Source organism: Fuerstiella sp. (genome assembly GCA_022447225.1).
Classification (GTDB): Bacteria; Planctomycetota; Planctomycetia; order Planctomycetales; family Planctomycetaceae; genus S139-18.
Map to the genome: position 1 here is coordinate 1 of JAKVAZ010000018.1, position 57,671 is coordinate 57,671.

Consider the following 57,671-nt stretch of genomic DNA (forward strand, 5'->3'; position numbering starts at 1 on the left):
GGGGCGGTCTCCTCCTAAAGAGTAACGGAGGAGCTCAAAGGTACCCTCAGGCTGGTTGGCAATCAGCCGAAGAGCGTAAAGGTAGAAGGGTGCTTGACTGTGAGACGTATATGTCGAACAGAAACGAAAGTTGGACTTAGTGATCCGGCGGTTCCGAATGGAAGGGCCGTCGCTCAACAGATAAAAGGTACTCTGGGGATAACAGGCTGATCCCGCCCGAGCGTCCATAGCGGCGGCGGGGTTTGGCACCTCGATGTCGGCTCATCACATCCTGGGGGTGAAGAAGCTCCCAAGGGTTAGGCTGTTCGCCTATTAAAGTGGTACGCGAGCTGGGTTTAAACCGTCGTGAGACAGGTTGGTCCCTATCTGCTGTGGGCGTACGAAACTTGAGGGGTATTCTCTTTAGTACGAGAGGATTTAGAGGGACATACCTCTGGTGTTCCTGTTGTCACGCCAGTGGCATCGCAGGGTAGCTAAGTATGGTTGTGATAAGCGCTGAAAGCATCTAAGCGCGAAGCCATCCCCAAGATTAGGTTTCGTTTCCCGATTCGTCGGGATGGACTCCCCTGGAAGACGACCAGGTTGATAGGCTGGCTGTGTAAGACGTGAGAGCGTTTAAGCTGACCAGTACTAACGGAGGAATGTCTGGCCACTTTGATTCACTGTCAGGGCCATGTTCTGATAGTTCGTCAATATTGTGGTAACGATTTGAACTGTGGCGGTAGATATCCGCCGGACGCAGTGTGATGTTCACTTAGACTTTTTCGCTCAGACGAATGCGGCTCTGCTGGCGCGTCTGAGATTTCCCGGTGACTATACTTGTGAGGAAACACACGTTCCCATTCCGAACACGACCGTTAAGCTCACAAGGCCGATGATAGTGCCCACCAGTGCGAAAGTAGGTTATTGCCGGGATCATCTATTAAGCCGGGCCCTTTTGGGGTCCGGCTTTTTTAATGCGCGCCTCCGGAACAGGAATCGTTCTGTCGTGACTGGCTACGGATTTTTACGGGTTGCTGTGATTTCCTCTGCACTGTTGTGTTGCTTAGTGGAGAAAGCAAGAACACAAAGTACTGGTGATGGACAGAACAGTCTTTCGGCTGATTCGAGTTCAAAAGTGGGTTTCGCAGATGACATTCTGCCTTTGCTGCGTCAGCGTTGTTTTGAGTGTCATCAGGGATCAAATTCGGTATCCGGCGTTCGTCTGGACCATTACGCAAAAATATTGGGAGAGACAGATGGGATGCCCATGGTTGTCCCCGGAAAAAGTTCCCATAGTCTGCTGATGCACCTCGTGACAGGCTCTGTCGAGGGCAAGTTAATGCCGCCAGCAGATTTCGGTCCCCCACTGAACCCCGAAGAGATTGAACTGCTACGTGCCTGGATCGATCAGGGTGTTGCGTGGGACGGAGAATTACTGCCCGATCCGAATCGGACACTTGCAGGACAGCACTGGGCGTTTCGCTCGGTTCAGCGGCCAGTGATTCCGAATGTTGTTCCCAAATTGCGAGCCGGTAATCCGGGACTGATGGGGAGTTCGAATGACGTACATCCGATTGATGCTTTTGTCGGAGCCTGGCACAGCGAACTGAACATTAAAGCATCCCGGCCGGCATCGAAACGAACACTGTTTCGGCGATTGCACCTTGTTCTGCACGGTGTGCTGCCCTCGTCGGATGAGATGGATGCTTTCATGAACGACAGATCTCCTCGTGCCTGGAGGTCACTGGTGGAAAACGCACTCAGTTCTGAGCATTTTGGGGAACGGATCGCTCGCCACTGGCTGGACTCTGCCCGCTGGGCTGAATCCGAAGGATTTGCTCAAAACAATGATCGGTCTTTTGCCTGGCGATATCGTGACTACGTGATTGACAGCTTCAACAGCGACAAGCCATACACAGAATTTCTTCGCCAGCAAATTGCCGGGGATGAACTGGAACCTTACAGCGACGAAAACTTGATTGCGACCGGTTATCTGGCGGCTGCCCGAATCAGTGCGGACGACCTTCACTTTTACCGCGTTGAAAACGATATGTACACTGACATTGTTAATGCACTTTCCAGCTCAGTACTGGGCCTGACCGTCGGCTGTGCTCAATGTCACGACCATAAATTCGATCCGATCAGCCAGCGGGATTTCTATCGACTGCAGGCTTTTTTCAAACGAGGACTGCCTGGTAATGTTGTTCTGGCGGACACTCCGCGGCCAAAGGACCTGGATAAGGTAGCTCAGGAACTCCTGAATCTGGATCTGAAGGTACGACAGCGAGTTTTGTCTGATGGATTTAACGAGCATTCATCGCCAATGCGCAACCTGCTCCACACCGCAGAGTCTGAACGCACCTTGGCGCAGGAACAAACTTATCGACCTGCACGAATCAAATTGAATATTCGTGTCGCCGGATGCAACAGCTATCGCATCAATGCAGCAGAGAAGAAACAGCTCGACAATTTGCGGGACCAGCTCGATGCGATGCTTCCGTCTGTTTCGCAGACCTGGGCGTTCTATTCGCCGGTGACGAGCCCGCATCAGTTGAGTACGCTGCCGATGAAAGGCAATTTTCCGTTGATGCATGACAGAAAGCGTCTGGCGGATTGTCGTAGTTATCTGCTGGGGCGAGGACAGATTTTTCGGCCGGTTGCGATTGTTACGCCTGGCTGGCCCTCTGCGTTCGGTCCTTCGTTGTCTCCTCATCTGAAATCACGTCCTCGCACGGTGTTGAGTGACTGGTTAAGTGACGGAGACAATCCCCTGACGGCTCGGGTCTGGGTGAACCGTATCTGGCAAATGCACTTTGGGCGTGGTTTGGTGGAGACGCCTGGCAATTTTGGAATTCGTGGCAGTCGACCGACTCACCCGAAACTGCTGGACTGGCTGGCGTCGGAGTTGATGGATAACAACTGGAGCTCGAAACACATTCATCGCCTGATTGTGACCTCGCGAACATGGCAACAGTCTTCGAAATCACCGGTTCAATTGTCGGATCCCGAAAACCGTTACCTTTGGCGGTGGCCGCGACGACGCCTGGAAGCGGAAGCAATCCACGATTCCATGCTGGCTGCCAGCGGAGAGCTGGACCGGAGCGTAGGCGGACCCAGCGTTCCGCTTGGCGAACAGGCAACCAGTGTTCGTCGAGGTATATATCTGTTTCAGAAACGAGACGCACCGCCGGCCATGCAGCAGTTGTTTGACGGACCAACCGCCATGGCTGAATCGTGTGTCGAACGACATGTGTCGACGAGCCCCCTGCAGTCGCTGTATTTGCTTAATAACGATTTTGCTCGGGATCGCAGTCGAGCACTGGCGCATCGAATCAGCCACCGTGACAGTAAAGAAGTTGATCGTCAGATCGATTACGCATTCAAATTTGTGTTGGGACGTCCGCCTGACGAGATTGAACGTGGGGCCGCCAGGGCTTTTTTTGCGAAACAGAACAGGACCCTGTCCCGGTCTTCGGACACGCATACATCTGAACATACCGGAGGACACGGACAGCGGGTGCCAACCCAATACCTCAGTCTGTGGCTGCGTGCTGATGTTGGTGTGCAGTCGGTAACGGGGGACCCAATCCAGGATAACGACCGTGTGTTATCATGGGTCGATCAGACCGGGGGGGACAACCGTTTTGCCAGCAGCCTCAGTCAGACAACGGGTTCTCGTCAGCCACGTTTCGTGAGCAGGCCGCTGGAGAGAATGAGTGGTTTGCCTGTGATCCGCTTCGCAGGTGGCCCGTTCGGACAGTCAGATCATTTTCTGTCATGCGCCGACCAGCATGAATTCGATGTTACTGACGGATACACCCTGTTTGCCACAGTGCGATTCAACGGCAGTGGGCAGCGAAATGAAGTGGTTTTCGTCAAGGGACGCAACGGTGGAAATGACATTGCAACGGTGGCGCTGATGCGAAGAGCGTCCAGTGGTATGATTTCTGTTGGACAGAATATAAACGGCGAGTGGGGGGATCGTATTCAAAGTTCCCGTGGCGTGGCCGACGGTGTTCCCGTGCTGATCGTTGTCCGCTGGAATGGATCGAAGCTGGAGCTGGATGTATGGGATCATGAACGGCAACTCTCTGATGAAACGGTTGAACTCAAAGGAGTCATCGATCCGGGTTCAGGCGGCCAGGCTGCCGTTGGTGGTTATATCGACGCTTTTTCTGACTACGGGGAACGACTGAACGGAGACGTGGGGGAGATTCTGTTCTATCGTGATGCATTGTCAGATACACAGACTGCCAGGACTGTGGAGTATCTGCAGGATCGGTGGCTTCAGGGGCCGGAGCCAATGACGGGCTTGGAACTGTTTAGTCAGGCTCTGTTGAATTTGAATGAATTCTGTTACATAGAATAGAACCAGGTTGAATTGAAGCAGCCAACAATCCGTCTTTGACTGGCTCAACATGGTGAAAGTCCTTAACAAACATTGCGGACGAATTGGTTCGTGTGCAACCTCTCGGCGCGCAATGTTGTGCTGTTCGGCCCTGGGTTTTGGTTGGTTAGCGGCCTCAAAACTATTGGCAGAAAACCAGCCGGCCAATATCAACAGGAGTCGGCCCACGCATCCTCCTGCTGCGACAAATGTCGTGTTCCTGTTTATGGCCGGAGGACCAAGTCACGTTGATACCTACGACCCGAAACCGGAACTTACGCGACTGGACGGTCAGGTCACGCCGAAAAGTATTCAACAGCACTTTCAGGCATCCGCCGTGCAGGGCAACGGTACACGGACGCTGATGGCGAGTCCGTTTCGATTTCGTCGCTTTGGAGAAAGTGGACTGTGGGCCTCAAATCTTGTTGAACACACGGCTGAGCACATTGATGACCTGTGTATCGTGCGCAGTATTCAGCACGACACGGTCATTCATGTTCCCGGTGAATATGTGATGACCACGGGAACTATTGGTGGTGACCGCCCCAGTCTCGGAGCCTGGATCAACTATGGTCTGGGGAGCGAAAATCAGAACCTTCCGGGATTTGTCGTGATTGGCGGAGGACCCAGGCCGACATACGCTCCTGGTTTTTTGCCTTCAGAATCTCAGGGGACGGCACTTGGCAATGTCTCGGACGGCATTCCGAACCTCAACATGCCGCATGGAGTCAGTACTGAACAACGGCAGGATCAGCTCCGTCTGATCGATCGGCTCAATGCACGCCATCTGCATCAATTCGTGGATGACACTAGTGAGCTTGAGGCGAGAATCCGGAGTTATGAGCTTGCGTTTCGCATGCAGTTGGCAGCGCCTGAAGCCTTTGACTTATCGCGGGAGACCGAAGCCACTCAGCGACTGTATGGCCTGGATGACGACCGAACTCGCAATATCGGTGAGCAGTGCCTGCTCACTCGACGTCTGATTGAACGCGGGGTGCGGTTCATTCAGTTGCGCGTAGAAGGATGGGATTCGCATGATGATCTGCTTGGTGGACATACCGCAGCGGCCGGCAAGTCCGACAAACCAATTGCCGGTCTGATCGCGGACCTCAGACGACGCGGGCTGCTTGACTCCACTTTACTGGTGTGGGGTGGTGAATTTGGACGGACGCCGGGTGTGGAAAAGAAAGGTGGTCGGGACCATTCACCGGGCGGTTTTACGATGTGGCTGGCGGGCGGCGGAATTCGTGGCGGTCAGACGATTGGTGAAACGGACGACGTTGGTTACACCGCAATCGACCGTGTTGTGACTCCTGCAGACTTTCATGCAACGATTCTGCACGCGATGGGCATTGACCAGCACGACCTGCAGTTCGAACACCGTGGCAGGCAGGAAATCGCGACCTTTAATGGCGGCAGTGTTTTGAAAGAGGCATTTTCCTGATGGACCGGACTTGTCACCAAACGGATATTCGCAGACAGGACGATCGCGGACCCGGATTACTGACTGCGTGATTCTGACAACAGAGTATGTTCGCAAATGGAAAACATACTTCTGAAACTCAACGGATTCGGTGACTCAACACCACCGCTCACACAAATTTGACGCTGTTGCCGGTCGATTTCCGCCATTCGGACGCAACGATACGTCTACGAATCTTTGATGTCAGCCACTATTCCACGCGTACGGCAACGGAAGCCTCTGTAATGACTTCGACCCGCTCGTCCAAGTCACCGCGTGCCCTGAACACAAGGGGAATCAGTGCTCCCGACTCCAACGTTGTTGGGACCTGAATCGCTACCTGGACATCAGATTCACCGCCCGGAATTTTAAACGGTTCCGCCGCAAAGCCGTCAGTTGGGTCCAGTAACTCGACTTCCATCGGCCCGGGAAAATTTGAGGTACGTTCGAGGTGCAATCGACATTGGACCGTACCACCACATTCAGCGGAGACCTGCTGATCGACTGCCTGCAGTTTCACCACGGGCGGCAACGTACGCATCATGTTTCGCTTTTCAGCTACCACCAGGATGGATTGATCCCGACCATGTTTGTCTTTGAAATGCGCAAACGCCTGCGAATAGAGTTGTGACTGCGGTTGCACATTGATGTGCATTGATTCGGGCATGTAGATCGGCACATCTACAGTTGAGCTCCCTGAAGGGATTACGGCGTTCCAGATTTGTATGCCATCCATGTCGCTGTTTTGCCGATCAGCACGCTGGACAATAATTTTTCCGTCAAAACCATCAAGTCGTTCAACTTCCATCGGGTATGGAAACACGGTGCCACGATGTCCGTAGTGATATGCTTCCGAGCAAACCAGACGGAACAGCGGTTTGTGCAGTACCGTCAAATGAAGTTGCTCGATTACGGGGCTCCCGACACTCACTCCTTCACTGTCAACTCCCAGATGTCGGCCACGAGCGATACGTTCAAGCATATGACCGTCAACCTGTGCTCGCCCCGTCAGTTTGACTGGTGTACAGGAAACAGGAACCTCTTCAGTTACCGCCAGTTCTACCGTTACGCTGTTGGCGCCTGCAGGAATTTCAGCATTGGTAATCGTGCAACCTTCGGGCAGCCCTTCAAATTCCAGCGCGATAGCGCTGTTGAACCCTCCCAGGCGTTCGACCGAAATATCGACTTTTGACTGAGAACCCTGTACGACACCAATATTGTCTGAGTTCAATTTAACAGCGAAATCCGGATTTGCCGGAACAGCCGACAGTCGATACAGAAAGTCGGAGCCACCACGGGAGCCTTTCCGAAGGTCACGGATTTTGACGTAGAACGTGCCACTGTTTGGAGCTGTCCAGAGGATGCGACAAACGCCAGCTGTCGACGTCACGCTTCGTGCTTCAGCGAGTGTTTTTTCCTGATCGTCGGTGACAGTAACGTTGGGCATGGCGGCCGTGCCAGGTGGAAACGCTCGACAGGTGATCTGCAGTTGATCTTCCTTTTGCGCAACGAATCTGAACCAGTCTTCATCTGACGCCGACAGAAACCGGCCGGTGACCGTTTGTGGCAGTGTGATCATCATCGCCGACGGTAGATCGTCGTTCGGTTCAATCTCTGCTGAATTTGGCGATTCATCCGCTACGAGTAAGACAGAGCTGTTTAGTTCCGCATCCCGATAAACAAACTCACCGGGCTCGTCGGGGAAGTCAATTTTCCGCCGAACGACTTGCGTTTCGGTGCCTGCCAGCAAATTGAGTTCGACTTCCTGTGTGGTTCCAGCCTGTCCCCCGGTTGGAACCGCGAAATGAATACGAGGCTGATTTGTGACATCCACCCGATAAACGTGGGCCGGACTGCCATGGAAAGTGACGTTTGCCACGCGCAACAGGTACTCACCGTCGGTCTCCGCCCGGTACGTCAAAACCGGATCACTGCCGATATAAATCTGTCGAGGGGTCAGCGGACTTCCGTCCCCGTCCAGCAGTTTAACCAGTGGATCCAGCGGTGAGGCGATTCTGCCAGCCATCACTTCGCAGACGACGAATTCTCCGGCATTCAGGTTAAAACGAAAGTAATCCGTGTCGCGTTCACCGCTCACCTGACCATTGATCGTCACCGGCAATGTGATGAGCTCAGCTGTTTCGATGGTGGAATTGGATTCGGTTTCGATCAGTTCAGGCAGGTCACCAACGATAAACGGTCGCGAGGTGGTACCACCGAACGCGCTGTTCAATCGCCAATAGACCGGGCCGAGTGGAGCGTCTTTTGCAATCGAAACACTGCCCGCCCATTCGCGTGGATATGATATCGCAGTAAGAGTTGGCAGACGACGTGGCGACGGCTCGCCGAGCGGTGAAAGTTCTTCTGTCAGGACGGACGTCGCGTTCAGCCCCTTTCCGATCATCGAAAACTTCGTCCCGGGCGGGCTGCATTCAGCGCCGATACGCAGGCCGACATCCGTTCCGCGTTGTGCGCCGGCCGGAAAGATGTGTGTGCTGCTCAGTGCTTTACTGGGAACCGCCTGTGCGTTGGCCTGGTCGACAGTTCCCAATGCGCCGACAAGCAACATAAAACATAAAACACAACGCGGCACGCTAGACACAATCCGTCCCTTTAACTTCTGGATGATGTGGTGGGCGGCGATTTCCCGGTAACCTATGCAAACAGTTCGTGGACCGGTCGGCCATCATCCACCAGATGAATGGGTCGTCCGAGCGGAGTATGAACGACCGTTTTGTGATCAATTCCCATCCTGTTGAGAATCGTAGCCGTCATATCCTGCGGCGTGATCGGGCGATCGGTGACTTCTGCTGCATGTTTATCGGTTGCGCCGATTACCTGACCGCCTCGGACACCGCCGCCAGCCATCAGGATTGAAAATGCGTTCGGCCAGTGGTCACGACCGGCCAGGTCGTTGATTCGTGGAGTCCGACCAAATTCGGTGGTCACCACGACCAATGTTGATTCCAGTAGCCCACGATCCTCCAGGTCGTTCAGCAGCACCGGAATTGCCTGATCAAAGCTGGGGCACAGCAATTCACGAAGGCTCCATGTATTCCGTCGATGCGTATCCCAGTGGCCGTTTTCGATACTGACAAAGCGGCATCCGGCTTCAACCAGGCGACGAGCCAGTAAACTGCACTGGCCGATACTGGTCATACCGTATCGCTCCCGTGTCGCCTCTGATTCACGATCGATGTCGAAGGCCTCTTTGGCCTTCTGTGACGTCATCAGTTGGTAAGCCTTCTCGTAGAAACCGTCGAGTGCCTTGACCTGTCCACTGACCTTCTCCACACGACGTTCAAAACGATTCAATTCCCGCAATGCCGCACGACGTCGCTGGCTTTGATCAACGGTCACACTGGCAGGCAGAGTGATGTCACGTACGGCGAATTCAGGTGCCGCCGGATCTGCGTCAATCACAAAGGGACCGTAACTTGGCCCAAGAAACGATGGACCACCACTGGCCTGGAAATTTGGGACTGAGATATAAGGGGGTAATCCGCCTGGGCGGCCCAGCTTGGCGACCATCGAACCAATACATGGATGCTGATTGTTGTTGGTTCTGCCGTTGAAGTCCCCCACTCCTGCCTTTTGGCCGGTCATCATGGTGTGAATACCGCGTCCGTGATCCGAATCACCGTGGGTCAGGCTGCGAAGAATTGCAAACTTGTCCGTCACCTTCGAAATCTGGGGCAACACGTCGCCGATTTGAATTCCTGAAACAGCCGTGTCAATGGGATCAAAGTCACCTCGAATTCCGGACGGCGCATCTGGTTTCAGGTCCCACATGTCCTGCTGCGGCATTCCACCCACAATGAACATGAAAATGCAGTTCAGGTCTTTTTGCTCAGCACCGTTCGCGCATAATTTTTGCAAACGCAGTACTTCGGCCATACTGAGTCCGCCAACCGCGCCGACTTTCAAAAATTGACGACGGTCGACTCCGTCACAGTAATTTGAAAACATGATTCGGTTCCTTACAGATCGGCTTGTTGCCGGGATCCGGATTTCACGTCAGGCGAGTGACGCAATATTCGCTAACGGACAAACAAAAAATCATACGAATTCAGTAGTGACCAAAGAAAATCTCCGGCCGCCTGTTCTGGTGTTGCCTGGGCAAACAATTCGTTGGCAACCTGGATTTCTTTTTTATTTGGCAGGCGGCTAAGCGATGCGAGACACAGTTCGCGGACGATCTCATCCTGTGTCCGCCCCGCAGTAACCAATCGGGCCACACGACCGTTGGGATCAGAAATCTTATCATCGATCTCCGGAGCGTTCATTAAATGCAGTGCCTGGGCCATTGTTGGCTCGCCCGACTTGCCGCATTCACAGGCCGACAATCGTTCAGACCGACCGAAGGTATCGAGGAAATAGGACGGCATGCGATTGTCCCACAACTGAATCGCCCGCGTCCCGTGTGGCATACCGGCAAACCTTTCGGGTGAACCGGTCACCTGCGAGACCGAATCCAGCAGAACCTCGGCCGGAATCCGTTCCACCAGAAAGTGAGAGTAATTTTGCTCGTCTTCAAAGTTCGTGTCGTTGGATTTACTGGAAAGTTGATAGACCCGTGAATTCATGATCAATCGCATCACGGATTTTAAATCATAATTTTTGCGGACAAGCTCGTCCGTCAGAAAATCCAAAAGCGGTTCATTGGTGGCCGGGTTTGTTGAGCGAAAATCGTCCTCCGGTTCAATCAGACCTCGCCCCATAAAATGTTTCCAAATGCGATTCACAATCAGGCGAGCAAAATACGGATTCTCAGGAGATGTCATCCACTCTGCTAAATAAACCCGTGGATCGCCCGATTCGAGATTCTCCGGAGCACTTCCGCCTGGGGGCCGAGTCTCAACCACCTCGCCCGATAACGGCATCGTTGCCGGACTGTAGCTGCCGTAGTAAACCAGTTCGCGCCCCGGGTTCAGAGACTTTCGCTGTACACCGCCGAAAAAACCCGTCATGCCATAAAAATCTGACTGTCCCCATTTCTCAAATGGATGGTGGTGGCATTGAGCACAGTCCATTCGGATGCCCAGAAATGCCTGGCTGATTGACTTTGTCAGGTTCTCCGGTGTTCGCATGGCGCGGTAGAAGTTAACAGGACCGTACTTGCCCGAATTACCTGTGGCTGTGACAAGTTCCCGGACCCACTCGTCATAGGGGCGATTTGTCCGAAACTGTTCGCGCAGCCAGTTATCGAACTCGTAGGCCCCTCGTGCACCGAGTTTCTTTTCATTGACCATCAGGATGTCGGAAAATTTCAGTCCCCAGTATTCCGAATATTCCTCCCGCTGAAGTACTGCGTCTACGATGCTTTGACGCTTATCCGTGGAACGGTCGGAAAGAAACGCGAGGACTTCTTTTGGAGACGGCAACGTTCCAATCGTATGAAGAAAGACACGCCTCAGGAATCTGCCATCGTCAGCAAGGTCTGAAGGCGCGATGCCCAGTTTGTTCAGTTTTGTCCAAACCAGTTCATCGATCTGATTGTTGACGATCGGGTCGGGAAATCCATCGGCCATGCTGCTTCGCGGTACGATCACTCGCACGGCTCCTACAGCACCCATATAGTTCACCGTAATCGCTGCCTCACCCGGCGCTGTACCCGTCTGTATCCGACCGTCGGCATCAACATTTGCAACAACATCGGAATTGCTGGTGTAAGTTGTGGCCGACGTCACGTCTCGACGGCCGCCGTCTGAATAAACGGCGGTAACCAGAATTTGCTGTTCAGACTGCATGTCCAGCACGCGATCCATCGGCTCGACCTGAATGTTTGTCAGTTGAGGTGCTTCCTCGTCACCCCACGGCATTCCCTGTTCAATCCAGGCGTTGAGCAGTTCGGATTCCTGTGAATCCGGAGCTGTTCGCTGACCGCCACCGTGTGGTTTAAGTCCAGTGGCCTTTAACAGCAGAAGACTTTGTGCCGGATCACCTGGAAATACGCGGCGCCCGCGACCTTCTCTCACAAGGGCGTCATAATCTGAATACGCGTCAAATCCAAACACTGACAGTTTGAAACCATTTTGCCCGGACTGTTTGCCGTGGCATCCACCGCTGTTGCAACCAAGTTTGGACAGCAGGGGGATCACGTCGTTTTGAAAATTGACCGGGGGATATTGACTAATGTCTGAAACTTCGACTGAAACACGTGCTGTCAGCCCGGCATGGCGAACCAATAATTCGGTATGACCATCCACAACCCCAATGATGGTCGCGCCATCAATACGGGCAAATTCAGGGTTGACGAATTCGAATTCAGCCTGATGGGTCGCGTCAAACCGGCGGTCGGTTGCGGCTAATGCTGTGACAAGAATTTGCTGTCGTCGATTTGACCCCCCGATCACAATCTTTGACGGTGAGATCTCCAGCGATGTGGCCTGTTGGGGCGGAGCCTTCTGCACACCGCTGCTCACAGCAGGTGACCAGAGCATCAGCAGAATCAAAGTTGCAAGTGAGGACCACTTCACCGGCAATTCTTCCATAATATGGAAATTAGAAGGAATCATTGAAACAGGAATTTTCCGTACTTTCTCCGAACACGAAGCTCCACACAGAGATTACTCATATTATACCTGCTTTCCCAGTCGAATCGAGCCGGATACCGCCCGCAAACGGTCATTCGCTCTGTCGTATTCCGTACGATCGACCATAGCGTGCGATCAGGCACATAAATACGGACTAACTCGGGAATTTTAATGCTATGGCACGTTCGGAAGCCGGTGTTTTCTGACAGGGGCCTCGTTCTTTGCGATGAATCGTGTTCATAAATCCGTGACCAGTGCCTGAAAAACGGATCCTCATGCGATTACCGCACCATATTATCTGACGCGTGTACGTGATGTTGTGCACAACTTTGATCCCAACGTACCTGTCATCGGCGCTGCATTTTCGGTGTTGTGAGCGGATGTTTTCCGGACGAGTCTCACGCATTATCAAAAAACACGACTCAGGAAAGCAGCAATTCCGGCAACGAAGCACTTCTTGTACCGGGGACAGGGTGATTTTCCAGTTCGCGAAAGGTGAACACGGTTGAGTACTTCGTCCGGCTGCTGGTGTTTCGAGTTGCGGAGTGAAAACTGCGAGCATGGAAAAACAGTACATCTCCCGGTCTCAGTTCAGCAGTCACTGCGCCTGCGAGCCAGGCCTGATTGTCCGGATGATTCACCCGGAGAAACTGCTGTTCATCCAGACGCCGGGGATCCACGGGCTGAGAGTGTGTGCCCGGGAGCAGTTGCAGGCATCCGTTTTCGGGACATTCTTCCGTCACTGCAATCCAGACATTTACGAGGTTTGAGTTTTGAAACGACCAGTATCGAATGTCCTGGTGCCAGCCCGTATCACTGCTGAACTGAGGACTCTTGGTCATAATGCAGTTGTGATGAGCCAGTGGCATAATAATGTGATTGCCAAGCAGCTGCTGCAGACGCTGAAGCAGAAAGGGTTCTTTTACCAGTGAACAAAATACCGGATCACGACTGAACGCCTGCCTGAGTCGACGGATCGTTCGCCCGCCTTCCGCGTCCAGGGACTCAGGAGCTCCCGGATACCGAACGTCCGCTTCGTATTCGATATCTCCCAGTTCACCGGCGATGTCGCGATCGGCCAGGGATTTGATAGCCGACAGGTAGTGACCGGGAATGAGATCGCGACAGATCCGGAATCCGTCGCGTTTGAACGACTCGGCTTCGGCTGCAGTGAATTGATCTGTATCTGCTTCAGCGATAGACATTATTTCAGGCCAGTAAGACACCGGAATTCACCGTTCCGTGTCAGTGTTACAAAGACGAACCTGTGTGTTAGGGGAGGACTGTGTTAGGGGAGGACTGTGTTAGGGGAGGACTGTGTTAGGGGAGGACTGTGTTACCGGCAGGACAGCAGCTGGCTAGATCCGGGACGTTCTTCTGAATTCAGTTTTACGGGAACGTGCATCCATTGTCGGTTTTGGTATTCGGTTTACCGGTTTCACATCCGTTCCGTGGCTGTCGGATGGCCGCAGACAGTATATTACTGTTCCAGTTCTGTCCGAAGTCGTTCGATCTGCTTATTCATTGGTTCCTGTTGAGTCATCATATCTTCACTCAGGGCAGGCGCGACTTTCAACCAGCAGAATCCAGGTCCCTTTTCGGACAGAAAACCGGCGGCAGCGTTTTGCCAGGAATCCGCATCATCAAATGTCGAGACGGATTCGAAACCGACGGACCGGGCCATCATGTCGAAACGTACACCTGCATCAGCCGCGGCAGTCTTTTGTCCCCCCGTCACGTCATAGATGCCGTTGTCGAGCAGGATCACAGACAAATTGCTGCATCCGGCGGCCGTGACAGATACCAGTGAGCCCAGGCTCATCAGAAGTGACCCGTCCCCGGAGACGACGATGACGCGACGCTGAGGCCGGGCCAGTGCGATCCCCATGGCCAGCGGAATGACGCCACCCATTGTTGACGGATTGAAATGAAAGTCCAGACGGTGGTTTTCAATCAAAGGCCAGACGCGCGAGGCCCCCATATTGGTTACGACCACGTCGGAATCAAGACGGGTACCTGCCAGTGTGGAAAGGGATTCCCGAAGGGGAATTCGTGAGACTGTGTTGTGATCACCGTGCTGCATTTGCTGTTTACTCCGCGAGCAGTATCGCACCGGCTTGTCCGTCACCAAGACAGCTGCGAAGAAAATCTGTCAACTGTGGTTTATCCTCTTCGGTGGCAATCAGCTGATACCGGATTCCCCATGCCTGCAGAACAGGTTCGGCGAATTTTCGGGCAGTATCCCGGGACTCCGCATTCAGCCAGTTTCTGGCGCCGATGATGGAAATGACCGGAATTCCAAGGTCGAAGAGTATATTGCGGAGTGCGTCTCCGGATTCAAACAGACCGGTTGTCTGCATGATCACCACGGGGACTTTTCCGCCGAGGGTTAAGCCCGCCGCCAGTGGCCACGCTTCGCCTTCGCGACAGATCCGAAGCAGCTGGATATCTGATGAAGCCGAAAATGCGGATTCCCACTGACCGATGCAGGCATCAGGAATCCATATCGCGTGAGTAATGCCCAGTCCTGAAAGTTCCGTAACGATTTCTTCACCGGTGAAAATCATAATCAATCAGCCCTGGCTGTTCAGAGGGATGCGCACCGATCCTGATTCGTACGGCGGGTTCAAATGATACCTGCCACTGATCGTGCCGTCGATCAACGCGTCTGGATATCGTGTCGATGTCAGCAGACGGGGGCTGTTTCGTTCTTTCCACCCTGGTCTGTCGGAAATCAGAGTCTCAGCGGAGTCCGGGGGCCTGTTGGCCGAATTTCGGATTTTGCTTCACCGGCGCGATCATTCTGCCTGGGAGTGAGCGGCCCCCGCTGGTTTTCCGTTCCGCCGGTTAAAACGAAACGGCTGAGTATTGCTGTCCGTAACGGTTACTTTCAGTGGCGGGGCCTTTCCGCCCTGGTCCACCTGGATTCGCAAAATATTCTTTGCAGCAAAAGGCCGGTCATGAATCCAGGAATGGCCGTCACCGTGAAGATAAAGAACGGGCTTGCCGAATGCCCTGGCCTCCACACTGAACGGCTGGAAAAAGTCGGCTTGTTTGGGCTTTGGCGTTGCATGTCCAAACAACACCAGACACGTAACGTCATTCCCAAATTCCGCGACGTTCTGCCGGACCCACTTCAACCCGGCTGCGTGCCGCTGTTTCCATTCATCGGCATCGTGAACGAGACCGCCGACGACGTTCAGGCCGATGAACAGCACACCATTTTTTACAAACGAAAAGTTTTCTTCATGTTCAATCTGTCGGAACAGCGGGAAACTGTGGTTCCAGCGGCGATCAAACCGACTGAAATACCGGTTCCAGTAGATCCATGCCTGTGCCGGATCAGTGCAGTCGTTCCATTCATTGTCGCCAGGGATAATGAACACAGGCGCCACAGACCTGCTGAGCATGCCGGAAACTTTTTGGTAAACCGCCTCGACACACGGAGGTCCTCCTCCTTTGATATCTCCTAAGTGCACCACGAACTCTGCGTCTGTCGGAATTTCGGCGATCTGTTTTGGCAGCAGTTCATCTTCTTCCGGCGCATAGGGTACGTCTCCCATGGCATAGAAACGGACGAGTGTCCTGTCATTTGTGTCAGGCCGTGCGTTTGCTGATGTAAAAAGGACACAGACGGTCAGTAACAGGGACAGCCGGAGCGGTGAACATCCGATTCTCATTGAAGAATATCCTTTGAAGACAATTGTGAAGACAACAGGGAATTACGAAAACAAAGGTGCCTGTATTGTGGACCGGATCGGTACCAGCTGCCACGTATCTGATGGATTTCCAACAGATACTGAGCAGCTTCAATTCCGGCCCGCAAACTGATGACTCGGCTGACCCGGTTCGAATCAGTGGTTCGGTCTCGACATCAGTCGGACCATGTACCGTTCCAGCCTTTCACGAAGTTCCGGCGACACGAGATGCCCCGGTTCTGCGGACAAAACTCGTGTCGTACTGTTCAGAGTGCTGACGATACGACTCCTGTGCAGCAGAAGCAGATGTTACCTGCAGAACAGACTGACGTGTTCAAAACTGAGCTTCAATCTCAATAAAACCGGTCCACGTATCGCCTGGTTCCAGCACCCGCAACCCCGCGTCAAACCCCTGATTTACAAGATTGATGGCGTCAGTTGCGCATGTATAGGGTTCCAGACAAATGGCTGATGTCCACGGAGGTGTGAATGCGATCAACTCCTGAAAGTCGGCTGAGAAGCGCTGGATGACCTGATGTCCGGAGTCTGGATCCGTAAGACGGGTCTCCACACTTCCATTGGTGGAGGGATGCAGGCCGGAAAACGCGTCGTCAAGTTTAAGTGAGCTGAACAGCGGTGATTCCTGAAGTGCGGCGTCTGCCGGAATCTCCACCGTTTTTCCGGTCGGCAGGCATTCACTCAATTGTCGCGAGTGAATGACGGGGGCAAAAACTGTGCACTGTGCTGCATCAGCTCCACCGAGCGGCAAACGAAAATACGCGTGAGTCCCCAGCCCCCATGGTAATGGTTTGACATCGGGATTATGCACGGTGAAATCTGAACGCAGTGTTGTTTCAGAAACCGTATACTGAACTGACAGCCTGGCGTCAGCCGGCCAGAGGGACGCCCGGTCCGCCGCGTCCTGGCTAATCTGAAAGACACCGGTGACCGACGATTCTGTCTGTTTTTCAACACGCCACGGACGATCCAGACAGAATCCGTGAATCGCGTTTCCGGATCCGTCGTAGCCGACCAGGGATTCGGGCAGTTCGTAGTCCTGCCCGTCCCATGAGTACTTTCCGGACCGAATACGATTCGGAAAGGGAAACAAAACCGGAATTCCATTGTGACTGGGCGGACGGTTTCCTTCTTCGAAATCGTCTTCAGCATGAATGACGTTCAGTTCCTGGTTGCCCTGTCGAGGCACAAAACGAAAGCAGTTGAATCCCGACTCAACTGCAATCGCAGCCCGGGACCCGGACTGTGTGTCAGAAATCTCTATGACGGACATGACTCGTCTCTTTCCACGAGGGGCCTCGACAGCAACGGCGCAACAGGAGCCGGTTCAACCAATTTTGACACTCCGATTTACAGGATTCACGTTTCAAAAGCTACCTTGAATGAGCAGACTTGGAGTGTCCGGTCATGATAGAATAACAGCGGTTGTCTATGCTGATTCATATCCGTCGATTTCGGCAGACTGCTATCGATTTCATCCGTCAGTCTTCAACACAGGTCGCAGCGGATCATGGCACCAACGTACAAGCTGACAAAATCCGAACCTCGCGCCGGTTCACCGACAGACACGGTAGAGTCTCAGAGGCGGGATCTGCTGCAGTCCGGCCGTCTGGTGTCTCTGGATGCTTATCGCGGGTTCATCATGATCGTCCTGGCGGCCCATGGGTTTGGATTCAGTGACTTCGCGGAATTACCGCGTGATGCCCCTGCATGGAAAACAGCCGACTACGATACCTGGCAGACGATCGGCTTCCACTTTCGACATGCCAAATGGGTTGCGATTGACAACATTCACGGGATTGCGTTCTGGGATCTGATCCAGCCTTCGTTCATGTTTATGGTGGGCGTCGCAATGCCTTTTTCCGTGTTGCGGCGGTCTGCAGCCGGCCAGGCTTCATGGAAACGACTGATTCATGCGTTGATTCGATCTGTTGTTCTGGTGCTGCTGGGAGTCTTTTTGTACTCACTGCAGCATCCTCGCACGAACTGGATTTTTCCTAATGTCCTGGCACAAATTGGCCTGGGGTATTTCTTTGTATACCTGCTTCTGAATCGGTCGAAGAGAATCCAGCTGACCGCACTGGCCCTGATTCTTGTCGGCTACTGGAGTTTGTTCTATTTCAATCCAGCCCCGGAGGACTACGACTATGCGGCCGTGAATGCGGACATTGAAAACGGAGAGGTCTTTACAGATCAAATGGCGCCGTGGTCTAAAAACGGAAATGTGGCATTTCGATTTGATCAGTGGTTGTTGCCGCAACTCAGGACGCTCCGGGGCGAAGAGATATCCACAACAGAAGAACAGGCGGCCGACTCAAATACTGAATCACTTCACGATGTGGTCCCGGAATCAACGTTCCTGCCGAGCCTGGTGCGTCAGTGGTTTTTCAGCAATCCGAATGAATATCGGTTCAATCGCAGCGGTTACACCACACTGAACTTTGTCCCGTCGATGGCCACTATGCTGCTGGGGGTTTTGTGTGGTCAGCTGCTGATGTGCGGAAAAAGCCGCGGCTATAAAGTGAGCCGGCTGCTGGTCGCCGGCGCCGTCTGTCTTTCTCTGGGAATGGCAGTGCATCTGACAGTGTGTCCGATTATCAAAGTTATCTGGACACCTGGCTGGACATTGTTCAGTGGTGGATGCGTTATCTGGATGCTGGCAGCGTTCTACACCGTGTTTGATATCCTGCCGTTCGGCAAGCTGGCCTGGCCACTGCAGGTTGTGGGCCTGAACTCACTGGCCGTGTACCTGATGGGGCAGCTTCTCCACAACTGGGTTGGTGAAAAAGTCGTAGCAATTCATCTGTCCGGTGTTTTGGAATCCATATTCGGTGCAGACGCCATGAGTGACGATCTGTTTGGACGGATTATTGAGCCGACGTCCGTGGTTCTCGTCTTATGGCTGGCAGCGGTCTACATGTACCGGCACCGAATTTTTGTACGTGTGTAGCCGACTGAACACGGAGACACGGGCTGTGTGGCCATAACTTTGACTCAAACATCAAGACCCCGAAGCGGCAGGCCGGCCGCTTCGTAGCAGCGATCGATCAGCTGCATCTGTTTAACGGCGTCTGCCGGTCCGGTCAGCAGGGGCGTGCCGTTTTCGACCGCATCAATAAATGCGTCCAGCTGGTAAGCATACGTGGTGCGGTGATCCAGTTCTTCCGCCGTCCTGTGCCCCTGGACGTCCAGTTCAATCCTGTGTCCTTTGTGCGGCACCAGTGGATTGGTCACTTTGATTGTTCCCTGATCACCTGTGACCGTCAGTTCCATGCGCTTCTCTGTGCCTGGACGCATATCCCCCGAAACAGTGGCCTCAATTCCGGCGGGAAAGCGGAACCTGGCCTGCAGGAACGTATCGACGTTCGCTGCTCCCGTTTCCGCAGCTGCAGTAACGTCTATCGGCTCTTCGCCGGTAATGTGACGCACCCAGGATATGGGGTAGCAGCCAATATCCATCGTAACGCCGCCACCCGTTTCGTAAATCATTCGGATATCTTCCGGATCGGTGATTTCAATATGGAAGACCGCATCAATGGATCGCAACTGCCCCAGCATACCGGAATCCACGATCTCTTTGGCCCGGTGGAATACCGGGTGGTAGCGATAGTGGAATGCTTCCATGAGTATCCGGTCTGTGTCTTCCGCAACGGTTGCCATTTCAGCAGCTTCCCGAGCGTTGGCGGACAGTGACTTTTCACACAGAACATGTTTGTCTGCACGCAATGCTCTGATCGTCCATTCGTGATGTAATGAGATCGGCAGAGGGTTGTAGACGGCATCGATCACAGGGTCGCTGATGACATCATTGTAGTCGTTGTGTACGACGGGAATGCCGTGTTCCACGGCAAACTGCTCTGCCCTTCCTCTGTCTCGCGCGGCGATGCAGTGAACTTCGGCCCGTGCTTCATCAGCACACGGATCGATGAGTGCGCCTGGTGCGATTCGGGCGGCGCCCAGAATTCCAATTCGTATCATGTCCGCGGTCAGTCTGTTTGGATGTCGTTCCTCAGGGGCCTGGTCTGTTCGGAAACGTCTGCACACTTACGTGGTGATTGCGGTGCCGGAACAGAACGAAGTGTGGACGGTTCTGCTGCGGACCAGCACCACACCGACCCGCGAGCATTCGTCACCGAACCTCTACCACTGCACCTGTTCTTTTACCAGTTCCGCGTACAACTCCGGTCGGCGGGTTTTGAGTGTATAGTTGGGCAGGCTTCGTTCAGCTGCCAGCAGGTCGGCGTCCAGCGTCTGGACGATCATTTCGTCACGGATCTCGTCAGTCTGTGACGTAACGATGACATCACCATTGGGAGCAAAGAAAATCGCACCGCCGCAATGATGGGGCTGGTTTGGTGAATCGGTCGGATACATATCAACATAGCCTGCCCGGCCGGACTGGTTGGCCAGAACTGCAAAACAGGAATTCTCTCTGGCCCGCATGGCGTAGCACGAGATGAAGTATTCATGAGTATGCCTTCGGGCCGCGGCCATCGATGCGGGGGTGTCATCCCACATTTTTACCCGTGCCGCATGCGGCATCAGAAGGACGTCAGCACCACGCAGCGCCAGAATACGGGCGAGTTCCGGGAACTGGTTGTCGTAACAGATAATTGTTCCCACCCGGCACTTTCCGATGTCGAACACCGGCAATTCCATGCCACCCTTGTAGAACAATATTTCGTCACGTGACAGATGGAGTTTTCGTTGTTTGCCGAGATAGCCGTCGGGCCCGATCAGCACCTGTGTGTTAAAGACGAGACTTTGCTCTTTTTCACTAAGACCCACAGACAGGAACGCTTTGTATTTCTGAGCCGTTTCTTCCAGACGGCGTATGGTTTCACCGTCCGGTACTGATTCGGCAATCTCCCAGGTGTTGGGAGTACAGTGACCGTGGACCTGCAGTTCCGGAAATACGACCAGTTCTGCTCCCTGGTTGACTGCCTGCTGCGTCCAGTCATCAATAGATTTCAGCATGCCTTCAACATCGCCCAGGGGACTGTTGATACTGACGGCGGCGACACGAATTGACTGCATTCCGGGAGCTTTCTTTGACGATGTGTGTTTCAGAGAATTTTGAAGGACCGTGTAATCAGAACCGGATGTTATTCAGTTCGGGGCAGCACCACGACTGCTTGTATGTGCCTCCGAACCGGTATCGCCCTCCGTGAAATGGCACGGCCACCAGATCGACGGAAGTGACGACAGCAGAACATCAGTTATTTTGCCCGGAGACAGTTGTGTTTTCCTCCGTGGCCGGTGAAATAATCCGGCTTAACTCAGCTTTGTTTCGGCCCATGATTTCAGAGCCGACCGGACTTCGCTGAGTTTGGCGTCCCCGGTCCGGCGAGCCTGTTCAAGGCTGGAGTCTGCGGAAAGATCTGACTGGCAGAAAAAGTAAAACTTGATTTTTGGTTCCGTACCTGATGGTCGGCCGGCGATCTGAATTCGTACGGAAGCTGCAGGATCTGATTGATAGATCAGAAGATTGCCGCGAGGTTCCCTGATGTCACCGATGGGGTTACCCGATGGAATTTCTGTCCTTGTTCCGCGGTCATAATCAGCCATCTCGACCAATTTCACTGATCCCAGTTCGGTGGGCGGGTTTTCTCGCAGGGTGTTCATCAGGCCGTCAATTTTGCTTTTGCCCACGGCTCCTTCGCAGTAAATCGACTGCTGTCCTTCACAGTGGTATCCGTGCTGCCGATAGAGGTCATCCAGCTGGTCCGGCAGTGTTCGTCCCTGCTCTTTCAATTCTGCCGCCAGTTCCAGAATGAACATTGCCGCGACGGCTCCGTCTTTGTCTCGACAGTATCCGCCGGCCAGAAAACCAATCGATTCTTCTGTACCGATGACAAAATGTTCCGTACCGCGTTCTTCCATGACCTGCGCGATATATTTGAAACCAACCAGCAGTTCGTAAACGGCCTGAGCACCGTGTGTCTCAGCGACTGCTCGTGTCAGTGGGGTTGTGACCAGGGTTTGCACGACGTAGTCGTCCGGACTCAGGCACCCGGCGGCGGCACGTTTGCGCAGAAGATAGTCCGTCAGCAATGCTCCTGTCTGATTGCCGCTCAGCAGGGTGAATCCACCTTCCCGATTGCGCACCATCACACCCAGGCGATCTGCATCCGGATCCGATGCCAGTATCAGGTCAGCCGGATGGGCACGGTTGACGACCCAGTCGGTTACCGGGGCAAACACTTCGGGCCGTTCGGGATTGGGGAGGTGCTCGGGCACATTTGGAAAGTTGCCGTCAGCCGTCCGATGATCTTCATAGATGTCGATATCAAATCCCAGGTGCCGGAGTATTTTCCAGATCGAGGACTCACCGACTCCGTGCAGAGGAGTGTAGATCGCCGAAATGTCTCGGCTGACTGACTGACTCAGCGCCGCAACGGCGCTGATGTACGCGACGTCCACAGTCTCGCCGATGATTTTGATTCTTCCGTCGGCAACGGCTTCATCAAAAGCAAGCTGCGGGATTTCCTCAGCGGATTCCACTTCGGTGATGATTCCCTGGTCGTGTGGCGCAGTCACCTGTCCACCGTTTTTCCAGTAGGCCTTGAAGCCGTTGTCAGCAGGGGGATTGTGGGACGCCGAAATCATCACACCGATGTCACAGTTCAGATGCCGAACGGCGAACGAGAGTTCCGGTGTACTCCGATGAGAATCAAACAGAAACACTGTCAGCCTGTGGGCTGCCAGTGTTGTGGCAGTGAGTTGAGCGAAATGGCGAGACTGATTACGGGTGTCATGGGCGACGACGGCCGCACCACCGTCGGCACATCCGGAATTTCTCAGGTAAATCGCCATTCCATGAGCAGACTCTGCAATCGTACGATCGTTGACTGTTGCAGGTCCCAGAGTTCCCATGGGGCCGCGACGGCCTCCGGTGCCAAACGGAATTTCGGTCCAGAATGTTGCATTCAATGACGCCCAGTCACCGGCAGTTATCAACCGGTGAATCTGTGGGTGATACGATGAAAGGCATGGCCGGTCGAGCCAGTCACGGACGTTGCGGGCGGCATCAGCGATAAGTTTGCCGTCAGCGACGGCCTGATCCAAAAGTTCTGCGAGATCATCCATTATCACTTCTGCTTGCCCGGAACGATTCCCTGTCCCGGGTGGTAGTGATAAACCGCCGGAACATGGAAAAAATGCGGAAAAGTGGTGCGTAAGAAGTCTACCGATTGACATCTATGATTCCATCCCGCACCATCATAGTGGGGCCACTCACCTGCCGTGGGAGGAACCATCCCGCCAGAGAGACACTTCTTTTTTTGATCATCCCGTTACGTATTTGCGTTCGCGAGTACTCCGTCTTCATGATTTCTCAGTTTAGAGAGACTTGCTGGGCCGGTCTTTGCTGACCGGGCTGCAAGTGTCTGTTCCGTCGTCCAGCGCCTTTACATCCGGTTGAACTAATGAGCGTGCCGATCATCGGCATTCTGGGCGGAATCGGATCGGGTAAGTCCTCCGTTATTCGTCACGTTACTGAATTCCAGTTACAGATCATCGATGCAGATAAAGTCGGACACGATCTGTTACAGGATACTGACATCCTTAAACAACTCAGTGAAATTTTTCCTGCATCAGTCTTTGATACAACGGGTCAGGTCATTCGGTCCGGACTGGCTGATCGGGTCTTTGGAGATTCACCCGGTCACAGGGCCGCACTGGCTCAACTTCAACTGATTGTCCATCCCGGAATCCAGGCAGAAATCAAATCACAGATCCGCTCGGTTGCACCCGATGTTGATGCCATCGTTCTGGATGCTGCGATTTTGCTGGAGTCGGGATGGGCTGACGAATGTGATCACCTTGTTTACATCCACACTCCGGAGTCAACCCGTATTCAGCGTGTTACGTCGACTCGCAGCTGGACCGTTGAAGAGTTCCAGCGTCGTGAGTTGGTTCAGTTGCCCGTGTATATCAAGAAACAACGAGCAGATTTCATCATTGACAATTCGGGGACAATCGATGAAGCCGCTCAGCAAATGACAGGAATTCTTCGTGTTCTGATCAATTCGTGATTTGGCAGTCACCTGTTCAACGTTTTTGATTCTGCTTGACTGCCCGTTTCAGTAAGTCTGTCGTTCTGCGGTTTCTGTGCCACGGATCATCATTCGATCGTTTCAGGTTTTCTGCTTTCTGTTAACTCATGGCTCAGCCATCAAAAACCGGAAACCCGCCAAGGCCTCGCGCGTCCGCGCTGAAGTCGGGTGAACGGAGTGATTCGGGCAACACGTCCCGTACGGATGCGTCCGTTCCGACTCAGGCGGCAGAGTCTAATGCGGTTAATATTGCCGACCTGCAGCGCATGTCGATGACGGACCTGTTGGAGATTGCGGAACGTGAAAATCTCAGAGAAATCAGCGGGCTCAAAAAACAGGATTTGGTTTTTCGAATTCTGAAAGAACGTACACAGAGCAGTGGGCTGATGTTCGGTGAAGGGACACTGGAGATCCTGCCGGACGGCTTTGGTTTTCTGAGAAGTCCGGACTATCACTATTTGCCCTGTCCGGATGACATATACGTCAGCCCCAGTCAGATTCGTCGGTTTGGTCTGCGCACCGGAGCGACGGTTGCCGGTCAGATTCGTCCACCCAAGGAAAATGAACGCTACTTTGCGCTGCTGCGGGTTGAGGCGATTAACGGAGAAGATCCGGCACTGCTCACTGCCAAGATTTCATTCGATGATCTCACTCCGCTGCATCCTGACCGGCGGTTGAGAATTGCAGAGGATTCGGAATCAGTCAGTACACGTGTTGTGGATCTGGTCGCGCCCATTGGAATGGGGCAGCGAGGCCTGATTGTTTCTCCCCCACGTGCCGGTAAAACGATACTGCTTCAGCAGTTGGCCCTGGCTGTTCAGCAGAATCATTCAGATGCCTACGTGATCGTGCTGTTGATTGATGAACGTCCCGAGGAAGTTACCGACATGGAACAGCGTCTCAAGGGGACGAACTGTGAAGTTGTCAGCAGCACTTTTGATGAACCGACGTCCCGACACATCCAGGTGTCGGAAATGGTGATTGAAAAAGCCAGACGGATGGTGGAATATGGTCGGGATGTGATCATCTTTCTGGATTCCATTACACGGTTGGCGCGTGCCTGGAATACAGAGATTCCAAATTCCGGCAAGACGCTTTCAGGTGGTGTCGATGCAACTGCACTGCAGCACCCGAAACGATTCTTTGGAGCCGCCAGGAACATTCAGGAAGGCGGAAGTCTGACAATCGTTGCGACGGCTCTGGTCGATACAGGCAGTCGTATGGATGAAGTCATTTTTGAAGAATTTAAAGGAACCGGGAATACAGAACTGCATCTCGATCGTCGCCTGGTAGAAAAACGGATCTGGCCCGCAATTGATATCAACCGATCCGGCACTCGTCGGGAGGAACTGCTGATGAACGACGATGAACTCCAGAAGATATGGCTGCTTCGTCGTGTGCTCAATGACATGAGCCCGCTGGAAGCGATGGAGATGCTGACCGGTCGACTCAGACGGACGAAGTCTAATGCGGAGTTTCTGCTGACGATGAATATCGACTAGTACCCGGGTGACGTTGTAAACTGAGGTGGTGCTGCCATCGGTCAGTTCTTCAGGAGTTCCTGGGGACCGGTGAGTCCGTCGGCAGACATTGACACGGTATCGGCAGAGGACCGGACCGTTCTTTCGGCATCCGGTACTGAGCATTTTGCAATAGTAAGGGAGCGGGGCCGACGGAAATCAACAGCTGATCGTGAACATAGATTCGAACAGGGTCGCGTCATCACCTCAACAGCAATCCGGACCGTATCACGGGGACACCAATCCTTCGTCACAATTCGAGCAATCACATCATGACAAACATCATTCAGGGACAACTGACAGCGGCCGGTGAACAATTTGCTGTGGTGGTTTCCAGATTCAATGAACTGATTACTCGGCGTTTAACGGCCGGTGCAGTCGAAACCATTGTTCGTATGGGTGGTGACGCCGATGCAATAGACGTATACACAGTACCTGGATCTTTCGAAATTCCACTGATGGCTTCGCGGGTAGCGGGCTCAAAAAAATACTCTGCCGTGATCTGCCTGGGAGCCGTCATTCAGGGGGAGACGTCTCATCATGAGTACATCAACAGCCAGGTTGCGGCGGGATTGATGTCTGTGATGCAGGCAACCGGAATTCCCGTGACTTTTGGCGTGATCACCTGTGATTCGCTGGATCAGGCTCTGGATCGCGCGGGGGGGAAGATTGGTAACAAGGGAGAAGAAGCAGCCGCTGCGGCTGTGGAAATGATCAGTTTACTCAAGCAGATCGACGGCTGATACGACGCAGAAAAACGATGGAATCCCGTCGGGTCACTGTGGCCGGATGTCATGCGTCAGAAGCGTGCCTGACGCTGATACAGGTATTCCGTCAGAGCTTTGTCGAACGGCATGCTTGTGTCCAGGGGTACGTAGTCAGCACCAATTGCGAAGCACTCCTGCTGAAACCGGTTCCGCAGTTCCTGTAATGCCTCCAGGTAGCTGCGTCGGATACCCTGTGCGTCGACGATTTGTCGTTCTCCTGATTCGGGTTCCAGCAGATCGACACTGCCGGAAAAAGGAAAGGTAACTTCAGCTTCGTCCAGTACGTGAAACACAATCACATCATGGCCGGAGTGTCGAAGGATTCGCAGGCTTTCAATGATGTCGTGAGGATCCGCAAGCAGATCCGACATGACCATCATCAGACTGCGATGTCTGATCATTGAGGAAGCCTGGCGAAGACATGCCGCAATACCGCTTCCGCCCTCCGGCCGACACTTCTGCAGCACAGCCAGAATGTTTCCAAGTTGAGACCGCCGGCTTCTGGCAGGAAGACTTTGTCTGAGATGTTCATCGAATGTTACGAGTCCGACCGGGTCCTGCTGGTGGATCATCAGGTATGAAATAGCGGCCGCCAGACAGACGGAATAATCGAATTTCGTAAGTTCCTGCTTGTAGGTGTACGCCATGCTGCGCGACAGGTCCATCAGCAGATAGCCGGTGATGTTTGTCTCTGCCTGATAACGCCGAACATACAGGCGGTCGGTGCGGGCGAATACCTGCCAGTCGATGTCACGCGTATCGTCACCGGGGTTGTATCGGTGGTGTTCGCTGAATTCGACGCTGAAACCGTGAAACGGGCTGGCGTGCAGTCCTGACAAAAATCCCTGAACGATGAACCTCGCCCGCAGATCCAGTCGGGCGATATTTTGAATGACTTCCGGACGCAGATATTGTTCAGCAGACTGCATGACGTCCAGTGTCGCACGTTTTGTCGGGTTTTTCCAACATCAATTTCAACGACGCCCTGACCCGGTTCAGGTCGATACCTGGGTTTTTCGTTTGCTTGGTTGCTACCTGTGATGTGGGTTACCAAAGAGCCTCTCATCGCGGTACAGGGGCAGTCAGTCTTCAGGGTGTTTCTGAATTCCTTCCCAAAAACAATCTTCCGGCTGCACCTGGTCGGGTTGGATTGTCCCCAGTTCCACCAGTTGATTAATCAGTTGCTGCCAGCGTTCAGTCGTCATGCTGCCAATTTCAGCATTGTCCCCCGGTTGACAAAGCTTGCGGAGGGCTTTGACTCCGTAGTCAAGTGCTGCCGGACTCATGTCTGAATTTTCGCTGTGAATACGTCTGTTTGTGGACTCCGGATTAGCCAGGTATTCTGTCCATCCGCTGCGGCAGGCTCTGGTCATTCTCTGAACCATTGCCGGTCGTTCATCGAGAACCTCCTGAGACGTAACCAGAACGCTGGCATACGGATTGTATCCAATGTCTGACAACATCAGTGCAACCGGATCGCCTCCCTGTTCTCTGGCGATGAATGGTTCACTAAAGACATAGGCCTGCTGAGCAAAGTCGGGCTTCGACAGAAATTCTCCAACCAGTCCGTTAAACGGGACTATGGTGACGTCCTTCAGCGGCAGCTGCTTTTTCATCCATAGGGCGAACGGGCGAGTTTCGCTGACAGCCAGTTCAACCCCGGACAGTTCCTGCAGTGAGGTGATTCCTGATGATTCATGAACCATGATGCATCGAGGTGACTGCTGAACCGGCGCGAGCAGAGCCACAATCGGCAAACCATGAGCGCGTTGTTCAACCACCTGATCCGCACCAGCAACAGCGAATTGAATTCGGCCCGCGGCCAGTTCCTGCAGAATCAACCTTGATGCACCGGGCCGACCGGGGATTAGTTCAACAATCAGTTGGCCGGCTTCGAAGGCACCCAGTTCGTCGGCTGCAAAGTAGCCACCATGTTCAGCTTCCGGATACCAGTTCAGAGCCAGTTGCACTGAATCGTGGCCTGAGTTTTCAGAATCAGATTTCTTCACCGTTTCCCGTGGTTTGGTGCAACCTGCTGTCAGCAGACAGAATGCCGTCAGCAGACACGCATTGAACTTCATCATTCCCGCATCCCTGAATACGTCAACACACAATAAATGAAACTGTCAGCCGTGAAATTTAAGCTGATCATATCTTTGTCCCGTGGCACTGTCGGAGAAATGACCTACGATGTATCGGTTCCCCCAACCCGTGACTGCATCATTCCAGACGAAAAACATGGTTCATGCGATTGTCAGACGTCTTTTCCGGCAGCGAATTTGCAATTTCGATCGAGATTTTTCCGCCAAAAACGGAAGAGGGCGATCAGACGCTGCGGAGTCACCTGAAAAAACTGATCGAATACCGACCTGCATTTGTTTCCTGTACGTTTGGAGCCGGCGGTTCCACGCCGGGTCGTACGCTGCACTGGTGCCGGGAAATCCAGGATGACCTGCGCCGAATGGCTGTGGCCCATCTGACGTGCGTGGGTTCCACACGCGAGCAGCTGATCGAACTGCTGGGGACGGCCAAGGCGGCTGGTATCCGCAACATCATGGCTTTGCGCGGAGATGCACCACAGGGAGAGGATCGGTTTCGGGCCGTTGATGGTGGATTTCGATACGCCGGTGAACTTGTGGAACTGATTCGGGATCGCCATCCGGACTGGGGAATTGGAGTGGCCGGATATCCGGAGACGCATCAGGAAGCACCCAGTCCGGAGGTTGACCTGCAGAATTTGAAACGCAAAGTGGATTGTGGTGCGGATGTGATTGTCACGCAGTTGTTTTTTTCCAATGACTGTTTTTTGTCATTTCGGGACCGCTGCCGGGCCTTGGGAATCGGGATTCCCATTGTTCCAGGGATCATGCCTGTTACGGACTATGCACGTATTCAACGAATCACTTCGATGTGCGGCAGCTCCTTTCCTGGCGATTTGGCCTCGCGTCTGTCGGCTGTGCGAAATGACAAGGCTGCTCAATTTGCAATCGGCATAGAACACGCGGTTGACCAGTGCGAACATCTCAGGGCCGAAGGTGTTCCTGGGATTCATTTTTACGCTCTGAACAGGTCAGATGCCTGTCGTCAGATTCTGGACGCGCTCGCCGTCGACTGAACGGTTGGTGTGCGACACCTTCAGTATTTGACTTCTTTAATCAATGGCGGGACCGTGAATGAACAATTCATCCTTACAGGATACTGAAACTCTGCTGGCTCAACACAACCAGCAGCATCTGTTGCGATTTTGCGAACAGCTGTCCGACAGCGAGTTGCAGTTGCTGTTGTCTCAGATTGACCAAATCGACTTTTCACTGCTGAGTACTGCTCCGGAGGCGACCACAACCCACAACGTGCCGCGGGCGGAATGTGCAGTTGCACCGTCTTCTGTCATTGCCAGGCCGAATTCTGCGGCCGATCATCAGATTCGCGGCAACGCAGAGGAGACTGGCTGCCGGTTGATTGGTGATGGAAAAGTGGCTGTGATCACCGTCGCCGGCGGCCAGGGCAGTCGGCTGGGCTTTGAGCATCCCAAAGGAATGTATCCGATTGGTCCGAAATCAGACCGCACTCTCTTTCAGATTTATGCCGAACAGATACTTGCCCGTCGTCGTAAACACGACGCCTTAATTCCGTGGTATCTGATGACCAGTGCTGCGACACATGAAGAAACGATTGCGTTTTTTGAGAGGAACGGATTCTTTTCACTGGACCCGGACACTGTGTTCTTTTTTCAGCAGGCAAGCCTGCCGGCGATTGATGCAGAAACCGGGGCGATCCTGATGGACAGTTCGGGGAGTCTGTGCCTGTCACCCGACGGACACGGCGGGATGGTGACAGCTCTGCAGTCTTCAGGCTGTCTTGAGGCGTTGAAAAATTACGGCGTTGAACATCTTTTCTATCATCAGGTAGACAATCCCACTGCCATAATCTGTGATCCTGTTCTGGTCGGCCTGCACGCGGAACGTCAGTCACAGTTAACCACACTGGTGGTTCGCAAAACGGATCCTGAGGAACGCATGGGAGTGCTGGTCGATATCAGCGGGCGTACCGAGATCATTGAATACTCGGAACTGACACCTGAGCAGGCTTCCGCAAGTGACGAAAGCGGCCAGTGGATTTTTTGGGCCGGCAATACCGCAATTCATGTCTTCCGTCGCGATTTCCTGGAGTTCCTGACTGAAGACGATACCTCTTTGCCTCTTCACCGCGCCCACAAAAAGATAAAATGTATTGATCCTGCAGGAGACACGACGGAGTCTCAGCAACGCGACGCCGTCAAATTTGAACGTTTTATCTTTGATGCTCTGCCGATGGCCGACCGAACACTTATTGTGGAGGGTGACCGTCAGCGTGAGTTCAATCCGGTGAAGAATGCTGCCGGTAACGATTCCCCGCAGACAGCACGTTCTGCTCTAAGCCGTATTGGACGTCAATGGCTGCAGGCGGCGGGTCAGGCAGTTGCGAATGACACTGTGGTGGAAATCAGTCCGCTGCTGGCACTGACTGCTGAAGACTTATGTGGGCGGCTGCCTTCGAGAGACTTCACGATCGAAGATTTGACGGGTTGAGCCTGTCCGGCCGAATTGAGTCGGGTAGCGGCCAGATCGAATGGTTGTCCCTTGCGACCTGTCACAGAACGTGGATGATTTAGCAAAGTCGCGTTTGCAATTGATTCCGTATTGGAGTGATGTCTCTTCCCGGCGTCGTGCGATACGTCTGCTTTCCTCGCAAATGAATACGAATCATACCAGCGAAACAACCAGCCATTGAGGTGTCTTATGTCCAGATCTCGTCGTCAGTTTCTTCGTTCGGCCGGAACAACAACGTCTGCTCTGGCAGCTGCGTCCGTGTTGCGACCGCTTTATGCGGGGACTGCCCAGCTGGAGACAGTTAATCTGGGAATCATTGGCTGTGGCGGCATCATGACGAAGCATGTGAAGGGTCTCGTCAGTCGCAAAGAGAGAGTGTCCATTTCCTGGCTTTGCGATGTCGACCCCGCTCAGGTTACTCGCATGGCGGCGCACACTGACGGATTTCAGTCGCAGGATCCTAAACGAACTGAACAATACGAAGACGTGATTAATGACAGCAACGTCGATGCTGTCATTATCGCAACACCACATCACTGGCACGCACCGATCGCCATCCAGGCAATGCAGCAGGGGAAAGACGTCTATATTGAAAAACCAATTTCGCATGTCTACAACGAAGGCCATGCGATCATTCAGGCGTCGAAACAATATGGCCGAGTCGTCCAGCAGGGCAGTCAGATGCGGAACAGCCCCGTAACAAACCGTGCTGCAAAACTTCTGGCCGATGGTATCATTGGTGACATCAAGGTGGCTCGCGCGTGGACCGCCGAAACTCGCAGTGTCGTGAAACCAGTTGCAGACGGCGTTCCCCCCAGTGGTGTCAACTACGATCGCTGGCTTGGTCCGGCCCCCAAACGTCCTTTCAACAAATATCGATTTCATAATACGTGGCGCATGTTCCGTGACTACGCGAATGGAGAAATCGGTGATGACGGAATCCACGATATTGACATGGCGGCGTGGGGACTGGGAATCGATTCGGCGCCCACTCAGATCACAGCCCGCGGCAGCCGCATGATGCTGCATGGTCACGCGAGTGAATATCCCGACAACATGACGGTCACCTGGGAATTCGAAGACGGCCGCCTGATGGTCTATGAAAATTACCCGTTCACCGCTTACGGCATTCACGGTTTCGATAACGGCAATGTGTTCTACGGAACTACGGGATACATGATCTTTTCGCGTCGCGGTGCATTCAGCGTGTTTCTCGGCCGAAAAGGAAAGCCCGGCCCGACCGAAGGGAATGTGCGCGGTGAACGAGGCTACGCCGAACACATGGCCGAATTTCTGAATGCCGTCCGGACACGTAATCCTGAAACAAGAGCACGTGCCGAGGTGGCTCATCGGTCCTGTGCCCTGGTGCATCTTGGCGAAATCGCCTACCGCACAAACGGGCGTCTGGACTTCGATCCGAAAACGGAGTTGTTTGTCGGCAACGAGGAAGCAAACTTACTCCTCGACAAGTCCTATCGTGATCCCTTCGGAATTACCCGTACGTGAGTCGTCTCTGGTTGCGGCACGGGTGGCCATCGACTTTCCCTAAGCTTCAAGATGCCGGTACCAGTTTCGCACTACCAAAACACAACGAAACTCAGCCAGCATCCAATGGCACACGCCACAAATGCGAGCAGCAGCGGCAGTCGATAGCTGGCAGCCCGCGACTCATCCGGGGTTTCGATCTGTCGGATTGCCAGCTGGCTTGTACGTAACCAGCCGGCTTTTTCGACATGTTTTAACTCGCCTTTTGGCTCCCAGCCGATGATCACCGAAACCAGCAGCATGGTTCCGGACGTGATCAGCATGCTAAAGATATATGCTGCGAATGGATTGGTCATCACGACCGGAAAAATCTGAATGCCTGAGTAGACGGCGATGGGTTCGGCAATCAGCCGCAGGACACCATAGCCGGAGCCGGCAAGAAGTCCGATGAGTCCCGCCCGTCGATGGACCCGGGTCAGCGCGCCCACCAGAAACAAAGTCAAAAGTGGTGTGACGAACGTGCTGGTGAGCTCCAGATAAAACAACAGCATGCCGCCTTCCAGGAAAGGCACATAAACGAAAGAGCCGCCGATAATCAGTGGAGTCAGCCACTGCCCCACCCGCATGTAATGTCTATCGTCACGGTCGCGAACGAACAGCCGGGCATAGACATCCCTTGTCAGCAGGGCGGACAGGGTGGAGCCGATGGAATCGAATGTGGAGAATGAGGCCGCAAGCACTCCGGCCACCACAATGCCGTGCAGGCCTGCGATCGAAAACTGACTGACCAGATGAGGGTAGATCGAGTCCACTTTCTGGAGAGGTAAGTCACTGATCTCAGGGTACAGTGCACGTCCCATCACTCCCATCGACAGGTTGAAAAATGACATCACGAGCATCGCCGCGCCGGCAATCCAGACGGACATCTTCATGTCCCATTCACTTTTTGAGGCGAACATTCGCATCGATTGTGTGTGATTCACAATCGAGTACGCGAAGCCGGTAATGATTAAAGCAGCCGCGACCAGCCAGGCCGGAGTTCGTCTGTTAATCACACCGGCTGAAGCATCGTAGGTGCCACCGGCCATCAAACGACGTTCGATGGTTGTGGGATCGTCTTTGCTGACATCCAGCACGGCAACGTTGTCATGTCGAGCCTTCAGTAATTCGTCCGCCAGTCCAGGTTCGCCCGCCAGGGCGGGTCGGTGCTCGTTGAGACGCGTGGTGATGCCGTCCCAGCCGCCAACCTGGTTCCAGACGAGTCCCCAGATAATGAGTCCGGCAATGGTCATCACCGCAAACTGCAGAGAATCTGTCACCGCTACCGATTTCAATCCCCCCAGTGCGGTGTAAACCGACGCGAGAACCGCGATGGCAGCAACAGCCGACCATGCCTGGATGCCGTTCCAGCCACAGATGATAGAAAGCGTCAGGTAAAGTGTGGTAGCAATGATCGCCATCACCAGAGTGCGATACTGAACCTGGATCAGGGCACACAGCACTCGCACGGACGGGCCGAACCGCGCCTCCAGGTATTCCGCGTTGGTATACATTCCTGCTCGATAGATCGTCGGATAAATTACGAACGCCGCCAGCGTCCAGCCGACAACAGTCCCCACCCAGTTGGTCACGAAATAACTGAAACCCAGTGTGTAGGTGCCGCCTGCATCGGCAATCAGATCGCTGGAATCAATCGCGGTTGCATACATCGATATACCAACCAGCCACCATGGCAGACTTCTGCCGGCCAGAAACCAGTCCGCACTGGAGGAAACTCCACGGCTCAGCCAGATGCCGTACGCGATGATCGATCCGTTCAGCAGAACGACGATCAGCCAGTCAATCAGATTCATATTGTCCTGCCTGTACTGTTGACCGAACCGGAGACCCGCGAGGGATTGTTCCGGCGTGAAACTCGTGACATCTCAGTATCACTCGTTATCCCTCAAAGGGATGCTATCCTATTTGTCCAGCAGTCATTACTCTTCCAAACGTTCACATCGATTTCAGTTTATCACCAGTTTGAGTGAATGTCCCCACACTGTCACTGCTTGGACTGTTTAGATCTTCAAGAGAAACTCACATGCAAATCGATCGTGTTGAAGTTCAGGCTGTGGCACCGGAAGTTCAGCGATTCACCTGGTCTCATGACCTGCCTGAACAGTACATGACCAATACGATCGTCCGGATCTACACTGACGAAGGAGTCGAAGGTGTCGGCGGAACATCGAACTACACGTCGTATGGTTTCGACCGTTACACCGCAGAGACTCTGCGACATCTGATTCCTGTGCTGATTGGCAGGGATCCTTTGAATCGTCAGGCCATCTGGAACACTCTGTGGTCCCGAGTCTTTCCCTACTCACCTGGTGCACTGGCTGCCATCGACATAGCCCTGTGGGATTTATTCGGAAAAACCGCAAATCTGCCGGTTTATAAGCTGCTTGGCGGTGCTGCGGAGCAGATTCGTTCCTACGCCAGTACACCTTTGTTTGATGATGTTCCTGCGTATCTTAAATTCATTGAACAGATGCTCGAACTGGGGTTTCGCGCCGTCAAATTCCACTGCTGGTCTCTGCCGGAGAAAGACAGAGAACTGGTTCGTGCCGTACGCCAGGCATTTCCGGGTGACGATGTGAAGTTCATGCTGGATGTGGAAAATAACTACGAATGGCAGGATGCCCTGGAGATGGCCCTGGAACTGGAAGATCTGGCGTTTGAATGGTTTGAGGCGCCACTGATGGATTTTGATCTTCCTGGTTATCGAAGACTGACAAAGCGGGTCAGCATTCCAATTATCCCGTCGGGAAACTGGATCCAGGATCTGTCCGCATTTGAGCATGCGTTGGAGACTGATTGCTGGTCGCGTGCCAGAACGGACGTTACGGTGTGTGGCGGTTTCACTCCGGCTCAAAAATATATGGCTCTGGTTGCAGCGGCCGGCATGAAATGTGAATTGATGTCCTGGGGCAATACTTTGATTTCGTCGTCAAATCTGCATCTGATGCTGGGAACCGGTTTGTGTTCCTGGTACGAACAGCCCGTGCCCTACGAACCCTATGAGTATGGAATGCTGCAGACATTGCGGACCGGGCGTGACGGTTTTGTTCAGGCACCACAGGGGCCGGGACTTGGTCACGGGATTGACTGGGACGCCATGAACGCGGCAACGATTCACCGACTCGACAGTCGTGAGATCAACTGATTCTGCTCCAAGAGACAAGGTTGCTACAAGACGATGAAAATAACAGAAGTCGTTTGCCAGATTCTGCGAGTCCCCGCCGTTGAAGCAAAAACAGCCAGTAGCCAGGACGCGGTCATTATCCGAGTCCGCACGGATACCGGTATTGAGGGAATCGGTGAAGCCGATGCGTCGCCTGAAGTGATTCAGTCCATTGTCGATGCGCCTTTCAGTCACAACATCGCCTGTGGTCTTCGCGAAATCCTAATCGGGGAAAACCCGCTGGAAACGGAGCGCCTGTGGCAGGACATGTATCGCCGCACCATGTATTTCGGCCGAACGTCTGTGACGATTGCCGCGATGGCAGCTGTCGACCTTGCCCTGTGGGACATTAAGGGCAAGCATTTCAATGAACCGATCCATCGTTTGCTTGGTGGGAAACAGCACGATTCCATCAAAGCCTATGCATCAATTCTATTTGGCCGTGACGGAGCCGAAACGGCCGATATCGGTCGAAAGTGGACCGACAGCGGATACGGCGCCGTAAAATTTGGCTGGGAGCCAATGGGCGAAAGCGAAGCAATTGACATTGATCTGGTTCGTGGTGCACGTGAGGGAGTGGGTGACGCCACACTGCTGATTGATGCGGGTTGCGTCTGGGATACCCGGACCGCATTACGTCGAGCCCACGCCTTTGCCGAATTCGGAATCGAATGGCTGGAAGAACCTCTGCGTGAGGACAACATTGACGGTTACGTCTGGCTGCGAGACCGTTCGCCCGTGCCGATCGCCTCCGGCGAAGCAGAATGCGGTCGCGAAGCCTGGCGTCCCCTGCTTGATCGACGTGCTCTGGATGTTTACCAGGTGGACTTGTCGCGCAATGGGTTCACCGAGTCTGCGTATCTGCGGGCACGAATCGAAGAAATTGGAGCGCGACCCTGCAACCATTTTTACACGTCACCGATCACCGCAGCCGCCAGTCTGCACTGGTTATCCACGTGTCGCGATGCATTTCTGTTCGAAGATTGTGTGGACGCGTCTCCGATCCGCAACGATCTGTGCCTCGAACGTGTCCAGGCCGACAACGGTCTGATCGCTGTTCCTGACGGTCCCGGCCTCGGCGTGACACTCAACGAAGATCTTGTCACGGAACTGCTGATCTCCGAGTCGCGTTAGACCTGTGTCTTCATGAGGCAGGACTAAAACAGGAACGGCTTATTGACGCAGTCTCCCGGGGTGCCCCAGGATGCTGTTCCGGCAAATGGTATGCACTGTACCGGACCTGCGCTGTTTCTTCCTGAACTGTTGTGAAGATCGGCTGAAGACCAAACCTGTCGTCAGCTGCGTTCCGGAGGCCGACCGCAGATCTGTACTTCCGGGTCGAAGTACGGTGAATCATTAACAGGGCCGAGCCAGTTCGCCTGACTTGATGCATAATGATACTGAACCGATCGGCGTCTGCGGCTGGTGAGATTGGCCGGAGTATAATGCTGCAGTTCTCCGTGAAACACCAGTGCGTCACCAGGGTTGAGCGGAATGGCGATGACATCATCGTTCTGAGGCACGTCGACGATTCCGTACGCGTCACCTTCTCCGGCGTGTTCGACGATTCCGTTTCGATGTGAACCTGGCAATATGTGCATGCAGCCGTTTTCGACTGTTGCCGGATCGGTGGCAATCCAGAAACCTACCACGTCCGGCGGGTCCAGCCGGAAATAGGCATTATCCTGATGCCAGACCTTTGGCGAGCTGACACCTGGTGACTTCATCAATGTCATACTTTGCGCCAGGAACAAGTCCGGCCCGACCAGCTCTTTAGCAATTTCCACAACGGATTGATGAAAGGCGAAGCTTCGAAAGAATTCGCTGTGGCGGGCGACTCGAAACAACTTCCGAATCCCCAGCTCGAATGACTCAGGAACCTGCTTCCCGGATTGAACAAGAGGCTCGGTCTGAACCAGTTCTTGCGGGTAATTCCGGTGGTTGGCAGCAATGTGTGATATCTCCTGCTGAATCAGCCTGACCTCGTCGGCTGATATCAGATTTGGGACTACGACATAGCCTTCCTGGGTGTATCGATTCAACTGCGTGTTCACGGTCATTGTCTCGGCCTGTACAGTTCCGACATGGTTCTTCGGACTTCGATGTCTTCCTTATCACCTTATGCACGCTGACTTTGGTGTGCTCTCGGGGCCCGGTACTGTGTCATTTGTCAAACTGTTTGATCAGTCGCTGCTGACGATAAAGGCAGAATGTTGCATCATTCAGGTCAGTCATGTTTTTCAGTTAACTCCAACCGTTGTTGATTTGGTTTCGCCATATGAACCGACTGAGTGAGAAAAAGAGGTGTCCGGTATTCCCCGGGCAGACTTAAGTCCGTTAACTCTGAGCCGTTCGTTGGGCTGATAGTCTTCAAATAAACCTTTGTCTGTGACAGGCGGAGGGGAATTCGGTGTCTGACATGTGTCGAGTCTACGTCGTCAGTATCGGAGCCTGCAGTATTGCCTGTTTGTGAAAAACTGTGGGAACGATTCTGTCGGGACGAAACCCGGCTGTCATTTGAACTGTCGAACTGGCGCGCACCTGTGTCCGGTACACTCCGGCGGGAGTGAAAATTAATCGGCTGTGCACCGGGACGTTCTTCGTTGCCGGCCCTCAAAGAGACACACAGGACGGACCGGATCTGACTGGACTCTGCAGTCTGACTGTTGACAAATTTCGCGTGATTCATGATTGTTATGGCGGGCACTGCCGGGGGCCACAGGGCCCAGATCGCGAGAGCAACCGGCGCCGCGAAAAGGATGCTGTCGAGCAGGTCGAGGACACCTCCGAATCCGGGCATCAGAGCAGCTGAGTCCTTTTGCTGGGCGTCACGCTTTAACAGGGACTCGCACAGATCACCGGCCAGACCGACCAGTCCCATGGCAATACCGTATCCAATCACCGCCGGGTAACTGCTGATTACCGGGGCTGATTCAAACAGTCGCCCTCCAAATCTCAGCCACAAGACACTTCCGGCCACACTTCCGGCGACCGCACCCGCGGCGCCCATCCACGTCTTGCCGGGACTTAGGGCGGGAGCCATTTTTCGTCGCCCCCAAAGTCGGCCGAACGCATAGGCGGTTATGTCTCCGGACTTGACCGCAATGATCATAGAACCGATTGTGAAGTAGCCGAGATGGGGAGACGGGAACCAGCGAAGCTGACTGGCAATCGCCAGCAGGCCTCCACTGTACATCACGGTAAGCCAGCCTGCTCCCAGTGATTCCAGGGAGTGTCCTGGCTGTCGATAACGCTCTGCTTCACGCAGAAAGAGCAGTGCAAACGAACCGACAAGTGCAGCACAGATCATTCCCAGAGACACCAGGAGCCGTAAAGGTCCGTTGGGAAGACCCAGGAGTGTATGAATCCAGCCGGCAAACACGACCAGCAGACTGCAAATTGCCGTCAGCGCGAATGATGGACTCATTGATCTTACTGACAGCATCTGAGTCATTTCGTAACAGCAGCGAACGGCCAGCAGAGAGCACAGTGCCAGCAGAATGGTGGCCCGAGGCCCCTGCATGGCATCCAGCCAGAACATTGCAAGTAAGGCGGGAATCAGAACCGCCGAAATTCCCAGTCGCCAGCCAAGCATCTATGCCACTCAATTTCCAGGGGAGTCAGTGCTGCGGCTGTTCCAGTCAGTTACTGTACCGCTGCGGGTGATGCGTTCAGTCCACCAAATCGACGATCACGCCCGGAGAAATCTCTGAGCGCTGCGTGTAAATGTGGATTGCGAAATTCCGGCCAGAGTTTCTCGGTCACCCACAGTTCAGAGTAACTGATCTGCCACAATAGAAAGTTACTGATACGCATTTCGTTTGCCGTCCGAATCACCAGATCCGGATCCGGCATACCGACTGTCATCAAATGTTCCGCAACAGTTTCATTTGAGATCTCATCCGGCTGCAGGAGTCCATCACGAATCCTGACTGCGATCTGTCGCATCGCATGTGTGATCTCGGACCGAGCCCCGTAGTTAAGCGCAAGACAGAGTGTCATTCCCTGATTGTTGGCTGAGTCCCGCGCCGTGATCTCAATCTCTTCCTGAATTTCCGGGTGCAGCTCATCGATATGTCCAATGACCCGAAACTGCAGCCCCTGTTCCTGAATGCGTTGCCGTTCATCAACGACGTATTTTTTCAGCAGCCGCATCAGAAACGACAGTTCACCTGGCGGGCGTTTCCAGTTCTCACTTGAAAAGCAGTACAATGTGAGTTGTTCCAGTCCCAACCGGGAACACTCTTCGACAATCTCCCGCACCGATGCGACGCCCCGGCGGTGTCCCTCTATTCGCGGGAGGCCGCGCTGCTGCGCCCATCTTCCATTACCATCCATGATGACAGCAATGTGTCGGGGAAGCCGGTCTCGTGCCAGACCAAGCTCTTCCAGCTTGTATTCAGTATATGGTTCCTGACGACTCAACGTCCCAATGCTCCACATCAGCCGGCTGATTCCGTGAAATTGCGGAAAATACCAGTCAGGTGTTCTATCGCAATCGGCTTTGTCGAACTACCTCCGAATGCAGCGTAATGTTGGCGAAATCCTGTGACGGACAGGGGGAGACCGTCGGAGAACAGGACCCAACCCGCGAAATCACACGATTTCATCAGACATTCCCGGAACTCAAATCCTCAGCACCTGGTTCACGATCCTTGAATAATGCAAAAAACAGGATCGCCAGCACGACCGACAGAACTGCCGGAATGGCCCAGATCATTTGCCAGTTGTGAGTACCCTTGCCGTCAGCTGCCGGGATCACAAAGTGTTCACCGACGACTCCAGCCAGCCAGGAGCCGACAAACATCCCGATTCCCAGAGTCACGAATGCATGCAGTCCCTGGGCTGCACCCCGGATATCTTCGCTGGCCCGTTTGTCGACATACATTCGCCCCATCACAAATATGAAGTCGTAGCAGACGCCATGAACAGCGATTCCCAGATACATCATCCATTGTGAGTCCCGTGACGTATCGAACCACGCAAACATTCCGAACCGCAGTGCCCATGCCAGCATTCCGACCAGCAAAATTCCCTTGGACCGAAATAGGGGCAGCAAAACGGGCAGGAGCAGCAGGAAAACCACATCAGAAACCTGACCGATCGTCATTTTTGCCGCCGCGTATTCGATGCCAAGTTCTTTCAGGAACACGATCATCCAGGCGAAGTAAAAACTGAGCGGAATGCAGATCAAAAACGAACACACAATGAACGTGGCGAACGACCGCTCCTGCATTAGTTTGAGGGCATCGAATCCAAGCATTGTCCGAAGAGAGACTGTTTGGCCGGCTCCTTTCGGCGGAGTATCCGGCAGGGTAAACGAATACAGTCCCATCAGTACGGCTGCCCCGCATGCCAGATAAAACATTCCGACGTTATTATCATACTTTAAAAAGCTGTTGATCAGACCGGCGACGATCCATCCCACGCTTCCCGCCATCATCACGATTGGAAATTCTTTTCCGGGGTTCACGGCATGATGCAGAGTCAGCGTGTTTGTCAGACCATGGCCCGCCATGTAACTCACGGCGTACAGGATGAGGAGTGGATAGAACGCCTGAAATGTGTGCTGCGTGGCTACCAGATACAGCAACCCCGCTCCAATGATGTGCAGTGTTCCCAGAAGTTTTTGAGTAGCAAAGAATCGATCGGCAATGATCCCGGCAAAAAAAGGAGAAACGATCGCTCCGATCGCCGTGCTGCCATAGGCCAGACCCACCTGGCCTCCTTCGAAGTTTAACGTCTTGTCGAGGTACGCCCCCATCGTGACATACCATGCTCCCCAGACGAAATAGTGCAGGAACACCATGATCCACAGTCGAACAATCATGAATCTGGACATGAGATCCGTACTTTCGCGACGAAAGGGAAAAAGCGAAATTCGGGACATCTTCAACTGCTCTGCCCCGACGATCACACAGTTCCGGATGCATCCGGACACGGCAGTTCCTGCTCTGTGTTAGTAGTTCGTAACGAACATTCAACAGGAATTCCACTCTGTCAATGTTTCAACGCTGCTGAGTCAGGTTCGGTAAACGTCAACTGATGGCCATTTGCAACCGAGGGATCTTCTCAGGCGGCAGGATCATGCCTGGATTGCTTTGAGAGCCGGCCACGGGGATGCAGAATGATCGATGGTGTTCGATACAGATCCCGGCGCTGAGGAATGACAAATGCAAATTCACCTGGCGAACTGGGAACGCAGGTCCTCTGTTCGTACGACAGACATCAAACCAGGAGTTTACACTTCCGGCTCGTCGGTGTGTTCCTGCACGTCGCTTGCCCGATCTCTCGATTGATCTTTTTGCGATTCCAGCATTGATCGGTATTCTTCAGGTGTGTCCATGTCTGGAAAATAATCTTCGGCTGGAAAATCCACGATGTGCTGCGGATTCTGTTCTACCACCTGGTTGACACCCTGATCCTGCGGCAAATCGAAGATCTGAGACGTCACAGACCAGGGAAACAGGGCCGGGTGTCCCCGACGCCTTCCAAATCTCGGTACGGTAATGGCCGTGGCACCAATACCGGCCTCGATGAGTCCGTCAATGACAGCCGAGTTCAGTCCGGGCAGGTCGGCTGGCGCCACAAAGCAGCCGTCTTCGTTAGTTGGTCGCCAGTGGTCGTCAAGAAACTGCAACCCAATCCGGACGGATTCTTTCATATCATTTGGAGCGATAGTCGGCTTAACGGTGTGTACCGGCCACCGAGCGCAGACTGACTGGAGTTCTTCATCGTCACTGCGAACCACGACAACAACATGATCGACCGTACTGTTGGTCCAGGCGTAAAGCAGTTGATCAATCAGTGTCCAGTGTTCCCACGGTAGAAGCAGCTTGGGCCGACCCATGCGACGACTCCTTCCAGCTGCCGGGACAATCGCGTAAAATCGACTCACCGGAAATGCCTTTTTGAAGGTTGCCCAGGCGTGTGTTGTGTGTATGTAATGGTTTTGAAACTCTGTACAGCGATTACAACAAAAAAAGGTCCCCATGACATTCGATGTCGTGCAATATTCCCGGAGACTGAGCCGGCTGCTGGATGCGAATGCGTCATTCGTGATCGTCACCTTGATTGATATTCGCGGGAGCGCACCTCAAATCATCGGTGCAAAAGCGATCATCACAGCACACGGCATTGAGTCTGGCACCGTGGGCGGTGGTCGAATTGAGGCGACTGCTATCCGGCATGCCCAGCAGCTGCTGATCCAGGAAAACGGAACGAACAGCGAATTCGTCACATGGAATCTGCAAACTGATATTGGGATGACCTGTGGCGGCGAAGTCAAACTGTTCTTTGAAGTCTGTGGCAGTGACGGCTGGTCAATTGCGGTATTTGGCGCCGGCCATATTGCTCAGACATTGATCCCCATGCTGGTGCAGCTCAACTGCCGCGTGAATTGTTTCGATTCGCGACCAGACTGGCTTGCAAAGCTTCCCTCGCATCCGAAGCTCGGAACGCATTGTCCGACAGAACTGCACAGTGTTGTCAAAGACCAGCCGGCCAATACGTTCTTCCTGTTGATGACGCAGGGCCATGCATCGGATCTGCCGGTTCTGACCGAAATCCTGCAGACGCGCGACGCCCCTTACGTTGGTGTGATTGGCAGTCCCCAGAAAGCCAGTGTTCTCCGTCGTGAATTGCGGGAACAGGCTATACCGTCAGACAAAATCGATTCGTTCTACTGTCCTGTGGGCGTCCCGTTGGGCAACAACACACCAGCCGAGATTTCCATCAGTGTGATCGCACAACTATTGCAGCGGAGAGACGAGCTCGGGATCCTGAAGCACAAGGTTAAAAAATTTTGATGCAGCACCAACCTCATGACACCTTCTTGTTACCGCCGTCATTTGATGTGTTCCTGCACGGTTTCAGGAATATCAGATGAAACTGCTGTTGCTGAATCACTGTGCACTCATTGATTCGGTGTTGCCAGGGGGGCAAGCGGCGATCCGGTACCGCTTCCTGTGACGTTATCAACTGACGAAAAAAAACCGTCCTGCAGCAGTTCGCGTCTCACCAGGACGGGGACCGCTTGCTGCTCAGATGGTAGTGTCTTTATGTCTGGCTAAATCCCCGGGCCGTGAGCAGAGCATCGATGATCAGAAACCCACCCACTGCGAAACATGGAGATTTGATGAAGAAGCGGGCTGCCGGTTTCTGAGGTCTTATGTCAATTTTTTTTCTGAATTCGCACAGAGTCATTATGAATTACTTCCGATCCGTCATGAACGCGTTGAGATGCTGTTGAAGTCATTTCACTGCTGGTATCATTTTAAGTCACTCTACCTACCTTCAATGTTGAGCGACTACCGTGGCTGATTTTCGTCGCAGACGCCGCCATCTCAAGCTGCCCATCTGGAGCAGCGTGGTATTATCGGCAGTGAATATCACGTTGATGGTTGTGCTGATCGTGTTGCTCGCACGCGAAAGTGCGTGGCCGGCGCTGGTGTTGGGAGCTGTTGCGCTGGCGATCAGTCTGTTTGGGATTTCGTTTTATTCGTTTCTGACGATTAAGGAAATTCAGCTTAATCGCCGACAGTCAAACTTTGTTGACAGTGTGACGCATGAACTCAAGACGCCAATTGCTGCACTGAGGCTGTATCTGGATACGTTGCTGATGAGAGATATGGGGCAGGAGGACCGGCGGGAATTTTATTCGACCATGGAGAGTGAACTGGAACGTCTGGATCAACTAATCAATCAATTGCTGGAAGTGGGGCGTCTGGACGAAATCGGCAGCCGGACCGAACCCGAACATGTTGATCTGCTGCCTTTGCTGCAGGCCGCGGCACAATCATCCTGTAAACATCACAAATGCAATGTGGATGAAGTTTTTGAGTTTGATGTTGCTCCGGTCGCTCTGCACACTCGACGCATGGTGCTGGAAATGATTTTCGGTAACCTCATCGACAATGCTGTGAAGTACGGTGGTGATCCGCCGCGAGTATTGGTTTCTGTACTTCCGCGAGGATGGGATCGTGTGGCCGTTCGAGTGCAGGACAATGGGCCGGGAATTCCCGAAACTCAGCGGCGACAGGTCTTTCAGTTGTTCTTTCGCGGCAGCGATGAACTGCAGCGAACTCGTAAAGGGACCGGCCTGGGACTGTACATCGTCAAGACACTGGTCGGAATTCTCAAGGGGCGCGTCAGTGTGGTTAACTCGACAGCCGAAGAAGGTTGTGTGTTTGAAGTAATTCTTCCCGGGCGCTTGGCGGCTCGTTCTGTTGATCAGGCCGAAGAGACTTCTCAGAAACCGGTTGCGTCAGAAACAGCAGGAGTCTGAACGGATGCGAATCCTTGTTGTCGAAGACGAACCGGCTATTGCGCACGGGCTCAGGTTTAACTTTGAGCAGGAGGGATATCTGGTTGATGTCGCCGGTGACGGTCCTGCTGCGCTGAATACACTGGATTCAGCAGATCCGGAGATCGATCTGGTCGTCCTGGATCTGATGCTGCCTGAAATGAGCGGTTACGAAGCCTGTCGAATTCTTCGACGTTCGAATCCTGATATTCCGGTCCTCGCACTGACCGCCCGTACTCTGCCGGAAGACAAGGCACAGGCTTTCGACTGCGGGGTGGATCAGTACATGACGAAACCGTTTGCTCTGCCGGAATTGTTGAGCAGAGTACGTAATCTGCTGGAACGACGTCGCAGAAATCTGGTCAACGCCAAACGAATCCGTCCGGCAGATGACCTTGAAGAATTTGGAGACGTCAGTGTCGACTTTGGTCGCTTCGAACTTGTGAAAGGCAGTCGGAAGAGTTCTCTGACAACTCGTGAGCAGGAGTTACTGCGTTACTTTCTGGACCATGACGGTATGGTCCTGTCCCGGTCCCGGCTGCAGTCGGATGTCTGGAGAGATTCAGCCGATATCACGACGCGTTCAATTGACAATTTCGTGATGCGGTTGCGACGCATGATTGAACTGGATCCTGCAAATCCCCGGCATCTGACATCCATCCGCGGGACGGGTTACCGGTTTCTGCGTGATCCGCAGCCCAACAAAGCGACGGGCCAGCCATGACGACGGCTCTGGGGCTGGATATCGGTGGTGCCAATCTTAAGGCAGCAGACCCGGACGGACGGGTTCGAGTAGCCGCGTTTGCCATGTGGCAACAGTATGATCAACTGACTGACCAACTGCGATCGCTTTCGTGGATGGAATGTCCTGAACTGGTGGGTGTCACGATGACAGCCGAACTGGCTGACTGTTTTGAGACCAAAGCGGACGGTGTTTCCTGGGTGATTGGCAGTGTGCAAAAGGCGTTTCCACATTCGGAAATTCGGATTTGGCTGACATCCGGAGAGTTTGCTGAACCGAAAGATGCTGTCGAATTACCGGAACTGGTAGCGGCTGCCAACTGGCATGCTTTGGCGACCTGGGTCGGACGATCCGTCCCGACTGGTCCGGCGATTCTCATTGATATCGGGTCTACGACAACTGACATCATTCCTTTGCTGGATGGCTTTCCGGTACCCTCGGGGCTGACTGATTTGGAACGCCTGCTGCATGCGGAACTCGTCTATACCGGAGTTCGGCGTACGCCATTGTGCGCGGTCAGTCGATCGGTGATGCTGAATGGAATGAGAATCCCGCTGGCTGCGGAATTGTTTGCAACCATGCAGGATGTCTACCTCGTGCTGGGTTCCCTTGTTGAGAATCCGGAAAACACCAATACCGCGGACGGCCGACCGGCAACCGTTGCCGCGGCCCGCAGACGCATTGCCGGAATGCTGTGCTGTGATGTGCAGGAGCTGACTGAAAAATCAACTGATGATATTGCACGACAGCTGGCTCGTGTGCAACAGGACGAACTCGTTCGGGCTGTCCTGATGGTCAGAGAAACACAGAACATGCAGATGACGAACGCACATCGCGATGATGTCGAAGTTCAACCGCACGTGATTCTCAGTGGCAGCGGCCTGTTTTTGGCAGCACAGGTGGCTGCAGAGTGCGGGCTGACGGCCACAGTGAATCTTAGTGAATTTGGTTCATGCGCCGTTGCCGAAGCTGCCTGTGCGTTTGCTGCTGCCCGACTGGTGGTTGAGCGATGTCGTGATGATCTGCTATCTGCCGTGCCATTTCATGACACGGGCATATGACCGCATCCTGTGAACACACTAAATTTTGTGTTGTGTGGACGATTCCAGCCAGTCGATCAGATTGCCGACAAACTGCCCGCGGTTTGGTTCAAACTCCAGGGTATGCTGAGCTGTTGGGTATCGAATTGTTGTCTGGTGGTGTGATCCGAACTGTGCCACGAGCCGGCATGTTGCATGGTTGTCGATAATCTGATCACGGCCGGCGAGCATCAGCAGTGTGGGATGAACAATACGTTCGCAGTTTTGCCGGGTGATGCGATCCAGGTCGCGACCGGAATTCAGAAATCCGCTGGTGACCCGATGCAGTGCCAGCGGGTCTTCTGTGATGAATTCCTGATGTTTGGGTGCAGCAGTAAAGAGCTTTGGGTCGGTCAGCGGAATGTCAATGCCCCGGAAACGGACATCGAACCGTCGGGCGAGTTTGAGTTTAACGTTTTGTATTTGCGTCGGTTGCAGCAGCGGAATCAGGCCCGGATACAGAAGGATCAGATTGTCGATTTCCTGTGGCCGGACTGCAGCCAGTGCTGCCGCAATCTTTCCTCCCCAGCTGATACCCATCAGAGTCAGCGGCACCATGGAGTCTTCGTGTTCCTGGCGACTCAGTCGAATCAGTTGCAGCACGTCATTAATCAGTCTCAGACCGTGGTCAGCGTGACCTCGATGAAATCCGTTGAGTCCCGAGCCGCGACGATCGGCAAAGTAGACATCATAGCCGGCGGTTGCCAGTTGTTCGGAAGACCAGGTGAACCAGCCGGAATGACTTTGAATGCCGTGCAGTGCCACGACCACACCGCGGCATTTCTTCCCGGCATTCCAGTGTCGAAAATGCACGCGACGGCCATCCGATGCAGTGAGTTGGCGGATGGTGGGTCCTGGCATGTTAACGGCTGCATTTCAGGTGAGCTGGATTTCCAGTGATCTGGCGAAGGCCCCGAAGGCCCCTTCACCAAACAGAACAAACCGTACGTCATCGGGCTGTTTGTGCCACTTCAAAAAATCGATGACGGACTTCAGGCTAACATTTGCAGCCAGATCCAGCGGATATCCATAGACTCCGGTACTGATTGCAGGAAATGCAACAGATTTACAGGCCAGATCCACAGCCAGCTGCAAAGATTTCCGGTAGCAGGATGCCAGGGCAGTCGATTCTCCGTTTTGTCCGCCTCGCCAGACCGGTCCGACTGTGTGTATCAGATGCATGGCCGGCAGCAGCCCTGCAACAGACGCGACGGCATTTCCGGTGGAGCATCCGTCCGGATAACGCGCACCGGTATCCAGCATGATTTCCGGTCCACCTGCCCGGTGAATTGCCCCGTCGACGCCCCCTCCACCTGCCAGCAGAGCATTGGCAGCATTGACCACCGCATCAACCTGTTGCAGCGTAATATCACCCTGCACCAGTTGCAGGCGGCATTTTCCAATCCGGACCAGCATTGGGTCATTTTCCTTCGCGCAGTTTTTCGGGAGATCAGGCGTGCACTGATTCTTATTCAACCAGGATGTGATTCAAGCCCTGAAGTTCTACAATTGCAGTTTCACGACTGTTCACCGGCTTCAACACTTTCCTTGCAACACGTTATTTATTTACAAGTTATGACTGATTCGGCCCTCCTTCGCAGCCCTGAACTTTTATGCCGTCATCGCAGTCGTCTGCTGGTCGTTGACGTTCAGGAGAAACTGATTCCTGCGATTCACCGTGGTATTGATCTCGTTCGCCGCATCCGGTTTGTTCTGGAAGTGGCTCAGCTGTTTCAAATTCCGGTCGTCGTTTCAGAACAGTATCCGCACGGACTTGGACACACGGTATCCGAACTTGCCGGCCATCCGGCCATCGGCTTCACATTCGACAAGGAGCGATTCAGCGCTGCAGAAGGCTTTTGTAAACACACAGGTATGAGTGCAGAGATGGCACCCGATGCCCATGACGGCCGCAGTCAGGTGGTCCTGATCGGGATGGAATCTCACGTGTGTATACTTCAGACCGGGCTCGATCTGCTGGCCCGCGGTTATCGAGTGTACGTGGCGGAAGACGCCGTTGGCAGTGGGAGCCGGCATGATCATGAGATCGGCGTCCAACGATTACGGGACGCCGGAGCCACCATTTGTACGGTGGAAAGTGTGGCTTTTGAATGGTGCGACACAGCACAGACTGACCAGTTTAGGGCGATGAGCAGACTGGTTCGGAGTCTTCGGGACTGAGGCGATAATTAGCGTATGACCGGTTTGACGTTACGGTGCCGGGACACGGAAGTCTGATTTTTATTGCTGATCATTGAATTTAGCTGACGAGGGAACATGCACCCCGGTCACTCATCGTACCGACATTCATCATGGCGGTCGCCCCGGAAAGCCGCACTGGTCCCGGGAACGGGCCAACTTGATGAGCATCTAAAAGGATGGTCAATCTCTTCTGAGAGACGTCCGGTCAATTAGATCTTCTTCGTCCGGAAGAGAGACATTGACCCGTCAACAGCACCTGATATTAGACATTATCTGTCAATGATTAAGGTTCCCGTTTCATTCACGCCCAAAACAAATAATTGTTATTTTCGGAATGTCTGTGGTCAGCTATCGCTTCAGCTCTATAAACAATCCGAGCCTTATTAAGAACACATTCATAAATTTTAAAACAAACAATCACTATGGGTGTCTTCCGGCGATTCCCCAAAAGATCCGGAGTTGATTTGTAAATGACGGGTGGATGCCCTGTCGGAGTTAGTGTTATTCGCGATCTTCACAACAGCCGGCATCGGCATAGATTCGACCTGGAGAACACGAACAGAAGATTTGGCAACTCGCCAGTCAACAGGTGCCCATAAACAAGGTCACTCTAATGCTGGTGTTTAAATAAAAACCGGGACTGCTGCGGAAGACGTGTTTTTTCTCCATGCAATAACCGTTCATGCCTTCAGGTTAGTTGCAGGCCCTTTTTAATTTTGCACAAACGGGACATTAACCAATTCACTGGTGACTGAATGCATAGAACATCGTTCATCAGGTATTTCGCAGACAGCATTTATTAGTACAGCGTTTATCGAGAAGGCTGTTTTGCTAAACGGCATTCAATAGAACTTAGGTTTGTTACACCGAGGGTATACAGATAACCATTGATAACCCTGATTATCGTATTCCCTGAGGTGATCCGCGGCTCGCCTGGATGGTCAAGTCCGCCGGCGAATTCAATACGGGCACTGGAGTGCCGCACTAGCTGCAAAGGTCGATGAATTAGAGCCGGGTTGTTTTCCTGTGTCCTCATTCCACGCGTAGTCGCGAGGAAATGCGGCGGAAATCATTCGTTCGAGTATCAAACTGGAACCCTGTGACCGTCCACCATTATCCGGTGTTGTTTACGGTCGAGTTGATACCGGCTCCAGGCAGTTGGTCTGAAAAATTGCGCGTTCATTGCGCGCCGTCCGGCCGTGTTGAAGTTAGTTCTGAGTATGGCTCCTGCGAACTGAACAGGAAGTGTGGGTTGACAGATCAATTTGCAAGACCGCCTCTGTTTTTTTGATGTGTTTCGAGCGCAGTGTGTTTTTCAGAAAAAGGGGGACTGACGTGGGTAAGATTAGAAACAGATCTGTGGCTGCCGTGATTGCCATGACTGGAATCTGGATGGCGACCCCACTGATGGCTCGGGATGTGGTGGTTGAGGATCCCAATTCATGTTTCTCAGATCACGAGGCTGCGATCAAGTTGGGCAAAGCTTTGTTTTGGGATGTGCAGCTGGGGAGTGGTAACGGAGCGCAACATGCTTGTGCCAGTTGCCACTATTCTGCCGGAGCAGACTCCAATCCGGAGCGTGTTGCGGTGAGTGAGATTTCGGATACGCCCGGCATCAACGATGCTAACGTTGTGGGGTCTCGAGGCGTTCAGCTCGCTGACTTCCGGGCAATCCGGGTTAATAATGGTGTCGCACACGCTGTGGAGGCATTTGAAGTGGTGGAACAGTCCACTCCTGGGGAATTGTCGCCTGGGTTCAACATCACGGGGCGTCAGGCACCGGCCGCAGTTAACTCGGACTCGATTCACCTGTTCTGGGACGGACGGGCCAACAACGTCTTCAACGGCTGCAATCCCTCGGGGAAACCCGCGACTGAACACGTCTTATGCACCCCGCAGGGTGTACGCGCGGTGGTCGTATTTGACGCAGCACAGGCATCGCAGGCAGTTGGTCCCCCCAACAATGAAGTGGAAATGGCTGCCCGTGGACGCCAGTACCCGGATTTGGGATACAAAATGATGCGTGTTCAGCCACTTGCCATGCAGAGAGGTGACCTCGCAGACGAGTTAGCTCAGTCAGGTGAAACCTACTACGACATGATTAACGATGTGTTTGGGGAAGGCCCCCTAAAACCTTTTCTTAGTGATGAGCTCTCAGGGCAGTATGCACGTGTCAGCATTGACGGGGCATCACCACAGTTGATCGAAACCACCTGCACGGAAAACAATTTCAGTTTGTTCTTTGGTATGGCCATTTATGCCTATGAGCAATCGCTGGTATCTGAAACACCACGGCCCACCAGAGCCCAAAAGCGATCATTTAAACGTCTGCGTTGCGACAAATGTCATTATGAGGACGGGACAAGTCATGCCACACTCGGTGATCTTGGTCGACGTCCATGGGTTGTTACAGGTGTGAGTTCTCTGGATGAAGACCCAGGTATTGTTGAGGGGAACCTCAGTCCGGAGTCACCAGTTCCCAACGACGAAGGCGATCCTGGGGTGGGATATTTCAAGTCGGTGCATATCCTGAATCTTCCGTTGACCGGTCCCTATTTTCACGACGGACGGACAGCGACGATTGCCGGTACGATCGATTTCTACATCCGTGGAGGAAATCACGATCTTGACAAGCTGGACAGTCAAATTCGTGAATTGAAACTTCGAGGAAATGATCGACAAAATGTCATTGATATGATGTTTCGGTTAACAGACCCAAGAATTGAGGCCGGAATCGGACCGTTTACTCATCCCAGTCTGCCCTTGTACGTTGATGACAGTCAGCCTGGAGTGCCGACCGTCATGCTTGAAGCTTCCGATGTCGGTAACGGCGGCCTGTCTTATATTATTCCTTGAATGGTGTGCGTTGTTCAGGTCACAGGCCGGGTTTTCCGGTCTAAACGGCGGCCACGGACTGTACCTGTGATTCGACGCCGGCGATTGGATTGACCATCAGATCTGCCGATCTGTGGTCTGTTACCGATGATTCAGACAGCGCGGAGGCGTTCTGAACCATCTGATCAGTATGCCTGGACCTGAAAACTTCGGCCTGTTTCGAATGTAGAAACGGCTGAATATGTCTGACGTAAACAGAGACAATCCGGACGAACTCTGCTACGAGCTGTGTGTCAAACGCGGTTTTTAATAGGCGCCAGGCAGGGCTCTGGCCGACAACCGTTTATGATGACCGGGAGTGCGTCACTGCATCCGGCTCATGCACAACATCCCCAATGGCAATGGTTAGCTGTTTATTGTCCAGCCGGATCTGTGCTTCATCTGAGTGTATTTCAATCACTGTCAGTACACTTGAACCCAGATGCAGCGAGCCGTTTGCTTCGAGAATCGAATCCTGTCCACTGGATGAATTTATGAACCACGCCTGACGGATCCCATTGTTGAGCACGGAACCAGCGAACAGCCAGGATTCGGGAGGCTGAGGCGTTGGTTCTTCGTGTGTCGGTTCAACGTCCGCTGGTACTTCGTGTGTTGGTTCAATGTTTGGTATTGGTTCGGTATCTTTGGGTTCATTGCGTGAGACTGTGGTGACAGCAGCTTGAGCATCCCGAACTTGTCTTTGAAAAAAATCCTGCTGCGAGAACGCCAGTTGCAGGGAATTACCATCCGTAACCGGCAGTGCATCCGGTAAACGTGCTGTATTCTCAGATCCGTTTGCGGCGAAAACTTCCAGCGTCATGGTCAAAGTACGAGTCCCGGACGTTGAATTTCCGTGTGATGCGATATTCAGATGAGTGACCCGGTGCAGGAGCCTGGTTGTCTGAATACTGTCCAGCAAGGCACCAATGCGGGACAGGGTGGCGGATCCGGAAACGGAGAACGGGATGCGATGTCCCGCCTGTTCGACCGGTATCGCCGGTCCAGGGGTCACCATCGCATCGTTGATCTGACATGATTTCAAACAGCGTATCAGCCAGTGCTGATAAACGACGGATGCTGTATCCGGATCGCTCGGCAGACTTTGGTTCTGGAACTCTTCCAGCTGCGCAGCAACCTGGTACACAGTTTCCCGTTCTCGCTGCAGACGCCGGTCTTCAGCGGTTGCAGTGCGCAGCTTTTGCTGTAATGCGGTGATTGGATGGAATACATATTGTCCGACGGTCTGCCAGGCGATCATTCCTGCCAGGGCAATCCCAAAGATTCGGAACAGGCGTTTTTCCCGTTTTGTGTTCAACATCAGGATTCTCCCGGCTTAGAGTACGACTGATGATGTGGCAGCGTGGTTTCAACCTGAAACTGAGATCGAAACTGTGCGTCGCGGGTTGCCGGTTCAATTCCGTGTAGCTTTAACTGGTACCGGTCGTTCAGCAGACGATGATTGAACTGCATGACGTCAGCCGTTTCTTTGGCAACCCCGTCGAGTCGCAGGACGGCCGCTTCCCGGCCTGCGATGTTTTCCAGCCGTAAACGGGTGAGGTAAATACGTTCCTGGTCAGGTAGATGACTGTGCAGTCGCAGCAATTCCCGAGAAACATCACTCTGTTCAAACTGCCACCGGCTGAGTGCATTCCATTGTGCGAGGAGAGATTCTGCATGCTGAAGTATTTGTCTGTTGCGGTCGATACGGGTGGTCACAGAGTGCAGATCTGCCTGCAGTGACTGATGCCACAGTAATAATAGGGTCGCGGCCAGCAGTAAGACAGCGGTGACAGGAACGACCCGGCGTATCAGTTGCCGTCGTCGTGTCCGATGTGGACTGACCGGCAGTTTAGGGTGCAACAGATCGATTGTTTGTTCTGCTGATCGGCCATCGAGACAGACGGCATGGATCAATCCCGCATCATCCTCGGCACCATCTTCCAGGGGGCATCTGCTGACACGGGGATCGTTTATCTGCCGGACCAGTGCCTGGGTGTGTCTGCCGAGTACATAGACCCTGCCGACGTTGGACATTGTCAGATCGCCCGGCAGTGAGTCCTGCAGCCGTCGGCAAAGGCTGTCCATCTGTTGGGCCGCCTGCCTGATGTCGGCAGGCATCCGCATAGTCACCGTCGTCACGGGCCGCTGCCTGTGAATAAAAACAGCTTCCATTTCCATCTCACCGGCCAGAAGCATTATGAACGAATCGCAATGACTCTTCTTAATCAGTTGTCCCAGACACAGTTCAGCCAGACAACACGTGTCAGCGTTGATTCCTGCAGCTTCCAGTGACGCAACAATTCCCTGAGTGATATTACGAGGGCAGGCCACGAGCGTGGCAAACGATGCCTGACCTGATTCTGTTCTGTGCAGCAGATAGTCATAAGACAACTCACGATTAAGAGTATGCTCACGTTCCTCGATATGCAGGGCGACTGCCTGCGGTATGTCGGAGTTCGGTATTTCGGCTACATTGACAGTGCGAACGATTGTTGTCTGTCGGGGCAATGCAATGACCGCCGGACCGGGTGTCATCTGTACCTGATCCATTTTACGGCGGATGGCCATTCCCATGACTTGTGGATCGGACGGGCAGTATTCCTCCTGATGGTTCAGCGTGACAGACCGAACAACACGCGGGACACCGGCATGAAATCGGACTTCGGACAATATTATCTGTGTTCGCAGCCACTGCACGACCAGTCCGGGACGAGACGCTCCGTGCAGTGGAAGCAGATCACTGAGATTTTTCATCCGACTGAAATTCATTCTGCCTCTTCCAACGTCACCATGCCTGTTAATCGGTCAAGTCGCAGCACTGCAGTGCTTCCCTGGTGATCCTGGATGATGATTCGAGCTGCCGACGTGGTGCCGCCTGGATAGAACAAAAGATGTTCCAGCGGTCGCCCCTGAAAGTCTTCCGCCTGAACGGAACGGATATCGGATTCAAAGTCGGACTTCAGTGGAACTCTGTCAGTGGCTGGTGAGCCGACAGTCGCTGAGAACCCGGGTCGGGACTCAGTCGGCAGGCTGACCATCCATGTCACTCCCGAACGAATTGCATCAATACGGGCTCCCAGACACTGATGTCTGATCGCTGTCTCTGCCCGTTGCAGTGGCATGCGGGCCTGCCATCCGAAAAGTGCAGGCAGTGTTACTGACGTCAGAACCAAAATGAGACTCAGCGTCAGCATTATTTCCAGCAATGTAAATCCCGAGCACGTTTCATCGGTGCGGAACTTTTGACAATGACAATCTGTCGATCTGGGAATGGACCTCATCTGATCACCTGATGTCCCAGTTGGTGATGTCGTCATCACTTCCCGGAATGCCGTCGGGACCAGCCGAAGAAATGTCGAATGTGTCTTTAAGGTGAACTCCGGGACTTCGGTAATCGAAATCGTTTCCCCAGGCATCCTGCGGAGTTCGTTCCAGATACGGCCCCCGCCATTTGGAATCACTGTTGCTCGGACGACTTACCAGTACCTGCAGGGAGTCGGCAGTGGTTGGGTAACGCCCGTGATGATCCAGAGAATACAGTCGAAGGGCCTGAGTGATACCTTCGATACTGCCGTAGGTGGTATCGATACTGGCGAGTTGCTGACGGCCCAGCAGCCGAGGCACAACCATGGCCATGATGATGCCCATGATTCCCAGTACCAGCAACACCTCCATGAGTGTGAAGCCGTGACGGCGACTGTTCGGATGGTGTTTCATACCAGCAAACCTTTTTATCAGTATCCGCAATCGTTTATACCAGGCCGTTGCTTTCGAAGACAGGCATCAACAGTGCAACCACAAGAAATCCTACGATGATGGCCATCACCAGCATCAGGGCCGGTTCCAGCATCCTCACAAAAAGATCAAGACGCTGCTGAGCCCGCACATCCAGTTTTTCAGAGACACGCAGCAGTACAGATTCCAGACGATTGGACTGCTCAGCCACCTGCATCATCTGCAGAATATCGCCGGTGAACTGACCACAGGAAGCCAGCGGGGTGGTTAATGAGTCACCGGATGCCACACTTTCTGCGGCCGCATTAATGGACTCACTTAGTTCCCTGTTGGCAGCCGCCTTTGCGGCAATGTCCAGAGACCGCAGCATGGGGACTCCGTTCTGCAGAAGTGAACCCAGGATTCGGCAGAAACGGGCGATGGCGAAGTCACGTATGATTGGTCCAATCAGCCAGGTTCGCAGCAGTGCACGATCCATCAGACGACGGGAGGTCGACCCTGTCAGCATTTTCCAGGAAAGCATAACTCCCAGACCACAGGCAGCGGCGAGCCACAGGCCCCATACCTTGAGAAAACCACTGAGTGCCAGCAAAATCAACGTGGACATCGGCATTGCATCCGCCTTTCGCAGGTTTTCGAACAGCGGATCAAATTTGGGCACAAAGAAGGTCAGCATTCCCACCACAACAATCGTTCCTACGATGACCAGCAGCAGCGGGTAGGCCAGTGCCCCCAGAATGCGACTTTTGGTGGCTTCATTACGTTCACGGACCATCGCGATGCGTCTCAGGGCATCCGGCAGAAACGCGCCTTCTTCGCCGGCCCGAATGACGCTGGTATCCAGCGGCCCAAAAATTCCGGTCTGCTGTTCCATTGCATCTGCCAGACCGGCACCATCCGACACGCGATCTGCAACATGATTGAGGCTGTGCCGAAATGTTTCACTGTCCGATTGTTCTTCTAAAACCTGTAGAGCATTCAGCAGGGGTACTCCGGTTTCCAGCTGATCGGCCAGCATGGAGTAGGCTGAGGCAAGCACGGAAGATCGGACTCTGCCGTGTCGAACATTCGTGTGAGAGTGCTGTTGCAGCAGAACAGGCGTTAACTGCTGTTCCATGAGCACACGCAGTGCATCCCCTCGGGAGGGGGCACTCACGATGCCGGATACTCGCCGTAACTCTGCATCCGAAGCTGTGTATTCGAACTCAGCCATTGAAACTTGTGCTCTCACAGGTACTTTTACTGTATCGCTGGTCTGCTGCACGTCTGAATTTTATACCGGATGTCAGCGATGTGCCTGCTTCGAACGGAATTGTATTTGTCCGCGACAGATTGGTTGCGGCGGGTGCAGCGAGACTGATGATTCCTTATGCATACGGTCTCATTTTGTGGACTGTCGTCTCCTGGTGTGAATCGGATGTTTGTGCCATTGAATCTATGGTCCCGAATGATTGATGTCTGGAAACAAGATTCGTTGATAATTGGTTCGATTCAGGCAAAAACGTAATTTTCGTACAACTTGTGACGTATGGTAGACGGTTCCGGAGGTCACTCGTTCCGTGAAGTCCATTGTTACATCCCCGGCAAGTCGACATCGCCGCGGAGTCACTCTGCTGGAGATTCTTCTTGCCAGTGTGATTCTGGCTGTTGCGCTCAGTGCTTTGACGCAACGCAGTTTTGTGGCGGCACAGGCTGCTCGTCGAATTGAACTGGAAACTGAAGCTGCTGTTCGCTGCAGTTCCCGACTGAACGAATTGATGTTGGAACCGGGGGAGCTGGCAGACCGAACATTCGGCGTTGCCGGTGATCATTCCGGCTGGCACTGGGAAGCGACCGTCGAACCAACGTCATTCCCGCGTACCAGACGTCTGCAGGTGCGAGTCTGGCAGGAAGGTCCACTGCAGCGTCTGACGCAGTTCCGGATCAGCCGCCTGTTGGTGGAATCTCCTGAATCTTCAGTAGACCAGTCGGTTACGGAAGGATGGACGTTCTAATGCAGGTCCGCCGCCCA

Annotated in this window: 46 protein-coding genes and 2 rRNA genes (1 of these 48 running past the window's edge); 21 read left to right on the top strand and 27 right to left on the bottom strand. The window is 53.5% G+C overall.

The features are described from left to right. From MK110_18250 to MK110_18265, 4 genes are all read left to right on the top strand, one after another. Window positions 1–654, top strand: a 23S ribosomal RNA gene (locus MK110_18250); the annotation flags it as partial. A gap of 151 nt (window positions 655–805) precedes the next feature. Beyond that, a 5S ribosomal RNA gene (gene rrf / locus MK110_18255) occupies window positions 806–915 on the top strand. A 73-nt stretch (window positions 916–988) separates the two neighbouring features. After that, a complete protein-coding gene (locus tag MK110_18260; GenBank protein ID MCH2213248.1) occupies window positions 989–4,351 on the top strand; it encodes a DUF1553 domain-containing protein in 3,363 nt (1,120 codons plus the stop codon). Between the two features lie 163 nt (window positions 4,352–4,514). Next, window positions 4,515–5,813, top strand: coding sequence for a DUF1501 domain-containing protein (locus MK110_18265; GenBank protein ID MCH2213249.1), 1,299 nt, complete (start codon window positions 4,515–4,517; stop codon window positions 5,811–5,813). A 229-nt stretch (window positions 5,814–6,042) separates the two neighbouring features. Here MK110_18265 and MK110_18270 read toward each other — a convergent pair whose 3' ends face one another. The 8 genes from MK110_18270 to MK110_18305 form a co-directional block, all read right to left on the bottom strand. Next, window positions 6,043–8,424, bottom strand: coding sequence for a PPC domain-containing protein (locus MK110_18270; GenBank protein ID MCH2213250.1), 2,382 nt, complete (start codon window positions 8,422–8,424; stop codon window positions 6,043–6,045). 62 nt (window positions 8,425–8,486) lie between these two features. Then, the gene (locus MK110_18275) at window positions 8,487–9,800 is read right to left on the bottom strand and encodes a DUF1501 domain-containing protein (protein ID MCH2213251.1); all 1,314 of its coding nucleotides are present in this window, start codon (window positions 9,798–9,800) and stop codon (window positions 8,487–8,489) included. A gap of 71 nt (window positions 9,801–9,871) precedes the next feature. After that, complete coding sequence (locus MK110_18280; protein ID MCH2213252.1) at window positions 9,872–12,349, bottom strand: DUF1553 domain-containing protein; 2,478 nt, start codon at window positions 12,347–12,349, stop codon at window positions 9,872–9,874. A gap of 440 nt (window positions 12,350–12,789) precedes the next feature. Next, window positions 12,790–13,572, bottom strand: a complete 783-nt coding sequence (locus MK110_18285) for a phytanoyl-CoA dioxygenase family protein (protein MCH2213253.1) — start codon at window positions 13,570–13,572, stop codon at window positions 12,790–12,792. Window positions 13,573–13,847: 275 nt separating this feature from the next. Continuing rightward, window positions 13,848–14,450 (bottom strand): thiamine pyrophosphate-dependent enzyme, encoded by a 603-nt coding sequence (locus MK110_18290; GenBank protein ID MCH2213254.1) that lies wholly within the window; start codon window positions 14,448–14,450, stop codon window positions 13,848–13,850. A 7-nt stretch (window positions 14,451–14,457) separates the two neighbouring features. Then, window positions 14,458–14,934 carry a hypothetical protein gene (locus MK110_18295; protein ID MCH2213255.1) on the bottom strand — a complete coding sequence of 159 codons (477 nt, stop codon included), beginning with the start codon at window positions 14,932–14,934 and terminating at the stop codon, window positions 14,458–14,460. 231 nt (window positions 14,935–15,165) lie between these two features. After that, the gene (locus tag MK110_18300; GenBank protein ID MCH2213256.1) at window positions 15,166–16,047 is read right to left on the bottom strand and encodes a metallophosphoesterase; all 882 of its coding nucleotides are present in this window, start codon (window positions 16,045–16,047) and stop codon (window positions 15,166–15,168) included. Between the two features lie 352 nt (window positions 16,048–16,399). Then, window positions 16,400–17,356, bottom strand: coding sequence for an aldose 1-epimerase (locus MK110_18305; protein ID MCH2213257.1), 957 nt, complete (start codon window positions 17,354–17,356; stop codon window positions 16,400–16,402). Between the two features lie 237 nt (window positions 17,357–17,593). Here MK110_18305 and MK110_18310 point away from each other — a divergent pair, with 237 nt between their 5' ends. Then, window positions 17,594–19,033, top strand: coding sequence for a DUF5009 domain-containing protein (locus MK110_18310; protein ID MCH2213258.1), 1,440 nt, complete (start codon window positions 17,594–17,596; stop codon window positions 19,031–19,033). Between the two features lie 44 nt (window positions 19,034–19,077). On the opposite strand, the gene MK110_18315 is transcribed toward MK110_18310, so the two are convergent. The 4 genes from MK110_18315 to MK110_18330 all read right to left on the bottom strand — a co-directional run bounded on the left by MK110_18315 (window position 19,078) and on the right by MK110_18330 (window position 23,413). Then, entirely contained in the window at window positions 19,078–20,061 is a 984-nt protein-coding gene (locus tag MK110_18315) for a Gfo/Idh/MocA family oxidoreductase (protein MCH2213259.1), read from the bottom strand. Window positions 20,062–20,223: 162 nt separating this feature from the next. Continuing rightward, window positions 20,224–21,120: a hypothetical protein gene (locus MK110_18320; protein MCH2213260.1), complete on the bottom strand. Its 897-nt coding sequence runs from the start codon at window positions 21,118–21,120 to the stop codon at window positions 20,224–20,226. A 237-nt stretch (window positions 21,121–21,357) separates the two neighbouring features. Beyond that, window positions 21,358–23,172 carry a phospho-sugar mutase gene (locus tag MK110_18325; protein ID MCH2213261.1) on the bottom strand — a complete coding sequence of 605 codons (1,815 nt, stop codon included), beginning with the start codon at window positions 23,170–23,172 and terminating at the stop codon, window positions 21,358–21,360. Between the two features lie 97 nt (window positions 23,173–23,269). Then, window positions 23,270–23,413: a hypothetical protein gene (locus MK110_18330; GenBank protein MCH2213262.1), complete on the bottom strand. Its 144-nt coding sequence runs from the start codon at window positions 23,411–23,413 to the stop codon at window positions 23,270–23,272. Between the two features lie 97 nt (window positions 23,414–23,510). Between MK110_18330 and coaE the strand changes: the two genes are divergently transcribed. From coaE to ribH, 3 genes are all read left to right on the top strand, one after another. Further along, entirely contained in the window at window positions 23,511–24,119 is a 609-nt protein-coding gene (gene coaE / locus MK110_18335) for a dephospho-CoA kinase (GenBank protein ID MCH2213263.1), read from the top strand. Between the two features lie 287 nt (window positions 24,120–24,406). Next, the gene (gene rho, locus MK110_18340) at window positions 24,407–25,642 is read left to right on the top strand and encodes a transcription termination factor Rho (protein ID MCH2213264.1); all 1,236 of its coding nucleotides are present in this window, start codon (window positions 24,407–24,409) and stop codon (window positions 25,640–25,642) included. Window positions 25,643–25,932: 290 nt separating this feature from the next. Further along, complete coding sequence (ribH, locus tag MK110_18345; GenBank protein ID MCH2213265.1) at window positions 25,933–26,403, top strand: 6,7-dimethyl-8-ribityllumazine synthase; 471 nt, start codon at window positions 25,933–25,935, stop codon at window positions 26,401–26,403. A 56-nt stretch (window positions 26,404–26,459) separates the two neighbouring features. Here ribH and MK110_18350 read toward each other — a convergent pair whose 3' ends face one another. Then, entirely contained in the window at window positions 26,460–27,356 is an 897-nt protein-coding gene (locus MK110_18350) for a DUF58 domain-containing protein (GenBank protein MCH2213266.1), read from the bottom strand. Between the two features lie 153 nt (window positions 27,357–27,509). Continuing rightward, window positions 27,510–28,511 (bottom strand): ABC transporter substrate-binding protein, encoded by a 1,002-nt coding sequence (locus tag MK110_18355; protein ID MCH2213267.1) that lies wholly within the window; start codon window positions 28,509–28,511, stop codon window positions 27,510–27,512. A gap of 161 nt (window positions 28,512–28,672) precedes the next feature. On the opposite strand from MK110_18355, the gene metF reads away from it, so the two are divergent. The 3 genes from metF (at window position 28,673) to MK110_18370 (ending at window position 32,522) form a co-directional block, all read left to right on the top strand. Beyond that, a complete protein-coding gene (gene metF, locus MK110_18360) occupies window positions 28,673–29,542 on the top strand; it encodes a methylenetetrahydrofolate reductase [NAD(P)H] (GenBank protein MCH2213268.1) in 870 nt (289 codons plus the stop codon). A 58-nt stretch (window positions 29,543–29,600) separates the two neighbouring features. Further along, complete coding sequence (locus MK110_18365) at window positions 29,601–30,995, top strand: UDPGP type 1 family protein (protein MCH2213269.1); 1,395 nt, start codon at window positions 29,601–29,603, stop codon at window positions 30,993–30,995. Between the two features lie 210 nt (window positions 30,996–31,205). Continuing rightward, window positions 31,206–32,522: a Gfo/Idh/MocA family oxidoreductase gene (locus tag MK110_18370; GenBank protein ID MCH2213270.1), complete on the top strand. Its 1,317-nt coding sequence runs from the start codon at window positions 31,206–31,208 to the stop codon at window positions 32,520–32,522. A gap of 71 nt (window positions 32,523–32,593) precedes the next feature. Here MK110_18370 and MK110_18375 read toward each other — a convergent pair whose 3' ends face one another. Then, window positions 32,594–34,354 carry a hypothetical protein gene (locus tag MK110_18375; protein ID MCH2213271.1) on the bottom strand — a complete coding sequence of 587 codons (1,761 nt, stop codon included), beginning with the start codon at window positions 34,352–34,354 and terminating at the stop codon, window positions 32,594–32,596. 230 nt (window positions 34,355–34,584) lie between these two features. On the opposite strand from MK110_18375, the gene MK110_18380 reads away from it, so the two are divergent. Together MK110_18380 and MK110_18385 are read left to right on the top strand one after the other, a co-directional pair. Continuing rightward, the gene (locus MK110_18380; GenBank protein MCH2213272.1) at window positions 34,585–35,706 is read left to right on the top strand and encodes a mandelate racemase/muconate lactonizing enzyme family protein; all 1,122 of its coding nucleotides are present in this window, start codon (window positions 34,585–34,587) and stop codon (window positions 35,704–35,706) included. A 33-nt stretch (window positions 35,707–35,739) separates the two neighbouring features. Further along, window positions 35,740–36,858: a mandelate racemase/muconate lactonizing enzyme family protein gene (locus MK110_18385; GenBank protein MCH2213273.1), complete on the top strand. Its 1,119-nt coding sequence runs from the start codon at window positions 35,740–35,742 to the stop codon at window positions 36,856–36,858. Window positions 36,859–37,019: 161 nt separating this feature from the next. On the opposite strand, the gene MK110_18390 is transcribed toward MK110_18385, so the two are convergent. From MK110_18390 to MK110_18410, 5 genes are all read right to left on the bottom strand, one after another. Then, complete coding sequence (locus MK110_18390) at window positions 37,020–37,784, bottom strand: phytanoyl-CoA dioxygenase family protein (GenBank protein ID MCH2213274.1); 765 nt, start codon at window positions 37,782–37,784, stop codon at window positions 37,020–37,022. A 167-nt stretch (window positions 37,785–37,951) separates the two neighbouring features. Beyond that, window positions 37,952–39,319 carry a phosphatidate cytidylyltransferase gene (locus MK110_18395; GenBank protein MCH2213275.1) on the bottom strand — a complete coding sequence of 456 codons (1,368 nt, stop codon included), beginning with the start codon at window positions 39,317–39,319 and terminating at the stop codon, window positions 37,952–37,954. Window positions 39,320–39,369: 50 nt separating this feature from the next. After that, entirely contained in the window at window positions 39,370–40,167 is a 798-nt protein-coding gene (locus MK110_18400; protein ID MCH2213276.1) for an isoprenyl transferase, read from the bottom strand. Between the two features lie 166 nt (window positions 40,168–40,333). Then, window positions 40,334–41,566 carry an MFS transporter gene (locus MK110_18405; protein MCH2213277.1) on the bottom strand — a complete coding sequence of 411 codons (1,233 nt, stop codon included), beginning with the start codon at window positions 41,564–41,566 and terminating at the stop codon, window positions 40,334–40,336. A 399-nt stretch (window positions 41,567–41,965) separates the two neighbouring features. Next, window positions 41,966–42,574 (bottom strand): NTP transferase domain-containing protein, encoded by a 609-nt coding sequence (locus MK110_18410; protein ID MCH2213278.1) that lies wholly within the window; start codon window positions 42,572–42,574, stop codon window positions 41,966–41,968. Between the two features lie 142 nt (window positions 42,575–42,716). Between MK110_18410 and MK110_18415 the strand changes: the two genes are divergently transcribed. The 4 genes from MK110_18415 (at window position 42,717) to MK110_18430 (ending at window position 46,831) form a co-directional block, all read left to right on the top strand. Beyond that, a complete protein-coding gene (locus MK110_18415) occupies window positions 42,717–43,532 on the top strand; it encodes an XdhC family protein (protein MCH2213279.1) in 816 nt (271 codons plus the stop codon). A gap of 506 nt (window positions 43,533–44,038) precedes the next feature. Then, window positions 44,039–45,010: a HAMP domain-containing histidine kinase gene (locus MK110_18420; GenBank protein MCH2213280.1), complete on the top strand. Its 972-nt coding sequence runs from the start codon at window positions 44,039–44,041 to the stop codon at window positions 45,008–45,010. A gap of 4 nt (window positions 45,011–45,014) precedes the next feature. Beyond that, the gene (locus MK110_18425) at window positions 45,015–45,752 is read left to right on the top strand and encodes a response regulator transcription factor (protein ID MCH2213281.1); all 738 of its coding nucleotides are present in this window, start codon (window positions 45,015–45,017) and stop codon (window positions 45,750–45,752) included. Beyond that, a complete protein-coding gene (locus tag MK110_18430) occupies window positions 45,749–46,831 on the top strand; it encodes a hypothetical protein (protein ID MCH2213282.1) in 1,083 nt (360 codons plus the stop codon). The genes MK110_18425 and MK110_18430 overlap by 4 nt, the downstream gene beginning before the upstream one ends. A gap of 18 nt (window positions 46,832–46,849) precedes the next feature. On the opposite strand, the gene MK110_18435 is transcribed toward MK110_18430, so the two are convergent. Beyond that, on the bottom strand, window positions 46,850–47,710 hold the full coding sequence (locus tag MK110_18435; GenBank protein MCH2213283.1) for a lysophospholipase: 861 nt from the start codon (window positions 47,708–47,710) through the stop codon (window positions 46,850–46,852). Between the two features lie 15 nt (window positions 47,711–47,725). Continuing rightward, the gene (locus MK110_18440; protein ID MCH2213284.1) at window positions 47,726–48,265 is read right to left on the bottom strand and encodes an O-acetyl-ADP-ribose deacetylase; all 540 of its coding nucleotides are present in this window, start codon (window positions 48,263–48,265) and stop codon (window positions 47,726–47,728) included. 159 nt (window positions 48,266–48,424) lie between these two features. Here MK110_18440 and MK110_18445 point away from each other — a divergent pair, with 159 nt between their 5' ends. Continuing rightward, complete coding sequence (locus MK110_18445; protein ID MCH2213285.1) at window positions 48,425–49,030, top strand: isochorismatase family protein; 606 nt, start codon at window positions 48,425–48,427, stop codon at window positions 49,028–49,030. Between the two features lie 1,356 nt (window positions 49,031–50,386). Beyond that, complete coding sequence (locus tag MK110_18450; GenBank protein ID MCH2213286.1) at window positions 50,387–51,907, top strand: hypothetical protein; 1,521 nt, start codon at window positions 50,387–50,389, stop codon at window positions 51,905–51,907. A gap of 322 nt (window positions 51,908–52,229) precedes the next feature. Here MK110_18450 and MK110_18455 read toward each other — a convergent pair whose 3' ends face one another. From MK110_18455 to MK110_18475, 5 genes are all read right to left on the bottom strand, one after another. Continuing rightward, window positions 52,230–53,243: a hypothetical protein gene (locus MK110_18455; GenBank protein MCH2213287.1), complete on the bottom strand. Its 1,014-nt coding sequence runs from the start codon at window positions 53,241–53,243 to the stop codon at window positions 52,230–52,232. Continuing rightward, entirely contained in the window at window positions 53,243–54,679 is a 1,437-nt protein-coding gene (locus MK110_18460) for a hypothetical protein (GenBank protein ID MCH2213288.1), read from the bottom strand. Before MK110_18460 ends, MK110_18455 begins: the two co-directional genes overlap by 1 nt. 11 nt (window positions 54,680–54,690) lie before the next feature. Continuing rightward, window positions 54,691–55,131, bottom strand: a complete 441-nt coding sequence (locus MK110_18465; protein ID MCH2213289.1) for a hypothetical protein — start codon at window positions 55,129–55,131, stop codon at window positions 54,691–54,693. Window positions 55,132–55,210: 79 nt separating this feature from the next. Next, window positions 55,211–55,642, bottom strand: a complete 432-nt coding sequence (gene gspG / locus MK110_18470; protein MCH2213290.1) for a type II secretion system major pseudopilin GspG — start codon at window positions 55,640–55,642, stop codon at window positions 55,211–55,213. 34 nt (window positions 55,643–55,676) lie between these two features. Further along, window positions 55,677–56,873, bottom strand: a complete 1,197-nt coding sequence (locus MK110_18475) for a type II secretion system F family protein (protein ID MCH2213291.1) — start codon at window positions 56,871–56,873, stop codon at window positions 55,677–55,679. A 346-nt stretch (window positions 56,874–57,219) separates the two neighbouring features. On the opposite strand from MK110_18475, the gene MK110_18480 reads away from it, so the two are divergent. Together MK110_18480 and MK110_18485 are read left to right on the top strand one after the other, a co-directional pair. Continuing rightward, entirely contained in the window at window positions 57,220–57,654 is a 435-nt protein-coding gene (locus MK110_18480; GenBank protein MCH2213292.1) for a type II secretion system protein, read from the top strand. Continuing rightward, window positions 57,654–57,671 carry the 5' portion of a type II secretion system protein GspJ gene (locus tag MK110_18485; GenBank protein ID MCH2213293.1) on the top strand. It continues 816 nt past the right edge of the window, so only the first 18 of its 834 coding nucleotides appear in the window; the start codon lies at window positions 57,654–57,656; the stop codon falls past the right edge of the window. Before MK110_18480 ends, MK110_18485 begins: the two co-directional genes overlap by 1 nt.

What these genes read in the sequence shown, in the direction of transcription:
- MK110_18410 (MCH2213278.1), bottom strand. Translation starts at nt 42,574, where the DNA reads ATGGGTCGGCCCAAGCTGCTTCTACCGTGGGAACACTGGACACTGATT.
- MK110_18390 (MCH2213274.1), bottom strand. Translation starts at nt 37,784, where the DNA reads ATGACCGTGAACACGCAGTTGAATCGATACACCCAGGAAGGCTATGTC.
- MK110_18435 (MCH2213283.1), bottom strand. Translation starts at nt 47,710, where the DNA reads ATGCCAGGACCCACCATCCGCCAACTCACTGCATCGGATGGCCGTCGC.
- MK110_18310 (MCH2213258.1), top strand. Translation starts at nt 17,594, where the DNA reads ATGGCACCAACGTACAAGCTGACAAAATCCGAACCTCGCGCCGGTTCA.
- MK110_18285 (MCH2213253.1), bottom strand. Translation starts at nt 13,572, where the DNA reads ATGTCTATCGCTGAAGCAGATACAGATCAATTCACTGCAGCCGAAGCC.
- MK110_18350 (MCH2213266.1), bottom strand. Translation starts at nt 27,356, where the DNA reads ATGCAGTCTGCTGAACAATATCTGCGTCCGGAAGTCATTCAAAATATC.
- MK110_18370 (MCH2213270.1), top strand. Translation starts at nt 31,206, where the DNA reads ATGTCCAGATCTCGTCGTCAGTTTCTTCGTTCGGCCGGAACAACAACG.
- MK110_18355 (MCH2213267.1), bottom strand. Translation starts at nt 28,511, where the DNA reads ATGATGAAGTTCAATGCGTGTCTGCTGACGGCATTCTGTCTGCTGACA.
- MK110_18295 (MCH2213255.1), bottom strand. Translation starts at nt 14,934, where the DNA reads ATGATTTTCACCGGTGAAGAAATCGTTACGGAACTTTCAGGACTGGGC.
- MK110_18290 (MCH2213254.1), bottom strand. Translation starts at nt 14,450, where the DNA reads ATGCAGCACGGTGATCACAACACAGTCTCACGAATTCCCCTTCGGGAA.
- MK110_18380 (MCH2213272.1), top strand. Translation starts at nt 34,585, where the DNA reads ATGCAAATCGATCGTGTTGAAGTTCAGGCTGTGGCACCGGAAGTTCAG.
- MK110_18365 (MCH2213269.1), top strand. Translation starts at nt 29,601, where the DNA reads ATGAACAATTCATCCTTACAGGATACTGAAACTCTGCTGGCTCAACAC.
- MK110_18300 (MCH2213256.1), bottom strand. Translation starts at nt 16,047, where the DNA reads ATGAGAATCGGATGTTCACCGCTCCGGCTGTCCCTGTTACTGACCGTC.
- MK110_18385 (MCH2213273.1), top strand. Translation starts at nt 35,740, where the DNA reads ATGAAAATAACAGAAGTCGTTTGCCAGATTCTGCGAGTCCCCGCCGTT.
- coaE (MCH2213263.1), top strand. Translation starts at nt 23,511, where the DNA reads ATGAGCGTGCCGATCATCGGCATTCTGGGCGGAATCGGATCGGGTAAG.
- MK110_18455 (MCH2213287.1), bottom strand. Translation starts at nt 53,243, where the DNA reads ATGTTGAACACAAAACGGGAAAAACGCCTGTTCCGAATCTTTGGGATT.
- MK110_18475 (MCH2213291.1), bottom strand. Translation starts at nt 56,873, where the DNA reads ATGGCTGAGTTCGAATACACAGCTTCGGATGCAGAGTTACGGCGAGTA.
- MK110_18400 (MCH2213276.1), bottom strand. Translation starts at nt 40,167, where the DNA reads ATGTGGAGCATTGGGACGTTGAGTCGTCAGGAACCATATACTGAATAC.
- MK110_18325 (MCH2213261.1), bottom strand. Translation starts at nt 23,172, where the DNA reads ATGGATGATCTCGCAGAACTTTTGGATCAGGCCGTCGCTGACGGCAAA.
- MK110_18330 (MCH2213262.1), bottom strand. Translation starts at nt 23,413, where the DNA reads ATGAAGACGGAGTACTCGCGAACGCAAATACGTAACGGGATGATCAAA.
- ribH (MCH2213265.1), top strand. Translation starts at nt 25,933, where the DNA reads ATGACAAACATCATTCAGGGACAACTGACAGCGGCCGGTGAACAATTT.
- MK110_18425 (MCH2213281.1), top strand. Translation starts at nt 45,015, where the DNA reads ATGCGAATCCTTGTTGTCGAAGACGAACCGGCTATTGCGCACGGGCTC.
- MK110_18415 (MCH2213279.1), top strand. Translation starts at nt 42,717, where the DNA reads ATGACATTCGATGTCGTGCAATATTCCCGGAGACTGAGCCGGCTGCTG.
- MK110_18445 (MCH2213285.1), top strand. Translation starts at nt 48,425, where the DNA reads ATGACTGATTCGGCCCTCCTTCGCAGCCCTGAACTTTTATGCCGTCAT.
- rho (MCH2213264.1), top strand. Translation starts at nt 24,407, where the DNA reads ATGTCGATGACGGACCTGTTGGAGATTGCGGAACGTGAAAATCTCAGA.
- gspG (MCH2213290.1), bottom strand. Translation starts at nt 55,642, where the DNA reads ATGAAACACCATCCGAACAGTCGCCGTCACGGCTTCACACTCATGGAG.
- MK110_18315 (MCH2213259.1), bottom strand. Translation starts at nt 20,061, where the DNA reads ATGATACGAATTGGAATTCTGGGCGCCGCCCGAATCGCACCAGGCGCA.
- metF (MCH2213268.1), top strand. Translation starts at nt 28,673, where the DNA reads ATGCGATTGTCAGACGTCTTTTCCGGCAGCGAATTTGCAATTTCGATC.
- MK110_18305 (MCH2213257.1), bottom strand. Translation starts at nt 17,356, where the DNA reads ATGTCCGTCATAGAGATTTCTGACACACAGTCCGGGTCCCGGGCTGCG.
- MK110_18405 (MCH2213277.1), bottom strand. Translation starts at nt 41,566, where the DNA reads ATGTCCAGATTCATGATTGTTCGACTGTGGATCATGGTGTTCCTGCAC.
- MK110_18280 (MCH2213252.1), bottom strand. Translation starts at nt 12,349, where the DNA reads ATGATTCCTTCTAATTTCCATATTATGGAAGAATTGCCGGTGAAGTGG.
- MK110_18320 (MCH2213260.1), bottom strand. Translation starts at nt 21,120, where the DNA reads ATGCAGTCAATTCGTGTCGCCGCCGTCAGTATCAACAGTCCCCTGGGC.
- MK110_18460 (MCH2213288.1), bottom strand. Translation starts at nt 54,679, where the DNA reads ATGAAAAATCTCAGTGATCTGCTTCCACTGCACGGAGCGTCTCGTCCC.
- MK110_18275 (MCH2213251.1), bottom strand. Translation starts at nt 9,800, where the DNA reads ATGTTTTCAAATTACTGTGACGGAGTCGACCGTCGTCAATTTTTGAAA.
- MK110_18395 (MCH2213275.1), bottom strand. Translation starts at nt 39,319, where the DNA reads ATGCTTGGCTGGCGACTGGGAATTTCGGCGGTTCTGATTCCCGCCTTA.
- MK110_18440 (MCH2213284.1), bottom strand. Translation starts at nt 48,265, where the DNA reads ATGCTGGTCCGGATTGGAAAATGCCGCCTGCAACTGGTGCAGGGTGAT.
- MK110_18430 (MCH2213282.1), top strand. Translation starts at nt 45,749, where the DNA reads ATGACGACGGCTCTGGGGCTGGATATCGGTGGTGCCAATCTTAAGGCA.
- MK110_18375 (MCH2213271.1), bottom strand. Translation starts at nt 34,354, where the DNA reads ATGAATCTGATTGACTGGCTGATCGTCGTTCTGCTGAACGGATCGATC.